Below are 56,672 nucleotides of genomic sequence, written 5' to 3'. Positions count from 1 at the left end.
TGATCAGCCACGATATCGCTGTGATCCGCTACTTCTGCGATCGCATCGCCGTGATGTATCGAGGCCGCATTGTCGAAACCGGCGAGACCGAAGCGGTCTGCACCGCGCCGCAGCACGAGTACACCAGATCGCTGCTGTCGGCCGTACCGGTGGCCGACCCGCGCGCGCGGGGACACAAGCAACGTCTGCGCTACTACGAAACCATCTGAGGGCCTGTCGTGAAGATAACCGAAATCAAGACTTACCTGATGCAGGTCGGCTCACGTCCGGGCCTGCCTGCCGGAGACGGATCGTTCCGCGGCTCGCGCAACTGGTTGTTCGTGAAAATCGAAACGGACGAAGGCGTTTGCGGTATCGGGGAATGCTCGGGCTGGCCGCGCGTGATCGAGCGGGCGGTGCAGGACTTTGCCACCATCCTCATCGGTGAAGACCCGCGCGACATCGACCGGCTGTGGCACCGCCTCTATGTGGGAGCGATGGGGCACGGCATGACCGGCACGGTTGGCGGCGGAGCCCTGACCGGCATCGAGATGGCACTTTGGGACATCAAGGGCAAGGTGCTCGGCCAGCCGATCTGGAACCTGCTGGGCGGCAAGTTCCGCGACACGATTCCCGTCTACGGACATGCCAAGACGCCGGAACGGGCGCGTGAACTGATGGAGCGAGGCTACAGCGCGGTGAAGGTCGGCTTCACCGGTGGTGTGGATCTCGATCTGGTGTCGTCGATCCGCGACACGGTCGGTCCGGAGGTCGACCTGATGGTCGATGCCCATGGGCCGTCCTGGATGACAGCCGGCGACGCGATCCTCGTCGGGCGCGAGCTGGAGAAGCTGGATCTGCTGTTCTACGAGGACCCGGTCGCGCCGGAGAACCTGGATGCCTTGCAGCGGGTGCGCGACGCGGTCGACATTCCGCTGGCGGCGGGCGAGCGGGTCAGCACGATCTGGGGTATCCGCCCCTATGTCGAGCGCGAACTGGTGGATGTGATCCAGCCGGACACCGGTCGTGCCGGGGGCATCACCCAGATGCGCAAGATGGCGGCAATGGCCGAGGCTCACTACATCACCATGGCGCCGCATTCCGGCTCGCTCGGTCCGGTGGCAGAGTTTGCGGCCCTGCATGTTCTGGCCACCATCCCTAATGTTTTGATGCTCGAGCGTGTCGAGTTCGACTGGCCGGGCCGCTACGAGGTCGTCTCGCCGGCCCTGACGTCCGAAAAAGGCACCTTGCGCGTTCCCGACGCGCCGGGCCTGGGCGTGGAACTGGTCGAGGAAGAGATCGAGAAGTATCCGAGCAATCGCAATGTGGCGGACATGCCGGCAAACGCGAACGCCTACGAGCCGGGAACCGTGGGCGAATGCGTCTATTTCCAGACCCGACTGCGCCGCCGTGCCCGACTGAGGCTCAAACGGACCGACGAGAGATAGGGGCGCGTCTTGCTCGACACTGACACAAAGCGCCCGCCGGACGGCCGCCGCGTGGTCATTTCGACCCCGGGCGAGGCGGTGCTTGTGCTTTGCGAACTTGATCCGTCGACCGGAGAGCTTGTCCTCGTCGACCGGCAGCCCCTGCCGGGTGTCGTCGGCGGCTGCGGGGGAGTGCCCATGGCGGCCAGTGAAGACGGGCGGTGGATCTATGTGGCCTGGCGCGGTGAGCCCTATCGGCTGTTCAGCTTTGCCGTCGACGGAAACGCGCGCCGGCTGAACTGCCTCGGCCAGGCCAGCCTGCCGGCCAGCATGTGCTACGCCATGGTGTCATCCTGCGGCCGGCGCTTGCTGACCTCGTCCTACACGGGCAGCACGATCGCCATCAGTCCGATCGGGGACGACGGAACGGCGGGCGAGCCGATCATGACGCGGGATGCCATGCATGCCCATTGCCTTGTCGAGGCGCCGAACGGGCTGGTCTATGCCACCAGCCTGCGGGGGGACTGCGTCCAGACCTACAGGTTCGATGCCGGCCGCAACGATCTGAGCCCGCTCGCCCGGCTGGATGTGCCCGCGGGCTCGGGGCCACGGCATATCGTCTTTACGGCTGATGGGAGCCGGGCCTATCTGCTTTCGGAATTCGCGGGCACGCTGACGCGTCTCGATGTCGATCCGCATACCGGAGCACTGGCGATCCGGGAGCGCGTCGCTCTGCTGCCCGAGGGCGAAAAAGCCTGGGCCTCGGAGCTGCGGCTCGGGCCGGACGAACACGTCCTCTACGCATCAGAGCGCCAAACCTCACAGATTTTCGCATACCGCCTCGGCCCCAGCGGAGAGATGCAATTGATAGGCGCTGAACCGGCACCGGAATGTCCGCGGGCCTTCGATTTCGACGCTTCTGGCCGCCACATGATCGTGCTCGGCGAAAAGAGCGGCGAAGCCCGGACCTACCGGATCCAGCCGGACGGCGCGCTCGATGCCGTGTCCCGGCTCCATGCAGGCGCCCAGCCAAGCTGGGTTCTGGCGGCAGCGCTCTGAGACTTTCACCCAAGATCAAGGAAACGACGATGAAAGAGCGCACCCGCGAAAAGTTCATGCATATATCGGTCGCGACGATTGCCACGGCTCTCTTCAAGCGCGGCCTGCGCCACCAGGTGATCCAGGGCGTCCGGCCCATCGGATGGAAGGGCCGCAACATGGTCGGCCCTGCCTTCACGCTGCGCTACATGCCCGCGCGCGAAGACCGCAATCAGATCGACGTGTTTCGCAATCCCGAGCACCTGCAGCGTGTCGCTATCGAAACCTGTCCCGAGGGCCATGTGCTGGTCATGGACAGCCGAAAGCAGGCCGAGGCGGCGTCTGCCGGCGATATCCTCATAACCCGGCTGATGAAGCGCGGCGGGGCAGGAGTGGTGACGGATGGCGGGTTTCGCGACGCTGCCACGATTGCCGGCCTCGACATCCCGGCCTATCACACGCGCCCCTCGAGCCCGACGAACCTTACCAACAACGAGGCCATCGCCATCAACGAACCGATCGGCTGCGGGGACGCGCCGGTGTTTCCCGGCGATGTCCTCGTCGGGGACGCGGACAACGTGATCGTGGTGCCGTCCGAGATCGCGGACGAGATCGCAGACGAGTGCATCGAGATGACCGCCTTCGAGGACTTCGTTGCCGAGCGCGTGGGGCAGGGGGCAACGATCATCGGCCTCTATCCTTGCACAAGGGACGAAAACCGTTCCGCTTACGAGGCATGGCTCGCGGCCAAGGACAGCTCGTATTTCTACCACCGGATCAAGCAAGATGAGCGTTGACACCGCGCGGCAGCCCGGCGGCACCGTTCTTCACCATTTTCGCTGGTCCTTCATCATCACGGCCCTCGGCCTGCTACTTGGTGCGGTCGTCGGCTGGAACGCAACCGGCACGATACGCGGCACCCTCATGATCTTTTTCATCTGTGCGGTGCTTGCCGTGCTGGAGATCAGCCTGTCCTTCGACAATGCGATCGTCAACGCCAACAAGCTCAAGTCAATGACGCCGAAATGGCAGCGGAGGTTTCTGACCTGGGGCATTCTCATCGCAGTCTTTGGAATGCGGATCGTCTTCCCGCTCGCGATTGTCGCTCTCGCCGCGCAGATCGGTCCATGGCAGGCGCTCATGCTGGCTCTTGCGGAGCCTGGCGAATATGCCCGCATCATGCATGGCGCGCATCTGTCCATCGCCGCCTTTGGCGGTGCGTTCCTGATGATGGTCGGCCTCAGCTTCTTCTTCGACAGGGAGAAGGATGAACATTGGGTGCGTTGGATTGAGGCCAGAATGGCCAATGCCGCCGGCATTCGCGGTTTCGAGATCATGATCGTGCTGGTCCTCATCCTCGTCTTTGCCTCGCTGCAGGCAACCGCCGACGATTCCGACGTGTTCTTCGGTTCGGCGATCTGGGGTCTGCTCACCTTCCTCGTGGTTGAAGTGCTGGGGGCGTTGCTCGACAGTTCGAGTGCTGCGCTTGAGGGGGCGGCGAAGGGCGGGCTGGGTGCGTTTCTCTATCTGGAAGTGCTCGATGCGTCTTTCTCCTTCGATGGCGTGATCGGGGCATTCGCGCTGTCGCAGAACCTGCTGGTTATCGCCATCGGCCTCGGGATCGGCGCCATGTATGTGCGCTCGATGACGATCATGCTGGTCGAGCGCGGCACCTTGAAACAATACTGCTATCTGGAGCATGGCGCCTTCTATGCGATCATCGTGCTGTCGATCATCATGTTCGTGCAATCGATCGTCCATGTCCCTGAAATCGTGACGGGGCTGGGTGGCGTGACGATGATCGGCCTTGCATTCTGGTCGTCCGTCCGTCGCAACTGCGCGGCAACGGCTTGAAAGTTGCCGCGTCTGTGCGCGTTGAGCTGCAAACAGGCGACTTGGGGGCAACAACCTCAAGAACTCGTTCGGCGCGCTTTGTGTGTGAATTTTCAGTAATGGTATACTATCTTCGCTATAGCTAGTTCCACGCAAGTTACTCGGACCCGCATGGGCCGTACGAGGCTCCGGACGGAGCGCGCGTGTCCGACAAGAGGAAGATGATGGATCAGATCGCCAAGAGCCCGCAGGGAAATTCAAAGGCCCGGCCGAAGCCCAAGAAGGTTCGTGAACCAGGGTACAGCCGCTTGGCCCACCTGATCCGGGAAGAGATCTTTGATGGGCGGGTGAAGGCGGGAGCCCGGCTGAAAGTGTCCGATATTGCCAAGCGGTATGGGACCAGCACCAACCCTGCGCGCGAGGCGCTTCAGGTGCTCGAGGGCGAGGGCCTCGTCACCATCACGCCCAACCGCGGTGCCAGCGTACGCGAAATCAACGAGGACATGCTTCAGAATGTCTTCGACCTGAAGATCATCCTTTGGGCCTATATCGTCAAATCCTTCGTTGATTTCGCGACCCCGGACGACATTGCCGAACTGCGCCGCCATCAGGAAGACTGCGAAACAGCGGTGCAGAATGGCGACTATGCCGCGTATCACAAGGCCAACGTCGCGTTTCACGATTTCATCGTGGACCATCACTTCAACAGCGAAGCCGTGGCGATCATCCGAAAACATGACCGATGGCTGCAGGCGCTGTCGAAGTCCGATCCGCTGAACCTTGCCCAGATGCGCCGATCCGTTGCGGAACACTGGCGCATTGTCGAGGCGGTGGAAAACGGAGAAACGGAAGAGGCCGCTCGCGCCATTGAGGAGCACCTCGTGAACACCCAGGCCGCCTTTCAGGATCGTCTGCGCAGGAAGCGCCTCAAGAAACCGGCATAGACTACAGAGCCGCAAGATTGAACGCAGTGGCGTCAAAGCGGCTCCGAGTGGCTGCGTTAAAGCCCACGGCCCTCGCCCTTCTGACCTCCTTGGGATCGGTCTGGAGCTAACTGTCTCCTTTGTTGCGAAGACCTGAAAACCGGCTGGCCTTCCTGCGCCTGCGCGCTTGGAACACGCTCCGCTCGAAAAGGTCAATCCGTTCCATTTTATGGATCCCCACCCCATGGTCCATCCGGCGCGGCCCGCCCCGGGGGCCTGTCTTGTTTTATAAAGTTCCGATACTGGCATCGCCGGCAATGTCCTGAGCGCGGCAGGGCACTGGGTGTTGGGGTTGTGCGGACGGTTTCAAGGCGATCCGATTGCGATAACGGACCCCACGGCTTGTTCTTCACTTGAGAATCGCACATTATGATATATAAATAATGTGCGAAATTAGCGGACGGCGCGGCCAGCAAGGACTGCGCAATCCGGAAGGTCGATGCCGGGACTTGGCAGTCCGGGCTTTAAGGCCTGCGACGACCGTTCGGCGAAAATGGCCGTGTCCGATGTGATGCGGGGCAAGACAGGACAGCGCGACGCATGACAGACACGGCAACCATCGTTTCCAGCGACCTTCCCTTTGATGCGGACCAGTGGGCCCGCCTGGAGGCGGCTTTGCCGCCAGGCCGCGTCATCAAGGTCGATACCGGTGACGACGCAGCGGTTGCTGCGGCCCTGGAGGTGGCGGAGATCGCCATTCTGAAAGGAGATCTCGATGAGCGCTTCGTCAACGCACCCGGTCTCAAGTGGGTTCATTGCGACCACGCCGGGCTGACCAAATCGGCGCGGCCGGAAGTTTTCGAGAAAGGCCTGATCGTCACCGGGTCCGCGGGGCGCTCCGGCCCAGCCCTGGCCGAGCATGTGATGATGTTCTCGCTCCTGCTGTGCTCGCGTTACCCGGATTTCTATGAGGCGCAGAAGCGACACGAATGGCGGCGTGTTCCTGAAATGGCGGACCTGCGCGCGCTGTCCGGCCGCACAATGGCAATCATCGGCATGGGACATACCGGCAAGGCCCTGGCGGTGCGGGCGAAGGCGTTCGATATGAAGGTCCTGGGCTACCGGCGCCGCGATGAGCCGACGCCGGATGGCGTCGACAGGATGTATTGCAGCGATCTTGGCGAGGGAATCGACGACATCCTCGATCAGGCTGATATCGTCGCCCTGGTCATCAATTTATCCGATGCCACGCATCACCTGATCGGGGCCGGGCAACTGGCCCGAATGAAACGCTCCGCCGTCCTTGTGAACCTGTCGCGAGGTGCCGTGATCGATCAGGACGCCCTGGTTGAGGCCTTGAGGGAGGGGCGCATTGCCGGCGCCGGGATCGATGTCACAACGCCGGAGCCGCTGCCCACGGATCATCCGCTGTGGGACACGCCCAATCTTCTCATCACGCCGCATTTCACCGCTGCTCTGCCGGACCGGGCCGAACGCTCGCTGAACATGATCGTCGACAACCTGCACCGCTATCGTGTCGGCCGGGAGATGCTCAACCGGATCAGCGAAGAGGACCTGTGGTCGAAAGGCTGACACGGCGGCCGACTGGCTTCGACCTGCAAGTATTCAACCTACAAAGAGGATGTAATCGACATGAATATCGGCTTTATCGGTCTGGGTGTCATGGGGCAGCCGATGGCGCAACACTTGATCGAAGCAGGGCACGAGGTCTTCCTGCATCGCGTCAAGGACACCTCGCAGCATCTCGTCGAGAAGGGAGGGATTCCCACCGGAACGCCGGCAGAGGTGGCGAAAGCAGCGCAGGTGATCATCCTCATGCTGCCCGACACGCCGGACGTGGAGGCCGTTTTGTTCGGCCCCGAGGGCGTTGCGGAGGGACTTACTTCCGGCAAGACCGTGGTCGACATGAGCTCCATATCACCGGTTGCCACAAAGGATTTTGCCAACCGGATCGTCGAGCAAGGTTGTGCCTACCTTGATGCACCGGTATCCGGCGGTGAAGCTGGCGCGCGCGCCGGCACTCTTTCGATCATGGTCGGTGGAACCAGCGAAGTCTTTGACCAAGTGCTTCCGATTTTCCGGCATATGGGCAAAAACATCAATCTGGTAGGCGGAGTGGGGGATGGCCAAACCGCAAAGATCGCCAATCAGATAATCGTGGCCCTCACGATCGAAGCCGTCGCTGAAGGCCTTCTATTTGCCTCCCGGGCGGGTGCCGATCCGGCCAAGGTCCGCGACGCCCTTATGGGCGGATTTGCCTCTTCCAAAATCCTGGAACTGCACGGTGAGCGCATGATCAACCGGACATTTGATCCGGGTTTCCGTATTTCGCTTCATCAGAAAGACATCAATAATGCACTTTCAACAGCAAGGTCATTTCGAATGTCGTTGCCCTCTACGGCCCTTTGTCAGGAACTCTTCAATTCCTGTGCAGCGCAGGGACATGGAGAATTGGACCACTCGGCGCTGGTGAAGGCACTGGAGACGATGGCCTCGCATGAGATCGGGACAGGCCGGGAATAACTTGCCGGGAAGAGGGACGGGAAGAGCTGCGGTCTTATACGGAAGTGAAATCGATTAACGTCATGCCGAAGTGGGCTCCGAATGGGAGAGCGGGAGACTTTGAGCATTTTGGCAAGGTCGAGTTCCGTGAGATGTGCACGTTTCTGCATCCCATCATCGGTTGCGGCTTTGCGTCGCCAGGATCTCCTTGATAGCAATGTCCAGGTCTTTGGCTCTGCTCCTCACCTTCAATACACGGACATCGTTATCGACGTCCGCCGAAGGATGGGCCATCCCATAATCAACAGGTGAGTGGTCTGCCGCTGGTAGAGAGCTCACATATGCTCGACAGCACGCATCTCTTTGCCTGGCTCCTCGCAAGATATCTTCGCGCGATAGGCATCGGCGAGATGCCCGATATGTTCACCAAGGCAAGAAACCGCCAGGCCTGTATCCTTCACGCGGCAGGCTTCGATGATCGAGATGTGTTCGCTCATGGAGCGCGCCGCTTTTTCTTTCATGAAGATAAAGAGGTGGGTGCGCAGCGCCTTGAGCGGTGACATCATGCTATCGTACGTTCTGACGATCGACCGGTTTCCCGGGCTCTCAACAATCGCATTGTGAAAATGATAGTCGCCCAGCGTATAGCCCAGAGTGTCGTTCGCATCTACGGCGCGCTGCATTGCGGCGCAGGACCTCTCCAGCCCCAGCATCAGGCCATCATGATTGCGTTCGATGCCCAGGCGCAGGGCCGCGGTCTCTATGATTGCGCGGTGCTCGCAAAGCTCATCAACGATGCGCAAATCGGGGGTAAATACAAACGTTCCCCGCTTTGGCGAGATCGTCACCAACCCTTCCGACTGCAATGCGGCCAAAGCGTCCCGCACGGGTGAGCGGCTGACACCAAGGGCGTCGGCAAGGCGTTGTTCCGAGAGCTTCGAACCCAACGGCAGTTCACCGGAAATGATGGCGTCACGGATCTTTTCAGCGGTCACTTCCAAGAGCGACTTGGGATGGTCAATTGGCTGCATCGTATAATGATCCGTCTTTAGCCAAGGAATATTCGAAGCAAAATTGGGAGTCAAGCTGACATGTTACATACTGTATGGTACTTGACTGAAAAACTACCATGGTAGATGGTAGGCCTATGTTGGTATCGGGATATGGAGCGTTGAATTGACTGCAGACACGCCGATCAAGGGTCCGACAAGCATCGTGAACGCGCTTCGAGAGGTCGTGGGTGAAGCCAATGTTCTGACCTCTCTAAATGAAGCTGCCGCCTATTTGACGGACTGGACCAGGCAATTCTCCTCGGAGGCCCTCGCCGTTGTTCGTCCCGGCTCGACCGATGAAGTTGCCGAGGTCGTCAGGATCTGCAGCGCGCACAACATCGCGGTTGTCCCGCAAGGCGGCCGGACCGGCCTGTGTGGCGGAGGCGTTCCGGTGGCGGGTGATCCGTCGGTCATTGTGTCCTTGACGCGCATGAACGCCATCCGGTCCCTCGACGAAACCGGCCGGACCGTCGTTGCCGAGGCCGGCGTCGTTCTCGAAACTTTGCAAGATGCGGCTCTGACCAACGGGCTGATCTTTCCTCTCATGTTCGGCGCCAAGGGCAGTTGCACCATCGGCGGCAACCTTTCGACGAATGCCGGCGGGTCTAACGTTGTCCGCTATGGCACGACCCGCGAGCTGTGCCTTGGGATCGAGGCCGTGATGCCGGACGGGTCGGTGATCAATGCGCTGACGGGCCTTCGGAAGGACAACACGGGGTATGATCTCAAGGATCTTCTGATCGGTGCGGAAGGTACGCTGGGGATCATCACGGCCGCCGTCTTCAAGCTGTTCCCGGCGCCGAGCGCCCGCGCGACGGTGTTCCTGTCGGCCGCCTCGCTCGAGTCCGCAATCGCGGTGCTGAACCGCCTTCAGGATCACACCGGAGGAGGCGTCGAAGCCTTCGAATACATGCCGCAACCAGCCGTGGATGTCATAAGGAAAGTGTTTCCGGACATCCGCAGCCCACTGGAAAACCCGGCCGAGACCGGCATCCTGGTCGAAGTCGCCTCGTCCCGTCCCGCTGACGCGGAAGAAATGGAAGACGGCAGCATCCGCTTGAATTCGGACGTGATGGAACTGCTGGCAGACTGCATGGAAGAGGGGCTTGTCCTGGATGTCATGGTGGCCCAGTCGGAGCAGCAACGCAACGATTTGTGGCGAATGCGAGAATCGATCCTCGAGGCGATCACCGAGTCCGGCCCGGCTTATCATCTGGATATTTCACTGCCGCTGGCTCAGATAGCGCCCTACGTGAATGAAATGGACGCCCAGATGGCGCAGCTTGGATTTCAACCTTTGACGGTCGGGCATCTCGGCGACGGCAATCTCCATTATGCTCTTTCCGCAGCCGAAGGACGTGTTTGGGAGGAATTGCCGCTAGAAGGCGCCAAGCAAAAGGTTTTCGCCCTGCTGACCAGACTGAACGGATCGTTCAGCGCCGAGCACGGGATCGGGCAGAGCAAACTGCCGGTGATGGCCGCATTGAAAGAGCAGACGCAATTGGCGGCCATGCACGCCATCAAGAGGGCGCTCGATCCGTCCAACACGATGAATCCCGGCAAGCTCCTGCCGCCGGTTTGATCCGGAGGTCCAGCAACTGCTTTGAAGGTTCTCTGCGGCATCTCGTGAGGGAAGAAACGCTCCACGCCAGCCAATGCCTGGAGGAAACCGAGTCCGGGGCCAGGCTGCAAGCGTCCTGGAGAGGTTTTGAAGGAACAGACGATGTCAGATCAGAAAGAGTACATGCACCAATCCATCGCGCAAGCGGTGCGCGATCACGGCATCGGGACCATGTTCGGATTGGTGGGGGACGCCAATCTTTTCATGGCAAATCACTTTGTCAACGGATGCGGCGGAACCCTGGTTGCCGCCGTCCATGAAGGCGGCGCTGTCCTGATGGCCCAAGCCTACACACAGGTTACTGGAGACGTCGGGGTCGCGACGGTGACCCAGGGTCCCGGCCTGACCAACTGCTTCACCGCCTTGCGCGAAGGGGTGGTTGCCCGCCGCCCGATGGTTCTCTTGTGCGGCGATACGCCTGTCACCGCCCCGTTTCACCCCCAGAACATCGACCAGAGAGAAATCGTCAAGGCCACGGGCGCCGGCTTCGAGCAGGTGCAATCTCCGGAAACGGCGTCGCGGAATGTCGCAAATGCCTTTTACCGCGCCCGCAAGGAAAGACGTCCCATCGTCGTGAATATCCCGTCCGACTTCATGTGGGCGGAGGTCAAACATCAAACCATTGTCTTGCCTCCTCCGGAGACGCTGACCGTCGTGACAGAAGGTCCGGTGCATGAAGCGGCTATCGGAATGATCGCCTCGGCAAAACGGCCATTGATCCTGGCAGGCGCGGGGGCGGTTTCCGCCAGGAACAAGCTCATCGCGCTGGCCGAGAGACTGGATGCACCGCTCGCCACCACGCTGAAAGGCACCGGGCTCTTCTCGGGTCATCCCAACAATATCGGCTTTTTCGGCACGCTGAGCACCGCGGCCGCCTATGACGTCATCGCCGCCGCCGATTGCGTCATCGCCTTTGGCGCATGGCTGCATTTCCTCACCACGGATCGAGGCGAGTTGCTCAAGGGGAAGCGCGTCATTCAGGTCAATAACAGCCCGTCCGACATCGGCGCATTCTACTACCCCGACGCCGTTCTGGTCGCGGACGCCGGGCAGACCGCCGACAACATCCTCTATTGGCTGGACGAAGCCGAAATTCCACCTTCGGGATTCGCGAGTGAATTGCCGCCCGGGGATGTTTCGGCGCATCCCAGGGGCGACCCGAAGAAGTCCACCAGTGGCTGCATCAACTTTGAATACGCCCTCGACCGTCTGAACGAAACCCTCCCCGAGAACCGGATCATGCTCACCGATGGCGGGCGGTTCATCACTGAGGTCTGGTGCCGCGTGGCCGTTCCCGATCCCAACAGTTTCCACATGAGCGACAATTTCGCGGCCATTGGTCAGGGTATGCAACAGGCAATCGGCGCCGCCCATGGCGCACCGACACGCCCGGTCGTGCTGTTCACCGGGGACGGCGGTTTCATGATGGGCGGCCTGAACGAATTCAACACCGCCGTGCGAACGAACTGCGATTTGATCGTCATCGTCTGCAATGACTCCGCCTATGGGGCCGAACATGTCCAATTGCTGGACCGTCAGATGGATCCTTCGCTGACGGAATTCACCTGGCCGTCTTTCGCCGAAATGGCCAGATCACTGGGCGGAGAAGGTCTGGAAGTGACGTCGCCCGAGGATCTGGAAGTTGCAATAGAGGCAATCCGCGCCCGGAAAGGCGCGATTGTCGTGGAGCTGAAACTGGACCCGAACAACGTCCCACGGATGCGAATGTGAAATCTCGCCTTCTCCGGCCAATCAGTATGGTCTTTCCGCACCTCGAACCTGTTGCATTCCGATTTCCCCAGCGACTGGTCGCCCCAAAAGATCGGCGCTGGATTCGGGAGCAACAGAAAATGTCAGTCCAGCCGGAGAGTAGCGGCGTAGCTGCCGGCACGGCGTTTCAAGGAGCATGAAGCCGTTCACTGTCCAGGTTTGCCTACACCCCAGAGATCGTGATCGTCTTTAGGTCCTCGGCGATTTCAGCCGGACCGGAGAATACCGTGTCCAAGTCGGCCAAGACCTTGTCGTGGATGCCATCGCCGTCCATGTGCACGCGGAAATGCGTCAGCACCAAGCGCTTCACCCCGGCAGCCTCCGCCATACGCCCGATCTCGCTCGGAGCCGGGGTCAGGGGGATCATCGCCGGATGCGCCTGCTCGCCGTCAAGCCGGTAGCACCAGTGCAGCAGCAGGTCGGCCCCGGTACAGATCGAGGTCAGGGCGTCGCAGGCACCGGCATCGCCGGAATAGACGAAGCTCGCCCCGTCCCGGTCGACGCGGAAACCCATGCAAACCAGGTGTGGCTGGGCATGGGGGACCTCGCAGGACGTCAGTCGCCAGCCGTCGCCTTCGAAGACGAAGCCGGGCCGGATCTCCGTCACTTCGGGAGCGGGCCAGGGCCGGGGCAGGGTGCCGCCGCGCGCTTTCCAGACCTCCTGGCTCGGCAGGAACCTGGTTCGAGCGCGGAGATCGTGCGACAGGACTCCTTCGGCGCCGAAATACTGTTCGGTGATCCGGGCGATCGGCGGCGGGCCGAAGACGCGGAGGGGCGCGCCGCCCTCGTCCCAGGCGGCATGGACCAGCCGGGCGTAGTCCATCATGTGGTCGCTGTGCAGGTGGGTGAAGAAGAGATGTGTGACATCGGAAGGCTTCCGCCCGGTGCGCACCAGGTTGTCAAACACCCCGCCGCCGCAATCGAACAGGATCACGTCATCGCCAGCTTCCAGCAAATATCCGGAAGAGGCACGCCTGGCATAGGCCTCGGGCGAACCGGATCCCAGGATCGTGAGTCTCATTGGGCGACATTGGGCGGCGGCGTGGCGCCGGGCGCGCCGAGCCGGAGCGCCGCATCGCGTCCGCCATAACGGCGGACCAGCGCCTCCTGGTCGGCAAAGGCCTGGGCGTTCACGACCTCCGGGTCGACGATTTGGCGCAGCTCCTCTTCCAAAGCGCAGAGCGTGGCGGCATGGGCCGGGTCAGGGGCGAGGTTCACGCTTTCCTCGGGATCGGCCACGAGGTCGAAAAGCTCGGACTCAAAGCCAATATAGTAGTTCAGTTTCCAGCGGCCCTTGCGCAGCATGAACGCGCCGGAGACCGATCCCGCGGCGTGATACTCGCTGAAGACCGTCCGGTCGGAATCCTCCGGCGCATCCGCGATGGCAGGCAGCGGGGCGCCGTCACAGGCGAAGTCCAGGCCGAAATGCGCCGGAATCGTCGCCGAAAGGTCGAGCAGGCTGACCGGAGTGTTGCAGATGCCGGGCGCGACGCCGGGGCCGGCCATGATGAGCGGCACGGCGACGCTCTCCTGATAGAGGTTGGACTTCCCCCAGAGGCCGCGGGCGCCGACATTGTCGCCGTGATCGGACGTGTAGACGACCGTGGTGTCCTGGACGAGGCCGGCCGCTTCCAGCGCGGCGAGTATCTGCCCGATATTATGGTCGAGCCAGGACGTCAGGCCGTAATAGCTCGCCATGGCGCGGAGACGCTCCGCTTCGTCGTGGAACTTGGCCTCGGAGTCCATCATCGCGTTCTGCTTCTCGACCCAGGGGTGCCGGGGATGGCCGTCGCGGGGATGGAGTTTGGCCGGGGGCAGCGAGTCAAGCGGGTAGAGATCGTAGAATTCCTGCGGGACGATCAGCGGAAAATGCGGCGCAACGAGCCCGACATAGAGGCACCAGGGCCGGTCATCTTCCGAACGCGCGCGGTCGGAGAGCCAGTCGCCCGTGCGTCGCGTCACTTCGGCATCGTACTCGGTGTATTTGCTGGTGCCCGGGCCGATATAGTCGCCCAGCATCCGCGAATCCTGCGTCACGCGCTCGTCCTCCTTGCGGATGGAGGCCCACACCATGCCGTGTCCGCCGACGACGTTCATGGGAATATGCTCGACATCGAAGCCGGCCGGGTCCTCCTCGGACCGGTAGTGCAGCTTGCCAATCGATTCGACGGGCACGCCAGCCCCCTGCAGCGCGTGGCCCCATCCGGGGATGGCGCCGTCATAGGGCGTGGCGTTGTCCCAGAGCCGGGTGCGGTGGACGTAACGGCCGGTGGCAAAGGAGGCGCGCGCAGGGACGCAGATGGGTGACGGCGTATAGGCGTCGGCGAACCGCACCCCGCGCGCGGCCAGGGCGTCGAGATTGGGCGTTTGCACAAAGGGATGTCCCGCGCACCCCATTGCCCGCGCCTGGTGCTCGTCGGACATAATGACGAGAAGGTTGCGTCCGGTCATTATTCGAACTCCGTTAATTCTGCCGCTTCTTCCAGCTTGTCGAGGGCCGTGAAAAGAACGCGCAGCTCCTCGGCGTCGAATTGGCGCCTCAGCGATCTCTGCCGCGCCTGCATGACCGGGAGAGTGGATTCGTAGAGCCGTCGACCCTTTTCGGTGAGATGCAGCTTCTGCACCCGCTGGTCGTGCGGATCCTGGCCTGTCGCGACGAGGTCATCTTCCACCAGCTCCTTGAGCTTGCGGCTGAAAAGGCCCTTGTCGATCGCGGCAAATCTCTTGATCTCAGAGGCCCGCACCGGTCCATCGGCATTTCCGAGATGCGCGATGATCCGCCATTGGGTGACACCGAGCCCCGCTTGCCGGTGCAGGAGCCGCGTGGACTGTGCGTTGAGCTTCGCCTGCACGCGCGAGAGACGATAGGTCAGGAATCGGTTCAACGGCAGGTCGTCCTGCGCGTCCCAAGGCTCATTCGCATTAATCACTGGTTCGTCCATGGGGTCCATTCTGGCGGCATTTAGTTGACTGGTCAACTTTTTTTGTTGACCAGTCAACAAATTTATGGCTCACTTCGGAAGCAATCAGGGAGGAGCACAATGAAACGGATAATCAAAGCCGCGCTGGCGGCTATCGGGCTGACCGGACTGGCCAGCGGCGCGGTTGCGCAGGAAGACTGGACCCCGCCGGGACCGATCAAGCTGATGGTGGCCTTCGCCGCTGGCGGCGGGGCGGACACCCAGGCCCGGCTGATCGCGGAGGAATTGGAGGCCAGGTACGGCTGGAGCTTCATCCCCGAGCAGGTCACAGGCAAGGGCGGGCTGAACCTGGCCAATGCGATCAAGGACGAGCCGGCGGATGGCAGCGTCATCGGCATGGTTGTGACCGAAACGTTGGGCTACAACATGCACGCAGCCGACGCGGGTATGACGCCCGAGGATTTCACACCGATCGCCACCACGGCCGGATTCCAGATGGGCATCGTCTCGCGCACGGAAAAAGGCTGGGAGACCTTCTCCGATGTGGTCGAGGCTGCAAAATCCGGCGAGGACGTGCGGTTCGGGGTCATGAGCGCGAAGCTTGCGGACCTCGCCTATCTGCTCGGCCAGGCGCAGGGTGTCGACTTCAACATCATCCAGGTCCGAGGCGGCCGGGCGGTGATGGACGGCGTCAATGCCGGCGACATGGATCTGGGCTTCATGGCCGGAATCCAGTCCAAGGGTGTCGCGGCCGGAGATCTCGTCAACCTCGCCTCCGGCCTCTCGTCGCCGCTGGAGCAGAGCCCGGACGCACCGAGGCTCGCGGACCTGGGCGTCGAATTCCACGCCGACGGCTATTTTGCCTTCATCGGCCCGGCCGGGATGCCGGACGAAGCCCGGAACGCGATCGCTGCGGCGATCGAAACGGTGGTCACTCAGGAGGGCGGCAAGGCGAATCTCATGATCAGCAATGCCTTCGACAAGCCCATCGTGATCACAGGTGACGAACTGTCGGAGTTGATCGCCGCCGAGTACGAGCAGGCAGGAGAGCTGCTCGAGGCCGCGTCCAAGTAACCGAAACCGGACCCTGCCGCATGGCGGGGGCCGATTGCTCTCCGGCAGAAAGCCCGGTTCCATGATATCGCCCTTTCGCAGCCGCACGGACACTTGGCTGGCGCTCTTGTGCATAGCCATCGCCCTACTCGCCGCATTGGCCTGGATTCCCGCCGACAGCGGCACCGGGATCACCGAGCAGGCGCGGCGGCGGGTGACCATCGGCGACGCGCTCGCCCCTACCATCGCCGCCGGAGTCATCCTGCTCGGAGCTCTCATGACGTTGTTCGGGCGACGACTGGAAGGGGTCGGGCTTTCGCTCCGCAACCTTGCCTTTCTCGGCCTGCTGCTTGCCTTCTTCGCCATCTCTTTCGCGCTCATGCGCTGGACCGGCCCGGCGGTTGTAGCGCTGGCCGACGCGGCGACGGGGCAGGAGCTCTCGTACCGCGCGCTGCGCGACACCGCCCCCTGGAAATATCTCGGTTTCGTGCTGGGCGGCGGAGCGTTGATCGCGGGGCTGATCGCGGCCATGGAAGGGCGGCTCAGGTGGCGCACCGTGCTGATCGCCCTGGTCGCGGTGGTGCTTCTGGCAGCGCTCTACGACCTGCCCTTCGATGACCTTCTCCTGCCGCCCAACGGAGACGTCTGATGGAGATCGCCGACTATATCTGGATGGGGATCCTGGCGGTGTTCCAGGGCCCCGACCTCGTCTCGCTGGCCGGATACGGTATCCCGGTGACGCCGGTGATGATCCTGCTGGGCTTCCTGCTGGGCATCGTGGTGGGGGCCACGCCGGGCTTGGCCGGGCCGATGGCAATGGCGATCTCGCTGCCGATCCTGATCTCGATCTTCGGCTTCACGCCCAGCGCACTGCTGCCGGTGCTGGGCTTTCTGATCGGCGTGATGAAGGGTGCGACGGTGGGCGGCGCAGTGCCGGCGATCCTGTTCAACACGCCTGGCACGCCCGACGCCTACATGACCACGCTCGACGGTCACCCGATGGCGCTGAACGGACAGGGGGGCAAGGCGCTCAGGGTGGCGCATTTTTCCTCCGCCGCGGGCGACACATTCTCGGACATCATGCTGATCCTCTGTGCGCCGTTCCTCGCGGTGATGGTGGAGGCCTATCTCGACCTCCCTGAGAAGACGGCACTGCTGATCCTGTCGCTCGCCTTCATTTCCTCGGTGATCGGGCGGTCGGTGGGCAAGGGACTGATCTCCATGGGTCTCGGCTTGCTGGTCGCCTATATCGGTACTGGAGAGGATTTTTATCCTCGCCTCAGCTTCGGTACACGGACGCTTGCCGAGGGGTTCCCGGTGGCCACGGTGATCCTCGGCGTGCTGATCCTGGGAGAGGTCTTTCGCAGTTTCGAGGATCTCTGGATGGAGCGCCGGCAGACCCGCCCCGCGCCCAGCGTGGAGCCGCGCGGCGACCAGCGCCTTCACTGGGCCGACATCCGGCGGCTCGCGCCCTATATCGGGCGCTCCGCCTTGATTGGCACGGCCATCGGAGCGCTTCCCGGCATTGGCTCGACGCTCGCGGCGATGCTGGGCTATGCAGCGGGTGGCCGTCTGCACGCGAAGCAGGGCGGCGCGAGCACCCCATTCGGCAAGGGTGCGCCGGAGGGCGTCGCCGCGACGGAGGCCGCGAACAGCGCCGTCTCGGGGGCCAACCTGATCCCCGTTCTCTCGCTGGGTATCCCGGGCAACGCCGCCGCGGTCTTCCTGATCCTCGCGGCCGACAGCATCGGCGGCTTCAATCCGGGCCCGTCGGTCTTCCGCTGGAACCCTGACGTGGTGAACCCGGAACTGGTGATCGCCTTCGGCCTGTTCACTGCGATGATGTTTGCGAACCTGTTGAACTGGACCATCGGCGGCGTTTTCATGCGATCGGTCGGTGTGATGTCCAAGGCTCCCAAGCACATCCTGATGCCCATCGTCCTGCTTCTCACGCTCACCGCGATCTACGTGGAGGAGGCGAGCATGGCGGCCATGTGGTTCGCGGTGGCATTCGGCATCCTGGGCTACCTGATGCGGCGGCTCGACCTTTCGCCGCTGCCCTTCGTGATCGCGTTTATCCTGGGCGGCAACCTGGAACAGACGGCGCGTCAGGCCTTTGCGGCCACCGGCGGCGACCCGTTCTTCCTGTTCACCAGCCCGATCGCCGCGGTCTTCATGGCCCTGGCGGTAACCGTGGTCGCCTTTTCGTTCCGAGGCGCGCGGGCGGCACCCATTTCACCGCCTGCAACACGTTCCTAATGCTCTGACAGGGAGCAGGTAAGATCCGGGTGGCCGGAATCTCTTAGGCGACTTCGGAATCGCCCTTTTCAAAGTCGAGGGCAGTGCGCGAACCAGGGCGAGCTCTGCCCGGCACGGACGCCGGGCAGAGTTGCATTTCGGCGCGTTTCATTTGAACGCCGGAAATGTTTATACCGGGCTAACCGAGGATTCCTCTATCTGCCGGCTCAGCCCCATTTCATCTCGCCCTTGGCGACCTTTGCACCGATCTCAAGGGCAATATCCAGACCGGCATCGGGGTAGCGCTTTTTCATCGCTGCGATGAGCTCGGCGCTGTCCTTCGCCCTGGCGAATTCTTCCTCATAGGCGATGAGGTAATCGCGGGTGAAGGTGACGCCGGACACGTCGCTCGGCCAGCCCTCGGCCATATGGCCGGGCACGACCACCTTTGGGTTACGCGCGATGATCTCGTCGAGCGCACGGACCCAGGCGGCGCGATCCTCGGGTTTGGGCACATCGGCGATCCAGGGATGCAGCCCGCCGTAGACCAGAACCCCGCCGAACACAGCCTCCAGCGAGGGCACCCAGTGGTAGCGACGGTCTGTCATGTCGGCAATGGTGACGATCTCGATCACCTCGCCATCGACAGAAAGCGTGTTGACGTCGGAGGCCTCGGGGATCACCGCCTCATCCACCGATTGCGGCCCGTTCTCGCCCAGTTGCGGCCCCCAGGCCTCGATCTTTCCGGCGACCTTTTCCTTGATCAGGGCGACCGTGTCAGGTGCGGCGATGATGCGGGCCGCAGGGAAGGCGGCCTTGATCGGGGCCAGGCTGAAATAGTAATCGGGGTCATTGACGCTGACATAGACGGTGGTCAATACCAGCCCTGTGGCCTTGATCGCGTCGGCCACGGCTTGACCGTCCGACAGGGTGAAGCCGCCGTCGATCAGCACCGCTTCGGTGCTGCCCTTGACCAACACGGGCGCTCGCAAAAAGCCGGTGTCGTCGGCCGGAAAGGACTCCCAGGTCAAGGCGGTTTGCGCCAGGGCGGGCAGCGGAGACAGCATCGCAGCGGCTCCGGCGGTCAGTGTGGTTTTCAAGACGGTTCTACGTGTAAACATGAGGATTCTCCACGGTTTTGAGAGGGCGCATTGAAGAGCGAGGATCAGTCCAGCCGAAGCCAGTCGCCCTTGAGGGTGAGGAAGGTCTTGTCGGGCATGGTAATGGCGCCATGCACGATGCCATTCTCGAAATCCTCGACATGGGTGACGGTGACGCCGTCGGCCTCTTGCCAGGTCACCATGAAAACACCGGGGCGGATGTAGGTTGCCTGGTAGCTTTCGGTGGTTGCCACGGCCTCGAAATCATCGGCGTCGAAGGGCGCCCAACGCAGGGTCTTGCCATCGGCATTGAATTCCACGCGAAAGACTGGGTTGCCATAATCGGCTTTGTAGGTATGGCCCAGGGCAGGGAAGGCGGTGTCGGTCATATTGTTGGACGTACCTTTTTGGTGTTTTCTGGCGCTCAGGCGGCGCGCAGAGCCGCGATCAATGCATCGGGTTTGCCGTAGAGCGCGTTCGAACCGACGACGCGAGCCCCGGCCCCTTCGCCCGCAACGAGGGTGGGCACGCCGCTGGCTCCGAAGCGGCGCATCTCGGCCTGCGCGGTTTCAATCCGGCTCTTGTTGAACTTCAGCAATTCCGCGTCGGGTGCGGCAAAGCGCTTGGCGGCATCGCCGAGCCCGAGGCCGGTGAGGACACTGCCGATCACCGCCGCATCACCATTGTCACGTCCATCGACATAGCGGGCGCTCTGTATTGCCGTCAGCGCTTCGAATTCCCGCTCGGGCGTGGTCAGATGCACGGCGCTCAGGGCCAGGTTGGCCGGGCCGGAATCGACTTTTCCAGCCCCGCTTTCCAGAACGTTTTTGCGATAAATCTCGCTGAACGTCTGGCCGGTAAGCTGGGCGATCCGCTGGTCGGCCTGCCAGGCATGGGCCGCGAAACCGGCGTTCATCGGGAAGGCTCCTGCGCCGGCGAAGAGGCCGGAGGGCAGGGCGGTGACGGTGATATCGTCCTGCTGCATCAGGGTTTCGATGGCCGGGGCGGCGCCATAGCACCAGCCGCAGAGCGGATCGAAAAGATAGGTGAGGCGGATTGTTTTGCTCATGGGAGTTGGCTCTTGCTTATGTGGCGAGGGGCGTGGCAACGGCGGGGGTCCGCTGCCAGCTCTGGCTCAGTATCCGACCGTGAAGCGCTGGCGGATGTGCTTGGGCTGTTCGATCTCGTCCACCATGGCGATGGCGTAATCCTCAAAGGAAATGCTCGATCCGTTTTCACCGCTCAGCAGTTCGTCCTTGGCAAGCCGGAAGTTGCCGGTCCGCTCGCCGGGCACGAACATCGCGGAGGGGGAGAGGAAGGTCCAGTCGAGGTCGTCGAGGCTGCGCAGGTAGTCGAGAGTTGCCGCGCCGTTGGTGGCCTCTTCTTTATAGGCCTCCGGGAATTCCGGCTGATCCAGCAGGCGCTTGCCGGGAGCGACTTCAAGACTGGCTGCGCCGCCGACGACGAGATATCGCGTGACACCCGCCTTGCGCAGGGCATCGGTGATGATCGTGAAATCCGTGCCGGTGAAGCGCGTCGAGCTGACCACAGCGTCATGGCCGCGAACCAGTCCGGCCAGGGCGGCGCCGTCTTGTGCATCGCCCTTGAGCGCGGTCACACCCGGCAGTGCTGCGATTTTTTCCGGGTTGCGGGCGATGGCAGTCACCGCATGGCCGCGATCCGAGAGTTCCTTGAGAATGCGTGAGCCGGCGTTGCCGGAGGCGCCGATGAGAGCGATTTTTGCCATTATTCTCCCTAACGTTCTGGTTTGAGATCAAGTCTATATTCTAGACCTTGGTCGTCATTTATAGTATTGGGAGCGGACTGCAAGACGTCATCGTCATGTGATCAGGTCAGCCCGGCGTGACCACCTGGCCCGCAGAACCAAGGAGTATCCAACGTGGATCAGGACAATCTCATCGCCATTCCCTTCGTCTTTGAGCAGCCCTGTCCGATCCGGGATGTTCTCGACAGGATTGGCGACCAGTGGAGCCTGCTCATCCTTCAGGTCCTGGAACACGGCACCATGCGCTTCAGCGCGATCAACCGGGCCATCGGCGACATCTCCAAGCAGATGCTCTCCAAGACCCTGAAGTCCCTGGAGGAAGACGGGTTTATCCGGCGCACGCTCTACCCGGAAGTTCCGCCGCGCGTCGAATACGAGCTCACGGACCTTGGCCGTTCGTTTCTGGTGCCTATGAAGGAGCTTATCGCCTGGGCCGATGAACATCACCGCGCAATTTGCGAAGCGCGTGCGAGTTATCTGGCAAATGCCAAATAAGCCGTCCTTGATACCGTCTTCCATCCTGGCGAAAGGTGAGTGGCTTCAATATCAGTGTCCGTATGACTTGCCATAGCGACGGATTGCGTTTTCGATTGTGATAGCCTGTCGGTCAGCAAACAATGTTCGCTGCTGTCGATCTCGCGCTCGTCTTGGGTACTACACGCCGAAGGGCGAGAGCGAAATGAACCTTGCGCTCCATTTATTCGGCCCACCGGAAATCATGAAAACGGATCAGGGTCGCGGTTCACATCGTTTGCGTACTCATCCGTGGCCTCCGAACTTCGTCGGCTGTTCCGCCCAACGGGCGGCGAGGTGGACCAGGATGACCAGCATCGCAATCGGCACGATGACCGCTATCCAGGCCATCGGGATGCCCAACGTATCGGCGGTCAGCCCCGCCTGCCGCGCAAGATAACCCTTGGCGAAACCGCCACGCAGACCGATGAAGCAGAAGTACAGCACGGGCAGGATGAAGGTGAGCACTGCTGCGGCCTGGATCGCTTCGGCCAAAAGCCCGAGGCCATGCGGGCGGTCCGGAAACACACTTGACATCAGCACCGCATCCGCTCGCGCCTTGAACGACAGTGTGGCACCCAACAGTCCGGTCCAAACCATCATGTAGCGCGCCACGTCCTCGGTCCAGACCGGCGGAGCCGAGAACGCGTAGCGAGCTATCACCTGGATCATCACGGTCAGAAACATCAGCGCCAACGTCAGCACCGCGGCGCGTCGCGCCACTGCGTGCAAGGCCGCGTCGAGGCTCAGGATCAGATGTTTCATTGCGGTGTCCTCATGGTCGAGCCGACGGGAGACGGATTGGTGAGGTCAGCGGGTTTTGGCCGAGACCTCGGTCCAGACCTTCACGTCTTCCTCGGGCAACAGGCCGGAATGATAGACCGGCTCCGACAGCTTGCGAAAGGCATCACGTTCCTCGGGCGACAGCCTTTGGACGGTGACGCCCTTCGCCTCCAGTGCCGCGAGCGCGGAATTGGTGGCACTTCCAAGCCATGTCCTGGTGGCCGCATCGGCGGTTTTCACTGCCGTATCGACGGCGGCGCGGTCGCTCTCCGATAACCCGTCATACCAGGATTTTGATACGAGAACGGCGCGCAGCGGGATGATTACCCCGGCATCGGAGAAGTTCTTCACAAAATCGGTCTGGCCGAACATGATCGGCACGAAGGGCGAGTTAAGATAACCGTCAATTACACCGGTCTGCAGACCGGAGGGGACCTCACCCCAGGCGACGACGGTGCCGGTCGAGCCCCAAGCCCTGTACATTGCGATCTGGGCATCGTCGAGCGCCCGCATTCTCAGATCAGACATGTCCTCGGGTTTGCGCACCACGGCTGTTGTGGTGATGATGCCGGACGAGGGCCCCAACGGCACCAGCGCCAGCAGCTTCACGTCCTGGTTGGCGATGGATTTATTCACTCGCTCGAATATGTTGCCCTCGGCCACCACGCGATCCATATGCGCGACGTCGTCGAAGATATACGGCAGCCGGACTCCGTAGATGAAGGGATCGACCTGTGCTACCGCGCGAACGTCGGAGAGCGAAACTTCCAGCAACCCGGTAGAAACCTGGTCGAATTTTTCTGCCTCGTTGCCGACGGCGCCACGGGGCAGTTCGCGCACCTCCATACCGGCCGCCTTCAGCGCATTACCGAAGGCATAGGCCCAGTTATAGGACCCCGAGGTTTCCAGATCGGGCTTGGTGTCGAGCGCAATCTTCACTTCCGCCGAAGCAGTGCTAGCCACGGCCATGAGGGCCGCAAGTGTCAGAGCGATGAGTTTCATGTTTTCCTCCCGGTTGGATGTCAGTTGACCGAAAATCCGGTCAGGCGCGGCAAGGTGAGGCTGATCGATGGCCAGTAGGCCAGCGCCAGCAACAAAAGCACCTGGACGGCAATGAAGGGCAACGTGGCATAGGCCAGTCGCCAGTAGTTGAGCCGGGTAAGCGCCGCGACGACCACCAGGCATTTGCCCAGAGGCGGTGTTATCAGCCCGATACAGAGGTTGAAGCAGAGCACGATGCCGAGATGCACCGGATCGATCCCCTGGGCCACCGCCTGCGGCACGAAGAGCGGGATCAGCAAAGTCAGCGCCACGGGCGTATCCATGAACATGCCGGCGACGAGAAAGATGCCGATCAGGAAAAAGAGATAGCGGGTTCCAGTGAGACCGATGCTTTCCACCCAGTCGGCAAGCGCGCTCGGCCAGCCCATTTGACCGGCGAGATAGCCCAGCACCGAGATCGCCGCGAGGATGATGAAGATCGCGCCTGTCATTCGGGCGGTTGCCTCCAGGGCGTCGACCAGCGCAGCGCGGCTAAGCCCGTCATAGGCCTGGCCCGCGATCAGCGCCACCAGCACCGCAATAGCCGAGCCTTCGGTCGGTGTCGCCAGCCCGAACACCAAGGAACCGAGGATCACTATCGGCAGACAGAGTGCCGGGGTGGCCTTGATCAGGCTGGGCAAAAACGCAGGGGCGTCATCGGCGCTGCCGCCGGGGTGATTGCGCAGCACGGCTATGATTGCGTTCAGCACCATCAGCGCGGCGGCCAGCAGCAGTCCGGGGATGATCCCCGCGACGAAGAGTGCGGCCACGGAAGCACCGGTAAGTCCACCATAGATGATCATGATGATCGAGGGCGGGATGATTGGCCCGATCATCGACGAGGCGGCAGTGATTGCACCGGCATAGTAGCGGTCGTAGCCCTTTGCCTCCATCGCCGGCACAAAGGTGCGGGAGAGCGCTGCACTGTCAGCGATGGCGGAACCGGAGATGCCGGCGAAGAATACGCTGGTGAGTATGTTGACGTGACCGAGCCCGCCCTTGAAACGGCCGACCACGGAAAGCGAGAAGTCGATCAAGCTGCGGGTGACGCCGGCGCGTGACATGATCTCGGCGGTCAGGATAAAGAGCGGCATTGCCATGAAGGCGAAAACGTCGAGCTGGGCAAAGATACGTTGCGGCAGGACTGAAAGGTATTGCGCCTTGCCGGCGGCGACGAATGCCACCACCGAGACGGCTCCCATGAGATAGGCAAAGGCGGTGCCGCTGATCAGCAGGATCACGAATATGATCGGGATCAGCCACATGTCAGACCGCCGTTCCCAGATTGTCATGGCCGATGGTGTGGCCGGTGCTCGGCGGGTGGGTGACGATGGCGCGGAGATCAACCGGAGGCGGCACCAGGCGAGCCGGGTCGGGACGTGGACGGGCTGTCTCACTGTCCTGCTCCAGAAGCGCCTCGACGGCGCGGGCGGCCGCGAGCAGCCGGGCATCGCCGCATACGGGGCCGAGCAGTTGCAGACCGAAGGGCAAGCCCTGTGGGCCGCGTCCGGCCGGAAGGGCAATCGAGGGCCCACCCATTAGCGAACCGCGATACGTGAGGGCTAACCAGCGGTAGTAGATGTCCATTTTCTGGCCGTCGATTTCGGAAACATGCGACTGCGTCCAGGGAAAGGGCGAGACCGGGGCCGTGGGCAGCAGGACCGCATCGAGCCCGGCCATCCGGGCGTTGAAGCGGCGAAGAATTCGCGTCTGTTCGGCATGCGCCCAGCCTCGGTCGGTCAGGGTCATTGTCCGGCCAAGGTTGAGGTTGGCGGTCACGTGGGGACCGAAGGCCTCCGGTGCTTCACGGTGCGCATCGTCGAACGCGGCAAGAAAGCTTTCAGCGCGCAGGATGTCGAAGGCACTGTCCATCTCACCGAGATTCAGGTCTATGGGGCGGCATTCGGCGACATGTGGAGCGATAACCGCCACGCGGGCGCGAAAGGTCTCGCGAATTGCGGGATCCAGCGGCAGGCCGCCGAAATCCTCGCTGACGCCGAGGCGCAGCGATTGAAGTGGCATGTCGGGGAGTTTCGTCACCCGCTCAGCCGCTGTTGAGCAGGACAGCGGATCGTCGATATTGCCGCCGGCGCAAGCGCGCAACATGAGCAACATGTCTTCCATGTTGCGGGCCATCGGCCCGAGTACGGAAATCGCCGACCAGCCCATCGGGCGGGTCGGATGGGCAATGAGATCGGCCGAGGGCCTGAATCCAACCACCCCGCAAAGCGCCGCCGGCACCCGTAGCGAGCCTCCAGTATCCGACCCGGTGCAGAGCGGTACCAGATCGGCCGCCAGCGCTGCCGCCGAGCCGCCCGAGGAGCCGCCCGCCGTCAGTCTCGGATCGAACGGGTTGCCAGTGGCGCCCCAGACGGGATTGAGGGTATTGGCGCCCGCGCCAAATTCGGGAACGTTGGTTTTCGCCAGCACGATGGCACCGGCATGGCGCAGCCTCGCCACCATCGGCAGGTCGGATTTGGCCGCGCCGAAACGGAAGCGAGGACTGCCATGGGTGGTGGGAAGGCCTTCGGCGTCCTGAAGGTCCTTCACGCCGATCGGTATACCGTCAAGCGGTCCCAGCGGTGTGCCTTGCTGCCAGCGGCGGCTGGCGTGGGCAGCCTCGGCAACGGCTCGCTCGGTGGCGAAGGCGGTGAGTGCGTTGATCGCCGGATTGAGGCGTGAAATGCGGTCCAGGCAGGCCTCAAGTAGTTCGCTCGGCGTGAAGGCGCGCGCGGCGAAGCCTGCGATTAGCGCAGTCACCGTCATTTCGGATAAGGTTGCGTCCTTCATCACCGATTGCAAATCCGGCGATAAACGCGCCGAATTCCTCCCATTGAAACTTTCCTGCACTTCATGATATCGGCGGCATGGCGCCAGAAATAATGAATTGTTCGCCCAAGACTATTGATAAAAGGAATAGTTATCCATCGACCCGTGTCTGATCGAGGCATTTCAGGAACAGGTCGAAGGTGCTGTTGGTCGCGCGCCTTTCCGGCCTCCAGAAGCAGCGAGCTTCCGATAGAAACCCGCGCGTATCGAGCGGCAAGACGACCAGGTCGCCACGCAGCATGTGATTTCGGGCAAGGCTTTGCGGAAACAGGCTGAGCGCCGGCATGGTGCGCAGGATTTCCAGGTTCAGGGACAGTGAAAGCGATGCAATCATGTTGACCGGCAAGGTCAGTCCCTGCTCGGCAAAGAGTGCATCCACCGCCCGACGTGCCACCGAGTTCGGTGGTGGCATGATCCAGGGCCAGTCCACAACCACGGACCAGTCAAGCCTGGCCTTGCGCGTCAACGGATGATCTTGACCGGCGACAACAACGACCGGTTCCCGTAACAGCACCTTCTGTTCGATCTCGGGCAGGTTCTGCGGATGCCAGACCCGCGCGATCAGGAGGTCGATCGAGCCGGCTTCCAGCATCGGAAATAGTGAGACGAAATGACCGTCCAGCACGGCGACGCTTGCCTCTGGGGCGCTTCGTTTCAAGAGAGCGATGGCGTCGGGCAGGATTATCGGCGCGACCGAACTGACAGCACCTATCGAGACTGCCCCGGATACGCCGCTGGCCATGGCAGTGATGTCAAAGGCTGCGCGGTCTATCTGACCCAGAACCTGGCGCGCGTGATCGGCTAACCGCTGGCCGATTGCCGTCAAAAGCAGCCGGTTACGGCGTCGGGTCACAATCGGCGCTTCGATAAGCCGCTCCAGTTCGGAAATCTGTTTCGACACGGTCGGCTGCGTCAAGCTGAGTTTGTCGGCAACCTTCGACACCAGCCCAAGTTCCGACAGAGCCGCAATCAGGCGCAGATGCCGGACAGTCAGCACTTTCCGAATGTCATCGGCATTCAATGGCTTGGATCCCTCTTTTGCCCGATCACCAACCCATATCAGCAGAGCGCCGCGCGCACTACAATCAATGCAAGCGGCGCAGTAGGTGTAACGTGCATGGATGTGAAGCGGCGAAGCGATCATGGCTCTCGGCGATGACTTCGAACACCCCCTGACCATCGACGAGGAAGACAAGCTCGCCGACAAGGGCATGCTGGCAGTGGTGTGCGAGATCCAGAAGCCGCATTCAAACTCACATAAATTGCGACTGAAATCAGATTATTTGCAACGCGATCGCAATCATCCGCGCCGGATCACATCGAATTTCCGTGTCTGAGGGAACAATTTTTGGTCTCCCTCTCTGGTTTATTGACAGACCTTCAGAAAGATACATACTGACCTGTATGTTTGTAGGGCAGGAAAGATGACGCGACGGCGGACACAGGACGAGCGTAGCGCCGAAACACGGCGGCTTCTTCACCAGGCAACAATCGCCTCGCTTCTGGAGGTCGGCTATGCGAACACCAGCACTCCTGGCATCGTGCAGCGGGCCGGGGTTTCCCGCGGGGCCCAGACACATCACTATCCAGGCAAGATCGATCTTATCGTCGCAGCAACCGAGGCCATGTTCGACGGCTTTGCAGATGATATCGAAAAGCTTGCCGCCGGGCTCCGGACGGGGAGCTATGATCTGGATACCTTTCTGGAAAAGCTCTGGGCGGAAATGCTGAACGGGACGTGGTTCTATGCGTCGCTGGAGATCATCGTCGCCGCTCGGGGTGATCAGGATCTGCGCAAGCGTCTCGAGCCGCTCATCCTTGATCTGCATGCTCGTTTCGAAGCCGCCTGGGAGGCCACTTTCACCGCCGCCGATGAGAAGTCGATTTCCTCGCGCGTTGCGATGAACCTGGTGATGAATGTGTTCCGGGGCATGGCGGTACAGGCCGTGCTCAGAAAGGAGACCCATTATTTCGCTGAAATGTTGCAGGCGATCAAAAGCATGTTGCGTGCTTACGTGACGCCCGTGACGGAGGTAGCGGCCTGACTAATAAAAAAACAGGATGAACTGTTTGTAAGTGTCGAACTAAAGCTCGAAAAGAGGGGAATGACATGAAATTCAAACTGAAGAAACTTGGATTGCTCGTAGGGCTCACGCTCGCCGCAACCGGTTCGGCAGCTGCGGATGAAACAACGGGTCTGACCGACGATGCGATCAAGATCGGTGTGATGGGACCGTTCAGTGGCAACGCATCATCCTACAGCAAAGCCGAAATCGGCCTGATGGCCTATTTCCAGATGATCAACGACGAGGGCGGCATCCACGGCCGTAAACTCGTCGCGGTTCAAGAGGATACCGCGTGCGACCCCGCCAAGGCACTGGCCGCCGCCAAGAAGCTAATCTATCAGGACGAAGTCTTCATGCTGCACGGGAACTCCTGCAGCGGTGCTGCTATTGCCATCAAGCCGGATATCGTCGAGGCGGGCCTTCCCTGGATCGTGGCGCATGCCGTCAGCGACACGATTTCCGTCCCACCGGTCAAGAACATTTTCCATGGCGTGCCAACCGGCAACACCAATGGTGAAGCGATGGCTGCTTTCGTCCTGTCCAAACCGGGCACCAAGAATGTCGCAATCGTCGAACACTCGAACGACTGGGCACATTCCTACACCAATCCGGCCAGAGCTTATCTAAAGGAAAATGGCGTTGAGCCCGTCGCCGAACTCGTCATGGAGCGTGGACAGACCGATGCGACTGCCCAGGTTCTGAAGCTGCGCCAGGCCAATCCCGACTTCATCATCGGTGCGCTTTACGAGGCTGAAACGGCGATCTTTCTGCGCGACATGAAAAAGTACGGGCTGGATATACCGGTCATGGGAACGGCGGGAACGGATCTCGAAAACACGCTGAAGCGGGTCGGAGACCTCGACACCGTCCAGAACTACTTCGTCCTGCATTCATATGTCGACAATCTGGACGGACCGCTCCTGAAGAAGTGGGCCGACATGATCCACAAATACTATCCGGATGAGGCGCTGACGAACTTCTCCTATATCTCGATCGGATCGGGCGTGGCGCTTGTCGAGGCGTTGAAGGCCGCAGGGCCTGATCTGACCCGTGCAAAGCTCATCGCCGAACTCGACAAGATCAAGGCCCTTGATACAGGCATTCTCTCCTCGCCCATCACCTGGTCTCCGGAAGAACGTCGCGGGGTCAAAAGTTCGGCAGTTGCTGGTTTCGTCGACGGCGAGCCGACGGTTCTGAAGGCCTGGGGCACACCGTACTGAGCCTTGTTCAAAGCTGATAGCGGGGCCGCGGGATCGGCCCCGACTATCCGGGTCAGCCCGAGACAACTTACGGAAAAGGCCTCATGTTTCTGCAGCTCACTCTCAGCGGTGTGTCTCAGGGCGCAATCTATGCACTGATCGCCTTGTCACTTACCGTCGTCTATCGTTCCACGACCATCGTCAGCTTTGGTCACGGCGATTTCGTCATGGCAGGTGCGTTTCTCACCTATGTGCTGGTTGTGGCAATCGGCGTCGCGTTTCTTCCGGCCAGCCTTGTCGCCATTGCGGTGATGTTCCTTATTGGTGTCGCCTTCAGTCGTGGGCTGGTCCGGCCAATCCGGGGTGGACCGCACATCGGGCTTGCGCTGATGAGCATTTCCTTCGGCTTCATGCTCCGCGGGATAGCCAGAACGGTTTGGGGACGCGAAGTGCTTCCCATGCCGCGCGTCTTCGACATCGAGCCGATATTCATCGGCTCCGTCGTGATTACCGGAGATGCCCTGTTCATCATCTCCATCGTCGCTGTGCTGCTCGTGGTGTTCTTTACCGTTCTGCACTTTACCGATGTCGGCAAGATGGTACAGGCCGTCTATCAGTCGGAACGGGGCGCGCGCCTGATCGGCATCAATGTCGAACGCTTTCACAATTTCAGCTGGGGTGTGGGAGCAGCGCTCGGTGCCGTCGCCGGCGTTCTGATTGCGCCGATCTCCCTGCTTCACCCGGACCTTGGCGCAAGTTTTCTCATCAAAGGGTTCGCAGCCATGACACTTGGTGGTTTCGGGTCTTTGGCAGGCGCTGTTTTGGGCGGCCTGCTGCTGGGTGTGGCCGAGCAATATGCCGGGGCTTATATCGACACGACCCTGATCGATATTACCGCCTATCTCCTGATCATCGCCGTTCTGCTTATCCGTCCGCGCGGCTTGTTTGGCCGCAAGGTCGTTGTGAAAGTCTGAGGTTGGATTTCATGCAAACTGCCACCGGGACTCTTTCAAAACGCAGGCGGATATTCTGGCTGGTGCCGCTGATTGCGCTCGCTCTTCCGTTGCTGACCAATCCCTATACCCAGTTCATCGCAAACGCGATGCTCATCTACACACTGGTGACATTGGGCTTCTCGGTCGTGATCGGCAATCTCGGCCAACTTGCATTTGCAAATACGGCCTTTTTCGGAATTGGCGCCTACGCGTCGGCCATAGCCAGCACCAGCCTGGGCCTGCCCTGGCTCGCCACCATCCCGATTGCCGGATTGGCCGGTGCGCTTGGAGGATTCCTTGCTTCTGCAGCCGCGTTGCGCGGTATCCGTCTTTACTACTTGGCCATCGTAACGCTGGCGTTCGGTGAACTCATGCGCTGGTTTTACACCCATGCCGGCGCACTGACAGGCGGCACGGACGGTCTGCCGGTGCCGCGCGGGCGTGATTTCGGGCTCGCCCTGTCCTCTGGCACTGTTCAGTTCTATGTGTTTCTGGCCATCACGTGCCTGCTGGTCGCCGGAACCGTCAATCTGCTGCGCTCCCGCATCGGCCGGGCGATCATTGCCGTGCGCGAAAACGAAATCGCAACGGCCTCTCTCGGCATTCCCACGTCTCAGATCATCGTAACGGCCTTCATGTGGTCGGGTTTTATCGTCGGCATCGCAGGTGCGATGTTCGCGCTTCATACGGGCAGGGTGTTCCCGGAATCCTTTGGCCTCACTCAATTGATCGTCAATTTTGCGATGGTGCTTGTCGGCGGGCTCGGCTCCGTTGTCGGGGCCGTGCTGGGAGCTGTCGCACTGACGGCTCTTCCGGAATACGTGCGCGCCTTTCCGGGCATGGAGGAAATCTTCTTCGGCGTCATCGTGATGGTCGTGCTTCTGGTCATGCCCAAAGGACTGGCCAGCCTGCTTGCCCGTTTTTCCCCGATCTTCCAACAACGCTATCACAGGGACTGACGCCGATGACGTCATTGCTCAAAGTCGAAGGTCTCAGTGTTCACTTTTCCGGCCTGAAAGCGCTCGACAATGTCTCATTTGAACTTGAAGCGGGACAGGTACGCGCCGTGATCGGTCCGAACGGCGCCGGCAAGACCACGCTGTTCAATGCGATATCAGGCTATGCCCGTCCAACCGCAGGTTCAGTTCTGCTGGAAGATGCCGAGATCGTCCATTGTTCACCGCATGCGATTGCCGAAAAAGGGTTGCGGCGGACGTTCCAGAATGGAGGCCTGTTTCCTGCGCTGACCGTTCTTGAAAACGTCATGACCGGCCTGCACACGCAAACGCCGGGCACGTTTTTCGATGTTCTTCTTGGCCGCAGGAAGGCCGTGGAAGCCGAGATCGAAACACGTGAAAAGGCGCGTGACCTGCTCAAGCTCATGAGCATGGACCACATGGCCGGCACACCGGCGGGCGACCTGTCCGGCGGACAGCAGCGGATCGTTGAAATTGTCCGGACGGTGGCAAGCGAACCACCGGTTCTGCTGCTCGACGAACCCGCAGTGGGACTGTCTCCCGTTGCCCGACAGCAGATGATGGAGATCATCAAACGGCTTTCCGGTGAGAAGGGGGTCGGCATTCTGCTTATCGAACATGCGGTCGAGCTGGTGATGGCGGCGGCCGACCGGATCCTGGTCATGGCGGCGGGCACCCGGATTTCAGAAGGGACACCGGAGGAAATCCGGTCGGACAAGGCGGTTCTGGAGGCTTACCTCGGTCATGCATGATGTATTGCTGAAAATCACCGACCTCCACGTGAGCTATGGCAAAAAAGCCATTTTGCGCGGGGCCAGCTATGATGTGCGCAAAGGCGAATGCCTGACGCTGCTCGGCGCGAACGGCTCGGGCAAGTCGACCTCGCTGAATGCGATCTGCGGGTTTGTCAATCCCGTTTCCGGCTCGATCATGCTGAACGGAACCGACCTGGCAGGCGAGGAGCCACACGCCATTTTCAAACATGGCGTCGCCCAGGTTTCACAGGGCCGCGACCTTTTTCCCGATCTGTCGGTTGAAGACAACCTGAGGCTCGGCGCGATGCAGCGCGGCAAGGGCGGGGCCACGCAATCCCTTGCCGCGATCTATGAACGCTTCCCGCGTCTGGCCGAGCGGCGGCGTCAGGCAACGAGAACCCTTTCCGGGGGCGAGCAGCAGATGGTAGCCATCGGGCGCGCGTTGATGTCGAACCCCTTGATATTGCTGCTGGATGAACCGTCCGGTGGGCTTTCCCCGCAGTTTTGCGCGGAAATCGCCAGCATCATGGACCAGCTCAAGAGTGAAGGCGTGACCATGCTGATGGTTGAGCAAAACCTCAACCTGGCATTCCGGGCCGCCGACCGCTTCATCGTTCTTCGCGATGGCCAGGTTGTCGACGGTGGCGATGTTGCCGCCATGGCCGGCGACCACGATGCAATTGTCCGCAATATCTATCTCTAACAGCATGACATGATTGAATTTTCTGCTTTTTGCGCGAATGGCCTCGAAGCAGGTGGATCTAAAGTTTGAAAACAAAGGAAACGCCAAATGAGCACCGGAAACCTGCACGATGACCTGATCGTCTTTGACGGACTGATCATTTCCAAATGGGGCGAAGAGGTTTTTGACGCCATGCAGCGCGGCGGCCTGACGGCTGCCAACTGCACTTGCTCCGTTTGGGAGAATTTTCGCGACACGATGCTGAACATAGGTGAATGGAACAGGTACTTTGCCAAATATCCGGACCGGCTTGTAAAGGCCCGCACCGCCGATGACATCCGCCAGGCCAAGAACGACGGCAAGACGGCAATCGTTCTGGGATTCCAGAATACGACCGCTTTCGAGGACCGCCTAGAGTTCATCGAGATCTTCAAGGAGCAAGGCATCGGCATCGTTCAGATGACCTATAACACCCAAAACCTGGTGGGATGCGGTTGCTATGAGAGCCGGGACAGCGGACTGTCCGACTTCGGACACGATGTGGTTGCTGAAATGAACCGGGTCGGCATGCTGTGCGATCTCAGCCATGTAGGGCCGAACACATCGCGGGATGTTATCCTCGCGTCGAAGAAGCCGGTCGCATACAGCCATTGCCTGCCGAGCGGTTTGAAAGAGCATCCGCGGAATAAATCCGATGAACAACTCCGTTTCATCGCCGACCACGAGGGTTTTGTCGGCGTTACGATGTTTCCGCCCTTCCTGCGCCGTGGCAATGACTCCACGGTGGACGACTACGTCGAAGCGATTGACTACATCATCAACCTCGTTGGAGAGGATCAGGTCGGCTTCGGAACCGACTTCACCATGGGATATGGCACACCGTTCTTTGAATATCTCAATCGGGACAAGGGCGTCGGCCGCCAGCTCACAGAATTCTGGAAGGTCGATTTTCCCGACGGGCTGGAATCCATCGCCGATTATCCCAATTTGACGGGGGCCATGGAAAAGGCCGGCTGGACGGAAACCCGCATCCGCAAGGTAATGGGCGGGAACTGGCTTGATCTGCTCGACCGCGTGCTGTGATGGGTGCGCCTTGCTGAGACCGGCCTACGGAAGATCGGGTGCGAACAACGGCTATGTACCGGCGTGGTTCAATCCAACATGGCCGTAAGGCGCTTGGGTGAGCAGGGACGGCAACATTACCTGACGAAGAACTTGCCCGGCTGGCCAGCGCGCTCCTGATCGCGGAGACGGAAGGACTGCCCTGGACAGTTCGGGCAGACTGCGACAAACGCTGGCATGCCGCCAAGGACCAGCAGACAATCGTCCAGGCGAAATCTGCGAAACGCGAATTCGGTGGAACTTTGCGAAGCGCACGGCCTGAGCCCACCGAGTTCTTTTTGACGTCCCGTTCAGAGGCGGCTGCCTTGTCTTTCTCTTTCTGAATTGTGCCGTAACATATCGCGATAGCGCTGAAGGCTGCCTTCCAGATGCAACTTCATGGCCTGCTCGGCACGGTCCGGATCCGCGTCGAAGATCGCCTCGACGATTTTCTCGTGTTCCCGGATAAGATCGGGGTTGGGAACATAGGTCCGTGGCACGCCACCGCCGACTTCCAGCTCGACCCTGGGCACGATGCCCGGCCGGATCAGCGACAGAAATTCAGGGAAGCGCTTGTTCTGTGAGGCCTCTGCAATCGCATAATGAAACTCGAAATCGGCTTGCCGGGTGGATTGATTGTTGTCGAACACGGCAGCCACAGCCTCGTGCGCGGCGACGATCGCTTCGATCTGCGCTGCCGAACGGCGGGCGGCGGCAAGTGCGGCGGCCCTTATCTCGAAGGCGCTGCGCAGTTCGAACAGCTCAATCACGCTGGAGAGCCGTTCCACGTCGAGATCCGAGAACGGCCGCCGCTGTGCGTCCGCAGGATTCAGCGCGAACACACCTGACCCCTTTCGGGCCTCAACCAGCCCCTCTGAGCGCAACAGGGCCACGGCTTCACGCACCACGGTGCGGCTTACCGAATGCTGGCGGGTCAGTTCGGCTTCGCTTGGCAATCTGTCCCCGGGGCGAAAGCGGCCCTCGTGAATGTCGCGGCGCAATCCGTCGGCGATCAGGCTGACACGGGTTCGCGCCGCTGTCACCGCACGCTCGGGCTCCAGCAAGGGTTTCGCTTGTCCTGTGTCGTTCATTTTTCCTCCCGGCCTCGCGCGCGTTCATCAATCCTGTGTAACAGGTCAAAGATAGGCTAGATCGCCCAGCAATTTCCAGTACCAACTTGTCCTTTTTGCCAAAACCGTTCGATTTTCATTGCCTTTTTCTGAAAACAATCAAGCGTGCCCGATGACAGTCACCGGCTTCGACACATTTTCCGTTGACCTGCCCCACAGACTTGTCGTAGTAAGATGTTATACAGATTATACAACATGTCTGATGACTTTGGGCAGCACGATCGAACGGGAGACTAAACGGTGATCATCACGGATGTGGCAGTGCGCATTTTCGATCACACAACGCGCCGGCACGTGGACAGTGCCGGACACGCGCATCCCGGCCCCGAACACACGGTCAAAATGGCCATTCTCACAATTCGTACGGAAGACGGCGGCGAAGGCCATTCCTTCGCTTCGCCGGAAGTGGTGCGGCCGGATGTCATTGAAAAGTATGTGCGCAGGGTCCTGATCGGGCAGGACCATCGCGACCGCGAACGGTTGTGGCAGGACCTGGCGCATTGGCAGCGCGGCTCGGCGGCGCAGCTGACGGACCGCACGCTGGCGGTGGTGGATTGCGCGCTGTGGGATCTTGCCGGCCGCGTCCTGGGCCAGCCGGTCCACAAGCTCATCGGCGCCTATCGGGACAAGGTACCCGCCTATGGCTCAATCATGTGCGGAGACGAGTTGGAGGGCGGATTGGCGACGCCCGAAGATTACGGCCGCTTCGCTGAAAAGCTTGTGGCGCGTGGCTACAAGGGCATCAAGCTGCATACCTGGATGCCCCCCGTCAGCTGGGCGCCGGACGTGAAGATGGATCTGAAGGCCTGCGCAGCCGTGCGCGAGGCGGTCGGTCCCGACATCGCGCTCATGCTCGACGCCTTTCACTGGTATTCCCGCACCGAAGCGCTGGAACTGGGCCGGGGTCTGGAAAAGCTTGGCTTCGCCTGGATCGAGGAGCCGATGGACGAGCAGTCCATGTCCTCCTACCAGTGGCTCACGGAGAACCTGTCCATCCCGGTCCTTGGCCCCGAAAGCGCGGCAGGCAAACATTGGGCACGGGCCGAATGGCTGCGTCACGGCGCCTGCGACATTCTTCGCACCGGCGTCAACGACGTCGGCGGCATCACACCGGCCCTGAAGACCATGCACCTTGCCGAAAGCTTCGGAATGGCGTGCGAGGTTCACGGCAATACGGCCATGAACCTGCATGTGGCCGCCGCTTCGAAGGCCTGCAAATGGTATGAGCGGGGGCTTCTGCATCCGTTCCTCGAATATGACGACGGGCTCGACTATCTCCATTCGCTTTCCGATCCGATGAACGAAGACGGATACGTCCATGTGCCGGATCGTCCCGGCCTCGGCGAGGACATCAATTTCGAGCAGATCGAAAACAACCGCGTTGCGTGAGCATCCAACGTCCCGGCGGCCGCGGACAGGATGCTCCAACAATTTGAGATTGATCAGCCTTCAGGACGCTCGGTTGGTTCCGAACGACCGTCCGCTGATCTGAACCGGCCCCGGCATCCGGGTCGGGATATTCTGAGGATGTCATGGAGCCTTTGGGAGGAGATATGAGACATCTATTGAGTGGGGTCGCACTGGCGTCCCTGATGGCGTTTTCGAGCCCCGTCTGGGCCGAAACGCCCGAGAACCAGCTGATCGCCGCCTTCAACATGACCAATGTGCTGACGATGGATCCGGCAGCCATCACCGGCGGGGAAGCGGTTCAGATCCTGAACAATTTCTATGATGCGCTGGTGGAGCTCGACCCGCAGACCAAGGCGTTGCGGCCTCGTGTTGCCGAAAGCTGGGAAATTTCCGACGACAACATGTCGGTGACCTTTCACCTGAAACCGGGGCTGACTTTCGCCTCCGGCAATCCCCTGACCGCCCATGACGTCAAATACAGTTTTGACCGCAATCTGACGCTCAATCTGGCGCAGGCGTCGGGCCTGAAAAGCCGCGGTTTCACCTCCGAGGACGTCGACAGGCACTTCGTCGTCGACGATGACCTGACCTTCACGCTCAACCTGCCGGAAAAGGGCGACCCAAAGGTCATCCTCATGTACCTGGCCCAGGCCGGTGTCGGGTCCATCCTCGATTCCAAACTCGTTCAGGAGCATGAGGAAAACGGCGACATGGGCCGTGCCTGGCTGACCAACAATTCCGCCGGCTCCGGGGCTTACACATTGGGGGAATGGCGGGCAAACGAATATGTCATCATGACCCGGAACGATGGTTTCTGGGACGGGCCGCCGGAAATGGCGCGCGTCCTCATGCGGCATCTGCCGGAGTCCCAGACCCAGCGGCTCGGGCTGGAACAGGGCGATTTCGACGTGGCCTTTTCGCTCGCCGCCCCGGATCTGAAGGCCTTGTCGCAGGAAGAAGGCATCATGGTGGAAACCGTGCCGAGCGCCGGCTTCTATTATCTTGCCGTTTCCATGAAGGACGAGCGCTTCGCCGACAAGAAGGTTCGTGACGCGCTGCGCCATCTCATCGATTATGACGGCATCAACGGCGCCATCATGCCCTTTTTCGGCGTGAAGCGGCAGAGGCCCGTCAACTCGACGGCGTTCGCGGCTCTGCCGGATCCCGGCTACAAGCTCGACGTCGCAAAGGCCAGGCAGCTTCTGGCGGAGGCCGGCTATCCGGAGGGCTTCGACACGACGATCCGCGTGATCTCCACCCAGGAATTCCTCGACAGCGCAACCGCCATCCAGGGCACGCTGGCCCAGGCCGGCATCAATGCAAAGATCATCACCGGCGATGGCGGGCAGATCTACGGTGCCATGCGGGAACGCGATTTCGAACTGTTGGTCGGGCGTGGCGGCGGCGGCCAGCAGCCCCATCCCGATTCCAACCTTCGCGCCCTTATCTACAATCCCGACAACAGCCAGGAAGCGGGGCTTACCAACTACCAGGGCTGGCGCACCAGCTTTCAGGACGAAGAACTCAACAACCTGATCGAAGCCGCGCTGATCGAGCGCGACGACGACAAGCAGATCGGCATGTATGAGGATATCCAGCGCCTGATCGATGAAAAGGTGACCTCAATCCAGCCTTTCTCGGAACGCGTGGTTACGGCGGCCTATCAGGATGACGTCAGCGGCATTATCATCGATCCCTGGGTGTCCCGCTTCGAGGACGTGACGAAGAACAGGTAGAACGCCGACTATCGAAAGGGGGAGGCGGATCCTGGAACCGCCTCCCTTTTTCTTGTCTGGCGTCCTATCAGCGTCCGGCGCCTGAGTTGGGACCATCGGAAAAGCCGAAAAGGCCGGCACGCCGGCCGGCCTCATTCTTCGCGTATCAGCAACTGCAGCGATTAGATCGCCCGCTCATAAGCAAGGCTGGCAGCAATGAGCTCACGGGCGTAGGGCGCCGTGGCATCGTTGCCGGGGATCGCCTCGCGCGGCAGCACCTCAACGACATCGCCCGCCTGCATGACCGCGAACCTGTCGCACATGTGGTCGATTACCGCGAGATCGTGACTGACCATCAGATAGGTGAAACCCTTTTCCTCCCGCAGGCGAACGAGAAGATTGATGATCTCGGCCTGGACCGAAACGTCGAGCGCAGAAGTCGGTTCGTCAAGGAACAGAACTTCCGGCTCCAGGATCAGCGCCCGGGCAATCGCCACGCGCTGCCGCTGCCCCCGGAAAGCTGGTGCGGATAACGATCGAGAAATGCAATCGGCAGCCCGACATCCTGCAGCGCCCTGGCCATGCGTTCCTCGCGGTCTCCGATCCCATGGATCTTCAGCGGTTCGCTCAACACCGTGCGCATGGAATGGCGCGGATGGAGCGAGCCATAAGGATCCTGAAAGACCATCTGCACGGTACGGCATCGCTCTGCAAGCGGCAGGTCGCGCACGGACCGTCCACCGAACCTGACATCGCCCTGCCAACTCGTCAAAAGCAGCGAGGCACATCTGAGGACCGTCGATTTGCCCGAGCCGGATTCCCCGACAAGGCCGAAACACTCACCAGCCGCGACGTCGAAACTGACGTCCGGCAGTACCGTGACCGGACCGAAGCGGATGGACATCTTTTCGACGCTGATCGATTTCATGCGCTCGCCTTCCCGGCCTCAAGCCAGCTCTTGTCGCGCTTGAGCACAGGCAGCGGCTGCCGCGGCCCGCCGATGCGCGGTTGGGCAGCCAGAAGGCCGCGTGTATAGGGATGTTCGGCGCGATCGAGATCGCCGGCCGCAAGTGTTTCGACAATCCGCCCCGCATACATGATCAGCACCCTGTCGCAGAAATTCCGCACCAGGTTGAGATCATGCGAAATCATGATGAGGCCGATGCCCTTTTCGCGCACCAGCCTGTCGAGGATTTCCAGAACCTGGAGCCGGACCGTCACATCGAGAGCCGAAGTCGGCTCGTCCGCGATCACCAGGTCGGGGTTGGTCAGCAGCATCATGGCGATCATGATGCGTTGGCCCATGCCCCCGGAAACCTCGTGCGGGTAGAGATTGTAGACGCGCTCCGGCTCGCGGATCTGCACGGCGGCGAGCATATCGACAACGCGCTGCCGCGCCTCGCGGGCCGAACAGCGGAAATGCCTGCGATAGGCTTCCGCCACCTGGGCGCCGCAGCGCTGGATCGGATTGAGCGAGAATTTCGGATCCTGCAGGATCATGCTCATGCGCGCGCCGCGAATCTTCAGCATATCGCGTTCGCTGGCGTTCAGCAGATCGGTCCCGCCGAAGCGCATCGTCCTTGCGGTGAGATCGGCCGTCGGCAGCAGTTTGAGTAGCGCGCGACCGATGGTCGATTTGCCGGATCCGCTTTCGCCGACGATGCCGAGCCGCTCGCGGCCAAGCGTGAAGCTGGCGTTGCGGACCGCCGGCACGGCAGTGCCGCGATACCGGATCGAGAGGTCGCTGACCTCGAGCAGGGTGTCAGTCTGCATGGCCTTACCTCCGGTTCATCTGCTTGGGATCGAGCGCGTCGCGCAGGCCGTCGCCAAGCAGGTTGAATGCGAGGCTGACGCAAAGGATGGCGATGCCGGGGAAGGTGACAAGCCACCAGCTGTCGATCATGTAGCGCCGCCCGGTCGCGATCATGGCGCCCCATTCAGGAAGCGGTGGCTGTGCACCGAGACCGAGAAAACCCAGGCCGGCCGCCGTCAGGATCACCGTCGCCATGTTGAGCGTGAGACGGATGACGACGGACGGCAGGCACATCGGCACGATGGAACGCCAGATGATACGTGCGGAGGATGCTCCTTGCAGACGTGCGGCCGCGATGTAATCCGCGCTGCGGAAAGTCATGGTTTCGGCGCGGGCAAGCCGCGCGATCGGCGGCCAGGCCGTGAGCGAGATCGCGATGATGGCATTGCTGAGGCTCGGCCCGAGCGCGGCGACAAAGGCCAGCGACAGGATGAGCGACGGAAAGGACAGGAAAATATCGGTCAGGCGCATCAGGATAGTGTCCGTGCGGCCGCCGAAATAGCCGGCAACCGTGCCGACAAGGAGCCCGATGGGACCGACGACGACCGTGACGAGAAAAATGATCCTGAGCGTGATCCGCGAACCGTGAAGAAGGCGGCTGTAGATATCGCGCCCGAGTTCGTCCGTCCCGAAAAAATGATCCGGACCCGGCGGCTGCAGCGTCGCCTGCAGGTTCTGCACGTATGGATCATGGGTCGCCAGCAGGGGTGCGAACGCCGCGCAGAAGATCAGAATGGCCAGCACGACCATCCCGAAGGCGGAGGTCGGCGATTTCGCCAGGAAGACCGCAATGTTCCTCAGCGCCAGGAGCGCATGCGGCGTGGTTCTGCGACGGCCCGACTTGAGCTGGGTGGCATCTGACATGGTCATCGAGTCCTCGGATCGAATACGCGGTAGAGAATGTCGGACAGGAGGTTCAGGCCGATGAAGATCAGGCCGACGATCAGCACACAGGTCATGACGGCATTCATGTCGCCGATGCGCAGGTTTGAGGTGAGATACTGGCCGAAGCCCGGCCAGGCGAAGACCGTTTCGATCAGCACGGCGCCTTCAAGCAGAGACCCATAGGCGAGGGCCACGATGGTGACCAGCTGGACGCGGATGTTGCCGAAGACGTGCAGCCAGATCGTTTGCCGTTGGCTCAGCCCCTTGACCCTTGCAGTCGTCACGTATTCCTGGGTCATCTGATCGAGCATGAAGCTGCGGGTCATGCGGGTGATATAGGCCGCAGAGGAATAGCCCAGTAGCGAGGCCGGCAGGATGATGTGATCGATCGCGCTCCGAAAAACGTCCCACTGGCCCGCCAGCGCGCTGTCGATCAGCAGGAAGTTGGTCCGCACCGGCACCATTCCGATATAGAACTGGCTCATGCGGCCCGATCCGCCCACCCAGCCGAGGGCAGCATAGAAGATCAGGAGCCCGATCATCCCGGTCCAGAAGATCGGCATGGAATGGCCGAGAAGGCTGAAAATCCGGATCACATGATCGGGCCAGCGGTCCTTTTTGACCGCGGCAAGAACGCCGAGCGGTATGCCCAGCCCCGCGCCGACCAGAATGGCAAAGGTCGCCAATTCGATCGTCGCGGGCATGACGTGGAGAATATCCTCGATGACCGGCTGTCCTGTGCGCACGGAGGTGCCGAAATTGCCAGTGAGCATATCGCGCAGATAGAAGATGAACTGCTCCCACATGGGACGGTCGAGGCCGAGTTGGCGATAGACGTTCTCATAGACTTCCCTGGTCGCGTCCTCGCCGACGATGGCCCGCACCGGATCCATCGGCATCACGCGCCCGATCACGAAGGTCAGGACCAGCAGCCCGAACAGTGTCACCAGGATCGAAGACGCCTGAGTCATAATTCCGCCGAAACGGCGCCTGTCGCCCATGTTGCTATCCCTCCCGGACCGCCCTGCCGAATTTCAGGACCGTGCTTGTATTACATATTCTTAAACTTGTTATACAGAAAAGTGATTGTCAAGCGCGCTGTTTTATCAGGCGTGGCTTGAGCAATCTCTCGACCCTTGCCAGCCATGAATCGGTGCGGTCAATGAGTGCCGCGAAGTCAGCTCTCGTCACCGAGCGATCGGCCACGATCTTCGGAAGCCACGGTCTCCGGCCAAGCATGAGCTGGGCGGTCAGGATAGAGCTTGATCGCTCAATCGCGACGCGGCATATTGCGGGCCTGCCTTACCATGGGCGTTAGGCTCACGCGCTATCCGTCTCCAGATCGTTCGACGTCGTTTGTGTCCACTGTCTGGACGAAGCCTTCGTCAGTTTAGTTGGCGTTGCCGGATGATTTCCCGGCATCGCTATTTCATTTGCCGTTTTTCAAGGACCAACATGACCGAATCGAGAACCAGCAAATTACCGGAGGTGATATCCATCGCCACCGCTCAGGGCACATCCGTCATCAGAGCCTACCGGGAACATCTTGGCTATTCCCTGGATGAACTGGCGGCGGCCTGCGGCCTGACTGTCGACGAAATCCGCTGCCTTGAAGAAGGGCATCGCTTTGAGAAAGGGTATCGAGACCGGATTGCGAGAGCGCTGTCTCTGCCCGTTGGCACCTTCGACGTGGTACCGGATACGCAGGATGCGGAATTAGTATGTGACCGAAGGGCCCCGTGAACCGCAAAAGCCAGTGCTGACGCACAGTTCAGCGTTTCACGCCGGGGTTGAATCCCGAGTTCGGTCGGTGACGTTTGAACTTTTCGTCCGTCGGATGTCCACTCTTCGCCATGAACGGGAACGCGTTCGAGGCTGATCCCGTGGGCGTTGTTGATGATGATCTGGTAAGGATGGCGCCGGTGACGGTGGGCGCCGCCAATGATTTCATAATGCCTTTTTCGTTGAAAGCATCGGCTTTGCCCACGAATTGGCGCAGTCGAGATTCCCATTTTGATAGCCCAACCGTAGTTGCGCCTGCCGAAATCAATCCACGCATTTGTTGTGATGTAGGTCACTTCAGGAAAACGCATCATCTGATTAGATGAATAAGTTACAAACTGAAAAAGAACGCGAAAAAATTTGGAATATGTTTAGACTAATCACGCTGGCAGACTAGCTTCATGTTTAAATGAACGAGCATAACGTCTGTATTATTCAACCGATCGTGGCGCAAATTCGTTGCAGGTACAAGTTTCCAGAGACTAATTGTCTGGTCTACAGCCAACGGGAACTGCTCCCCTTGGTTTCCTGCCCACAAGCTGCGAGTAACCTTTGAGCTCGGGCGTGCAGGACGCCGTCGAGACGGTCAATCAGAAAGGCGCAGATCAACCGTACGGAGGGCCTGCAAGGGAGCGTCGTTCTTGCCGCGCTACCAGGCCACTCCGCTTGGCGCAATTCAGTCTTGCGCTTGCGGATAAGCGAGAATTGGGGCCGCCCTGGGTGTCCCCAATCAAACCGAAACCGCGCGTGTCGACTGGAAAGCCTCCACTCGGACGCCAGACCAACGAGGTTAACTGACATGGCCGTAGATTGTTTTTTGGAACTCGAGGGCATCAAGGGTGAAGCTCAGGACAAAAGCCACAAGGACAAGATCGATGTCCTGTCCTGGTCCTGGGGTGCATCCCAGTCGGGAACCACCCACATGGGCGGCGGTTCCGGCTCCGGCAAAGCCTTTTTTCAGGACCTGAGCATCACAAAGTTTGTCGACAAATCAACCCCGGTTCTGCTTCAGCATCTGTCGACCGGCAAGCACATTGCCAAAGGGACCCTGCTGATCCGCAAGGCCGCCGGCGACAGTCCGGTTGAATACATCAAAGTCGAAATGAAGGACATTATCGTCACCAACCTTTCGACCGGTGGCAGCGGTTCCGACGACCGCATCGCGGAAAGCTGCACGCTGAACTTCGGTGAGTACAAGTACATCTACACCGAACAGAAGCCGGACGGCTCGAAAGGCGCGGCTCCGGAGTTCGCCTGGGATATCGCGGCAAGCGAAAAGAAGTGATACCTGCCGGACCCGTTTGCTGGACGCACAGTTGCGGCAAGCGGGTCCAGCCACTCTCTCTGCCGGCACGTGAATTCAACGCGCCGTTGCCGAACCCGAGCCTGCGCGGCAAGACAGATAGACCTGCCCTGCGCAAGGGTAGGGATGTCTGTGATGCGCTGAGTATCGGCCGTTCGCGGTCTTGGACCAATGCGCAAGGTGAAATCGGCATGATATGATGGGTCCGCCCACCGCGTTGGGAGCAAATCCGGTTCATCCGAGAATAGGGGCCGATCTCGCAGGGATCGGGGGTCGTCTTCTTCGTCTTGAGTGGTCCTATGGCTTGCATCTCGACATGAATGCATGCCGCCTTAGGGTGCGGACCGCTGTTGCAGGGCGTGCGTCGCGGCATCGAAAACCGAGATGTTCTCTTCCGCCCGGGCCGCCAGATGCGCACCTTCGAGCAGGGCCAGCGTGGCGCGGGCATCGTGGTAGGGGTCGGTGACGCCACGGATGCTTTCGTCGCCCTGCCCAAGCGTGAAGGTGTCGTCCAGCCATTGCAACAAGGCGCCGCGGAACAGGTTGATCTTGCCTTTGACCTCGTTGCTCAGGCTCTCACGGCTCGTTGTCAGGGCGACGCACAGGCACAGGGTCGTGCCGCCGTTCAACGCCCCGCGGTAGAACGCGATGAGCGCCAGCAGGCGGGCTGCGGCCGTGTCGTGCGTTTGCTCGATCTGTGCACAGGCGGCAGCGACCTTCCTATGATAGCGGTCCATGAGATCGGCCGTCAGGATCGCCTTGGTGGGGAAGTGATAGTGGATGGATGCCTTGCGGATGCCAATCGCCCCGGCCAGGTCGGCAAAACTGTCACTCTCAAGAGCGATCTCTACATCGATCCCGGCCCGCGTCTCCAGAATCCGCCGCCAACAAACTCCGTTTTTGGGTCAACAAGCCCTTAAACCCGCTGAGAAACAACGGAAACGTTGAGCACATGTGCGAATAAGCCAGAGTTTCGAATGCGTTCCAAAGGATTGCGGGCAGAAAATCGCAATCAGAAAGTGCCTCACTTTCTCTATCTTGCCGTCCCGCCGTCCCGACCAACTGTTGGATAAAACTCAAAAGCAGGCAATAAACGCCGAAGCGAGGCCCTCGTATTTTTGCGGGATTTAAAGCGCGTAAGTGAGCCGATAACAGATCTTATTAGAATATCGGCGGAAGAATGCCTGGAAATGGAACGCCTAGATCACGTACCAACACCCAGGGGAAACTCAACACATTGTTTTTGTAAAGTATTTCATCGTAACGAGCCGATAGAAGGGAATAGAAGGCAATGCCAGTCAAAAACAGTCACCGATACTGATGCGGGCGGCCGGTCAAAACAGGGATCGGGGAAAATAGACAAAGCTCGGAACCGCGGCTTCAAGCGGAGCGGGATCCCAGGGACTGCTCGCACTGAAATGGTGCAACTGATCGTAGCTTGCTGCGACCATCCTCTCCGCCATCGCCTGAAATGCTCTTGCGGTCTCCCGGACCGATCAAGCCCTTAATGTAGACCGGGCAGGCTCCTCCGCGGTCTCCTCAAAAGGATGCGCAATGCTACTGTCATCGGTTGCGACAAGCCCCGGATCAGCGGCTCTCATTCGACCGGGAGAACAAAGTCGAACCTCCCGGTGCGCCCTTGATCGGACACTGCCATAACCAGGCGCGGATCGAAGAGACGGTCTGTCCCGTTTCGCGGATGATCGGGGAAGTACAACTGCGTCGTTAGCAGCTCTCTTCCAGGCGCCTGCACTTGAATATGATAGTGGGGGGTGCGGAACGAGTAATGCCGGGTCTTGATCGTGTCGAAACCCCAGCGACCGGAATCGTCCGTGAATTGATGAGCCCGCCAACGGTAGCCGCTGTTGTCGTATTCCCCTTGCTCGTCGGCGTGCCAGATTTCCACCGTCGCGCCTGGAATAGCTCGGCAGCGCGTATCGAGCACGAAACCGAGAAGCGAAAAGCGTGGTTGCGATCCTGCATCTTCGGTCAGATCGCTGCGGCGCGGCGAGTTCGGACTGTAGAATGGCCCCGCCGTCTGTTGCGGCGTCTGCTCCGAACCGCCATCGCAGGACGGTGTCGGCGGAAGTTCTGAGACCTGGCTCCACACATGACTTGCCGAACCCGTGCAGACGATGACCGGGGGAGCGGCGAGCAGCGATTTCAGTACGGTTCGGCGTGTCGGTGTCATGGTCCTTGCTCCGTCAATGCGATCCAGCCTCCGGTGAAGACAGGCGAGATCCGGGCCGTCATGATGATATGGTGCTCGATCACATCGTCGTCGAGGATATGTTGCAAAGCCGCCGCGCCGTCGCGCGCTGCGGAAGATGTCCGAGGTGGACATGGCGGAGCGCCCGGATCGTCCAATGAAGGATTGGAATCGTGGTTGTCTCTAACGATCTCGCAACGATGATGGGAGAGCTGGTTCGCCGGAACGGCCCGGGGCAGATCGACGGAGTTCCGATGAGAAGTTCGGCGCAAGATCAAGAGGCGGTGTATTCCAAGACGGCATTCACGATGCCGCGAAGACCGCCACTCGGCGTATTCAGGTCAACGCGACCGCCCCGTCCGAAATCTGGCTCGCCTTCGCCACCAGTACCTCGGCCTGCCGGATCGAGGCGTAGTCGATCAGCCTGCCGTCCAGCGACACTGCGCCTTTGCCGGCCGTCGCGGCCGCCGCCATCGCTTCCAGGATGCGCCGTGCCTTGGTGACTTCTGCGTCGGACGGGCTCATCACCTCGTTGGCGAGCGCGATCTGGCTCGGGTGAATGGCCCACTTGCCTTCGCAGCCGAGCACGGCGGCGCGGCGGGCGGCGGCACGGTAGCCGTCGGGGTCCTTGAAGTCGCCGAAGGGGCCGTCGACCGGGCGCAGACCGTTGGCGCGGGCGGCAACGATCATGCGGGCGAGCGCGTAGTGCCACATGTCGCCCCAATGGACCTCGCGGCTGCCGTCCTGCACCGGATCGGTCAGCACCGCATAGTCGGGATTGACGCCGCCGATGATGGTCGTTCGGGCGCGAGTGCTGGCGGCATAGTCGGCGACGCCAAAATGCAGGCTTTCGTTGCGCTTCGAGGCCGAGGCGATGTCATGGACATTCTGCATGCCAAGCGCGGTCTCGATGATGTGCTCAAAGCCGATCCGCCTGCCGTAACCCTTGGCGGTTTCGATCTGGGTGACCAGCATGTCGAGTGCATAGACATCGGCGGCCGTGCCGACCTTGGGAATCATGATCAGGTCGAGGCGCGCACCGGCCTGTTCGACCACATCGACCACGTCGCGGTACATGTAGTGGGTGTCGAGCCCGTTGATGCGCACCGACATGGTCTTGCTGCCCCAGTCGATGTCGTTGAGGGCTGCAATGATGTTCTTACGGGCCTGGTCCTTTTCGTCGGGTGCCACGGCATCCTCAAGATCGAGGAAAATGACGTCGGCGGCGGAGGCAGCCGCCTTTTCGAACATGTCCGGCTGGCTGCCCGGCACGGCCAGTTCGCTGCGGTTGAGGCGCGCGGGTGCCTGCTCGATAGTGAAAAAGCTCATGTCGGATCTCCAGGAGTAGGTGGGCAGGTGGTTTCTGGCCAGATAAATTCGGTACGCGTCAGATCACCCGGTCGCGCGGATCTCGGCCGGCGAAGAAGTCGCCCAGATTGTCCAGAACGCGAAAGCCCATGGCCTCGCGCGCCTCGCGGGTGGCGCTGCCCAGATGCGGCAGCAGCACCACGTTGTCGCATTGAAGCAGCGCGGGATTGATGTTCGGCTCGCCGTCGAAGACGTCCAGGGCGGCGCCGCCGATCGTATCGAAGATCAGCGCCTGGACGAGAGCAGCCTCGTCGACCACCTCGCCGCGGGCGGTGTTGATGAGGAACGCACCCGGTTTCATCAGGTCCAGCCGGCGCGCGTCGATGAGGTGCCGGTTACCGGTACCTCCCGGGCAATGCAGGGAAACGAAATCGCACTCAGGCAACAGGTCGTCAATGGAACCCGTCTGGACCGCGCCGAACTCTGCCAGAACAGAAGCATCCACCCGGCTGCGGTTATGGACGATGATCTTCATGCCGAAGCCGAAATGAGCGCGGCGCGCCATTTCCTGGCCGATGCGGCCGAAGCCGACAATCCCCAGCGTCTTGCCGCTCACCTTGGTGCCGATCAGGTGGGTGGGCCGCCAGCCCTGCCAGTTGCCCGCGCGCAGCTCGCGCTCGCCGTCTCCCGCCCGGCGGGCGGCCATCAGGAGCAGCGTCATGGCGAGGTCCGCCGTGCATTCGGAGAGAACGTCCGGCGTGTTCGTCACGGTCAGCCCCAGGTCTTGCGCGGAAGCCTCGCAGATATGGCTGTAGCCGACGCCGTAGTTGGCGAGGATGCGCACCCTGGCGCCCGGCTGTTCCAACACCTCGGCGCCCAGCTTGTCGGTCACCGTCGGCAGCACGGCGTCATGGTTCCTGAGCGCGTCGCGCAATTCGGTCGGGCTGAGCGGCTTGTCGCTGGTGTTCAGGACCGCGTTGTAGTTTTCGGCCAACTGCGCCTCAACGGCGGCGGGCCAGCGCCGGGTGACGAAAACGGAAGGTTTCACCATCACGCCGCCGCCTTCTTCCACACATTGGCGATGGTTTCGCCGATGACTGCCGGATTTTCGGCAACGATGACGCCGGCTGCATTGAGGATCTCGACCTTTTCCGATGCGCTTTCCCCGAAGGCGGAGATGATCGCCCCCGCATGGCCCATCGTGCGTCCCTTCGGCGCAGTGAGACCTGCCACATAAGCGACCACGGGCTTGGTAACGTGATTGCGGACAAATTCTGCCGCCTCGGCTTCCTGCGGCCCGCCGATTTCGCCGATCATCGCGATTACCTGCGTGTCGTCATCGGCCTCGAACTCAGCGAGGATGTCGCGGAAGGACGAGCCGTTGATCGGATCGCCGCCAATACCGACACTGGTCGATACACCGATGCCGCGCTCTCTGAGCTGGGCCGCGGTTTCGTAGCCGAGCGTGCCCGAGCGGCTGACAATGCCGACATGGCCGGGCAGATAGATATGGCCCGGCATGATGCCGAGCAGCGCCTTGCCCGGCGAAATCGTACCGGCGCAGTTCGGCCCCGTCAGTACCATGCGACGTTCCTTGGGATAGCGCCACATGTAGCGTTTCACCTGGATCATGTCCTGGGCGGGAATACCGTCGGTGATGCAGACGCAGTAGCGGATGCCCGCATCGGCGGCTTCCATGATGCCGTCAGCTGCAAACGGCGGCGGCACGAACACCAGGCTTGTGTCGGCCCCGGTCGCGGCCACCGCCTGCTTGACGGTATCGAACACCGGCACGCCCTCGACGGATTCGCCGCCCTTGCCGGGAACCACACCGCCAACGACATTGGTGCCGTAGCGGATCATTTCCTTGGTGTGAAACTGTGCGATCCGCCCGGTAATGCCCTGAACGATTACGCGGGAATTGCGGTCCAGAAGAATGCTCATTGCGCTGCCCTCACTTCGGTAGCCTGTGCAACATCGTTTTTCCAGGCGCCGACCACACGTTGTGCGGCTTCCATCAGATTTGAGGCGCGGATGACGGGCAGGCCCGATTGTGCCAGGATCTTCTGCCCCTCCTCCACATTGGTGCCCGCAAGGCGGACGACCACGGGAATGTCGACCTGAAGTTCGCGCAGCGCCTGCACCACGCCTTCTGCGACCCAGTCGCAACGGTTGATGCCGGCAAAAATGTTGACCAGGACCGCCTGCACCTTGGCGTCGCTCAGCACCAGCCGGAAGGCCTTGGCGACCCGCTCGGGAGACGCGCCACCGCCGATGTCGAGAAAGTTGGCGGGTGCGCCGCCGGACAGCATGATCGTATCCATGGTCGCCATGGCCAGGCCTGCGCCGTTGACGATGCAGCCGATGTTACCGTCGAGGCCCACGTAGGACAGGCCCCGATCCGCGGCGCGGCTCTCGCGCGGGTCTTCCTGGCTCTTGTCGCGCAGCTCGCTGATCTGCGGACGACGGAACAGTGCGTTGTCGTCAAAGCTCATCTTGGCGTCCAGCGCCAGGATCCGGCCGTCGCCCGTAACAACAAGGGGATTGATCTCGACCATGGTGGCATCGAGCTCGGTAAAGGCGCGGTAGCAGCCTTGCAGCGTGCGCACCATCTGCTGCACCAGACTTGGCATCAGTCCTAGCGCAAATGCGATCTCGCGTGCCTGGAACTCGCGCAGGCCGACAGCCGGCTCGACCGTTGCCCGCACGATGCTGTCGGGCCGCTCCGCGGAGATCTCCTCGATCTCCATGCCGCCCTCGGCAGACGCGACGATCATCACCCGCTGGCTGGAGCGGTCGAGCACCAGACCCAGATAGATCTCACGTTCAATCTGAACGCCGGCCTCGACATAGACCCTGTAGACGCCCTTGCCTTCAGGACCGGTTTGGTGGGTGACCAGCTTGCGGCCGAACATGTCCTCGCAGGCATCGAAGATTTCGCTGTCGCTGCCGCACAGCTTCACACCGCCGGCCTTGCCCCGCCCGCCGGTATGCACCTGTGCCTTGACGACCCACTTTTCGCCGCCCAGTTCGCGGGCGCGGTAGGCAGCCTGCTCGGGACTGTAGGCCAGAGCGCCCGGCGGCACTTCAACGCCAAACCCGGAGAGGATTTCCTTGGCCTGATACTCGTGAATATCCATCTGTCCCTCCTACTCGGCTGCAACCGCGCCGGCATAATGTTCATCGAGACGCGCATCAGCCACTGCCGGGTCCGCATCCGCCCCGAGAGCCCGCATTGCTCCCGCGAAACGCCGGACGATCTCCCGGATGGCCGTCGGCTTCAGCTGGTTGAGAATGCCGATGCGCACCTGGACAGGCTCCGACAGGGTCGGCCAGATCCCGAAGCCTGCCGCGCGGCAGGCCTGCACAAGTTCCATCTCGCGCCCGGCGAGCTCGTCCGGCAGGTTCAGCACCACCAGGCTGGTCATGTCCGAGGTCACTTTACAGCCGAGAGCCGTGACCGCATCGCGCAGGGCGGCTTCGTGATGCGCATAAGCGGCGGCGCGCGCGGAAATGCCTTCCTGCAGTGTCAGTCGCAGCGATTCATGAAGCGCCGCCACGGCATAGCCCGAATGGGTTCGGTGATAGGTGCCTTTCTCGACGTCGTGGCCGTCGACGATGCCCCAGTGGCGCGCCTCGAAAATCGGATTGTGCACGTATGTGTAGGCGCCGGTTGCATTCAGCGACGCGATATAGGCATCGCTGAAGCTGACCGGGGCATAGGTCAGCGGCAGGCAGCACAGGCCCTTTTGCGGGCAGGACGCCCAGCCCGCGACACCCGGGTAATCGTCGATCGAGAAATCCTCAACGCCGAGCGAGGACACCGCATCGACCAGCCCCATCACCCCGTGCCGTTCGCAGGCGTCCGAGAACCCGCGAATATCGTTGATGCGGCCGGAACCGGTCTCCCAATGAGCCATGAAGGCCCATTTCGGCTTATGCTCGGCAAGCGCTGCCTCTACAAGGTCACCGGTCACCGACTGCCCGTGCGGCACTTCGATCACCGCAACGCTGGCAGCTTTCGGATCCAGTGCGTCGGCGGCGAGTTCCTCCCGCGTTGCTGCCTTGATCCGGAGCGTCAGGGCGTCGATGCCCGAAAACGTGCCGTTGGCAAAGGCCACGACCTTGTCCCCCGGCATCACTGCGGCAAACATGGCGTCGAGCCCGCTGAACCCGGTGCCGGCAACCGCGAAGGTGTAGGTGTTTTGCGTGCCCCAGATAGCGCGCAGCATCGACTTGCACTCGATCATGCCGCGCAGGACGTCGCCCTGCATGTGATCCGCCACACCCGCACCGGCAAAGGCCTGCAGCACACGCGCATCGGTGTTTCCGGGCCCTGGCCCTGCGGCAAGCGTTTCGGGGATCGTGAGCGGCGGGAAGATCTGCACAGTCATCGGTCAAGCTCCTCGTCATCGGGCTCTGGGGGCAGCAGGCCACGGCCTTGCCTGCTTCTCGAGCACCAGAAAACCCCGGACTTGCCAGGTGATACAACGTAACTTACTACTGCTTTTGGGTATCTAATTGGGTAGGGATTTACCTATTCCTTTTTCCAAGTTCCGGCCGAGACGCCGAAACGAACCCTACCCGAATGGGTGGTTTTTTGATCAATGCAGACGACAAGGCGTGGCCGGCACCGATATGGAACAGATCAAAATCATGCTGGCAGACAGCAATCCGCTGGTTCTGTCGGCAATGTCGGAGATCTTCGAGCGGGACGCACGTTTTTCACTGGTGGCGACCTCCGCCACCGCCGAAGGCTTTCTCGGCACTGTCATGCGGGTGCCGGTGGATGTCGGCGTCCTGGACTGGAACCTGCCGGTCCTGGGGGCCGCCAAGCTGATTGAAGTGCTGCGCGAGCACGTGTCCGCCCCGAAGCTGATTGTCTATGGCGACACTGCCGCCGAGCTGCCGCGGCTGGCGATGCAGGCGGGCGCGGCCGGCTTTGTGCCCCGCTCCGGCCCGGTCGAGGGCCTGCTGCAAACCTGCGCCGAAGTGGCGTCAGGCAAGATGGTGTTTCCGTTCATCGATGTGCGCACGATGCAGCAGGACCCGATCCATAGCCTCTCGCAGAAGGAGCGGGCGATTCTGGAGGCGCTCTCCAAGGGCCTGTCGAACCGCGATCTGTCGAAGCAGCTGGACATTTCGACCAACACCGTCAAGTTCCACCTGTCGAACATCTACGACAAGCTGTCCGTCAGGACCCGAGCGCAGGCCATTGCCTATTATTATGCATCGAAGATGCCATAGAGCGTTGCATCACGATTTGAGAACATCCCACGACTGACGGCGATCTGCGCCGGAGTGTGAACCGGCGCGGGGTCCTGACGCCGATCGGCGTCGCAGGTTATTGAATTTGCATGTGCCGACAGGGTCACCTTGTGGAGTCGCCCCACAGTTCGAGACTTTCAGCGCACCCAAAATCCTCGTAGTCATACCCTCTGACCGGAGAGGGACGGAGGACGCGCGACAATGTGTTTTCCCGCACGATTCTTAAAAATTCTGCATCAATAGAATCGTGATATTTCGATGTTGTTTCATGAGGGCAGTATTGCACGGCCTGAGTTCCAGCCTTTGGAAATCGGACATTGGCTGATCTATTATTTGTTGTCTGCTGGTCTTCGAAGAGAAGGACAACCGAGCAGCCCACGTGCCGCTCCATCCGGTTGAAGCGCGTGAAGGTCGATGTATTGAGAACTGCGTGGCTCTGAATGAGACCATTGAAGTAAACTGCCTGCACTCAGGCGCTGTTGCTCGCTTCATGCAGCAGCTGGATCAGGAGGCTCTGCGATTGCGTCGGTTTCCAGTCCGTCCTTGTGGTGATACCGATCGGCCTTTCCGTATTGGCGAGGTCTATCGGTATCCGGCGGACCTGGCCGAGGGCTTCTTCTTCGCGCACCTGATGGCTTGAGATCATCGTCAGCCGGTCGCTCTGGCGGAGGATTCCGCGCAGCAGGACAAGCGAACTCGATTCCACCAGTTGCCCGGGAAGAGGCATGTCCGCGCGTTGAAAAAACTGATCGAAATGGCTTCGAGTCGGCGTGCCTTCGCGCGAAATGATCCATGGATACCGGGCAAGATCGGCCAAGGTGACGGACGCCTTTTGCGTCAGCGGATGTCCCGATCTTGCATAAATCCCGAGCCGGTCGCGGAAAAGCTCCTGTTGTTCCACATCTTCAATGGGAACGGGATCGCGCAGAGCGCCGATGATGAAGTCGATTTCCCCATGCCGAAGACCATGAAGCAGATCGTTGTAGGGTCCGTCGACCACGCTGATGCTGACGCCGGGCCGGACCCGGGTGAGGTCGCTGATCGCCTTGGGAAGGATGAAACTGCGCGCGAGCGGCAGCGTGCCGACCACGATGCGGGCGGAGTCGATCCCCTTCGATGCGTCCAGTTCCTCAAAGCCCTGACGGAGTTCAGAAAGAGCGAGGCGGGTATACTGGGCGAGGAACTGCGCCGGCTCCGTCAACTCGATCCCCTGGGCGGTCTTCACGTAAAAGTCGAGCCCGGAAGTCTTCTCAAGCTCTCTGGCGACGCGGTGGAGGGAGGGTTGGGAAATACCGATCCTTCGGGCGGCAAGCGAGTAGTTGCCGAACTCCCCGACCGCGAGCAGGGCACGCAGCTGCGTGCTGGTTATCAGATGATCGAACGGATGCAGCCGGGCATTTTTCGTCCTGCCGTTTTTACTGAGGGCCAGGCTGCAGCCGGTCCGGATGAGATCGAGCGCACGGTTCGCGCGGCGCTCGAAAATCGTCCCGCCATCCGTCAGAAACATGCCGGTGCTGCTTCGAACAAACAATGGCATATCCAGAGTGGTCTCCAGCTTGGCAATGGCCTGGGTCACGGCCGGCTGCGACAGGCGAACCGTCTCTGCCGCCGCTGAAATTCCGCCTTTTCTCGCGACCTCGCAGAACACCCGCAGGTGCCGGAGGTTTATGAACTCACGCTGGTTTTTCAAAGATGCCACCGGTCTGATTTGCACGCTTATAGCATTTTCTTATAAACCGCGCTTTGCTTTCAAATGGTTTTTCGACGGGACTTCGCGGACTCTCCTTCAAACAACAATTCGTATCGGGAGTGGATTGAGTGAGCGTGGTGGTTCAGACGATTGAACGCGCCGACCCGGCGGTCATCGCAGGGCTGGCAGCAGCCGGCGTTGCAACGGTTCATGAGGCGCAAGGGCGGACCGGCCTCATGTCCTCGAAGATGCGGCCGATCTGGGCGGGGGCACAGATCGCCGGCTCTGCGGTGACCATTTCGGCACCTCCGGGCGACAACTGGATGGTTCATGTTGCCATCGAGCAGCTTCAGGCCGGGGACATTCTGGTTCTTGCACCGACTGCTCCATGCGACATGGGGTATTTCGGTGATCTTCTGGCAACTTCGGCCATGGCGCGCGGCTGCAAGGCGCTGGTGATCGATGCGGGTGTGCGTGATGTCAAGGACCTGACCGCCATGGGCTTTGCCGTCTGGTCGACGGCAATATCCGCGCAAGGAACGGTCAAGGAAACCCTCGGCTCGGTGAACGTTCCGATCGTTTGCGCCGGGGCCGCCATCTCTCCCGGTGACGTCATCGTGGCGGATGATGACGGGGTCTGCGTCGTGCCGCGCAAGGCCGCGGGAACTGTTCTTGAAAAGGCGCAGGCTCGTCTGGCGGCCGAGGATGCCAAACGTCAACGGCTCGCAGCCGGCGAACTTGGTCTCGACATCTATGGCATGCGCGAGCGTCTTGCGGAGAAGGGATTGAAATATGTCTGACGGGATCCCGTGCATGTGGATGCGTGGCGGGACGTCCAAGGGCGGCTATTTTCTCGCCGCCGACCTTCCTGCGGACCCGGCGGCGCGCAACGAAGTGCTGCTCGGGGTGCTGGGGTCACCGGATCCGCGGCAGATCGACGGAATGGGTGGGGCCGACCCGCTCACCTCCAAGGTCGCGGTGGTAAAGCCCAGCCAGCGGCCCGGTGTGGATGTCGACTTCCTGTTTCTACAGGTGTTCGTCGACCAGCCGATCGTGACGGATTCCCAGAACTGCGGGAACATACTGGCGGGTGTCGCAGGTTTTGCCATCGAACGGGGGCTGGTTGACGCACGTGCCGACGAAACACCCGTCACGATCTTCATGGAAAACACCAGCCAGGTGGCAGTGGCCCGTGTGAAGACCCCGGCGGGCAAGGTCCTCTATGGCGGCGACGCCAGGATCGATGGCGTGCCCGGATCGGCGGCCCCGATTCCAATCGAGTTTCGCGACACAGCCGGCTCTTCCTGCGGGGCGCTTCTGCCGACAGGCAATCTGGTCGATGTCATCGATGGAACGGAAGCAACTCTCATAGACAACGGCATGCCCTGTGTCATCCTGCGCGCGTCGGATCTAGGGCTGGCAGGAAACGAGACGCCTGAGCAACTTGAAGCGGACGAGGCGCTCCGGAGCCGTCTGGAATCCATTCGCCTCAAGGCCGGACCGATGATGAACCTTGGCGATGTCGCCGAAAAATCCGTTCCCAAGATGACCATGGTCAGCGCGCCGGCGCACGGCGGAGCCATCTCCACCCGGTCGTTCATTCCGCACCGCTGCCACAAGTCCATCGGCGTACTCGGAGCCGTCAGCGTCGCCACCGCTTGCCTGACGAATGGCACCGTCGGCGCGGAAATCGCCGTTGTCCCGGACGGACCGGAGAAGTCCATGTCGATCGAACACCCGACTGGTGAAATAACCGTCGTCGGTCATATTTCTGCGGACGGAACGGTCGAACGCGCGGCAGTCCTGCGCACGGCGCGCAAGCTGTTTGACGGCCGGGTATTCCCCAAGCTTGAAGGTGAGGCCGTCAGATGACGCCAGACTATCTCCCGTTTCATGCGAACCCGAAGAAACCGGATTTCACCCCGCCGCCGGGCGCGGTAGATGCCCATTGCCA

At 61.2% G+C, this 56,672-nt stretch carries 55 protein-coding genes and 2 pseudogenes (1 of these 57 running past the window's edge); 29 read left to right on the top strand and 28 right to left on the bottom strand.

Translation table 11 applies throughout. From position 1 onward, the window contains the following. The 8 genes from ON753_RS00285 to ON753_RS00250 form a co-directional block, all read left to right on the top strand. Nucleotides 1–209 carry the end of a dipeptide ABC transporter ATP-binding protein gene (locus tag ON753_RS00285; RefSeq protein WP_265960551.1) on the top strand. Its footprint begins 1,546 nt before the window's first position, so only the last 209 of its 1,755 coding nucleotides appear in the window; its start codon lies beyond the left edge, outside the window; its stop codon occupies nt 207–209. A gap of 9 nt (nt 210–218) precedes the next feature. Further along, nucleotides 219–1,427, top strand: coding sequence for a mandelate racemase/muconate lactonizing enzyme family protein (locus ON753_RS00280; protein ID WP_265960550.1), 1,209 nt, complete (start codon nt 219–221; stop codon nt 1,425–1,427). 9 nt (nt 1,428–1,436) lie between these two features. Next, nucleotides 1,437–2,465: a lactonase family protein gene (locus ON753_RS00275; RefSeq protein WP_265960549.1), complete on the top strand. Its 1,029-nt coding sequence runs from the start codon at nt 1,437–1,439 to the stop codon at nt 2,463–2,465. Between the two features lie 29 nt (nt 2,466–2,494). Beyond that, nucleotides 2,495–3,241 (top strand): ribonuclease activity regulator RraA, encoded by a 747-nt coding sequence (locus ON753_RS00270; protein ID WP_265960548.1) that lies wholly within the window; start codon nt 2,495–2,497, stop codon nt 3,239–3,241. Beyond that, nucleotides 3,231–4,298: a DUF475 domain-containing protein gene (locus ON753_RS00265; protein WP_265960547.1), complete on the top strand. Its 1,068-nt coding sequence runs from the start codon at nt 3,231–3,233 to the stop codon at nt 4,296–4,298. Before ON753_RS00270 ends, ON753_RS00265 begins: the two co-directional genes overlap by 11 nt. 182 nt (nt 4,299–4,480) lie before the next feature. Beyond that, the gene (locus tag ON753_RS00260) at nt 4,481–5,221 is read left to right on the top strand and encodes a GntR family transcriptional regulator (RefSeq protein WP_265960546.1); all 741 of its coding nucleotides are present in this window, start codon (nt 4,481–4,483) and stop codon (nt 5,219–5,221) included. Between the two features lie 579 nt (nt 5,222–5,800). After that, nucleotides 5,801–6,793 carry a D-2-hydroxyacid dehydrogenase gene (locus ON753_RS00255; protein WP_265960545.1) on the top strand — a complete coding sequence of 331 codons (993 nt, stop codon included), beginning with the start codon at nt 5,801–5,803 and terminating at the stop codon, nt 6,791–6,793. A 60-nt stretch (nt 6,794–6,853) separates the two neighbouring features. Further along, complete coding sequence (locus tag ON753_RS00250) at nt 6,854–7,744, top strand: 2-hydroxy-3-oxopropionate reductase (RefSeq protein WP_265960544.1); 891 nt, start codon at nt 6,854–6,856, stop codon at nt 7,742–7,744. Between the two features lie 314 nt (nt 7,745–8,058). On the opposite strand, the gene ON753_RS00245 is transcribed toward ON753_RS00250, so the two are convergent. Next, nucleotides 8,059–8,754 carry a GntR family transcriptional regulator gene (locus ON753_RS00245; RefSeq protein WP_265960543.1) on the bottom strand — a complete coding sequence of 232 codons (696 nt, stop codon included), beginning with the start codon at nt 8,752–8,754 and terminating at the stop codon, nt 8,059–8,061. A 145-nt stretch (nt 8,755–8,899) separates the two neighbouring features. Between ON753_RS00245 and ON753_RS00240 the strand changes: the two genes are divergently transcribed. Further along, on the top strand, nt 8,900–10,357 hold the full coding sequence (locus ON753_RS00240; protein WP_265960542.1) for an FAD-binding oxidoreductase: 1,458 nt from the start codon (nt 8,900–8,902) through the stop codon (nt 10,355–10,357). Between the two features lie 141 nt (nt 10,358–10,498). Further along, nucleotides 10,499–12,127, top strand: a complete 1,629-nt coding sequence (locus ON753_RS00235; RefSeq protein WP_265960541.1) for a thiamine pyrophosphate-binding protein — start codon at nt 10,499–10,501, stop codon at nt 12,125–12,127. Nucleotides 12,128–12,329: 202 nt separating this feature from the next. On the opposite strand, the gene ON753_RS00230 is transcribed toward ON753_RS00235, so the two are convergent. The 3 genes from ON753_RS00230 to ON753_RS00220 are packed head-to-tail and all read right to left on the bottom strand — an operon-like array spanning nt 12,330 to nt 15,117. Then, entirely contained in the window at nt 12,330–13,187 is an 858-nt protein-coding gene (locus tag ON753_RS00230) for an MBL fold metallo-hydrolase (protein WP_265960540.1), read from the bottom strand. After that, nucleotides 13,184–14,617 (bottom strand): sulfatase family protein, encoded by a 1,434-nt coding sequence (locus ON753_RS00225; protein ID WP_265960539.1) that lies wholly within the window; start codon nt 14,615–14,617, stop codon nt 13,184–13,186. Before ON753_RS00225 ends, ON753_RS00230 begins: the two co-directional genes overlap by 4 nt. After that, nucleotides 14,617–15,117, bottom strand: a complete 501-nt coding sequence (locus ON753_RS00220) for a MarR family winged helix-turn-helix transcriptional regulator (RefSeq protein WP_265960538.1) — start codon at nt 15,115–15,117, stop codon at nt 14,617–14,619. Before ON753_RS00220 ends, ON753_RS00225 begins: the two co-directional genes overlap by 1 nt. Nucleotides 15,118–15,207: 90 nt before the next feature. Here ON753_RS00220 and ON753_RS00215 point away from each other — a divergent pair, with 90 nt between their 5' ends. From ON753_RS00215 to ON753_RS00205, 3 genes are all read left to right on the top strand, one after another. Further along, nucleotides 15,208–16,161, top strand: a complete 954-nt coding sequence (locus tag ON753_RS00215; protein WP_265960537.1) for a Bug family tripartite tricarboxylate transporter substrate binding protein — start codon at nt 15,208–15,210, stop codon at nt 16,159–16,161. A 61-nt stretch (nt 16,162–16,222) separates the two neighbouring features. Beyond that, nucleotides 16,223–16,789 (top strand): hypothetical protein, encoded by a 567-nt coding sequence (locus ON753_RS00210; protein ID WP_265960536.1) that lies wholly within the window; start codon nt 16,223–16,225, stop codon nt 16,787–16,789. Continuing rightward, entirely contained in the window at nt 16,789–18,399 is a 1,611-nt protein-coding gene (locus tag ON753_RS00205; protein ID WP_265960535.1) for a tripartite tricarboxylate transporter permease, read from the top strand. The genes ON753_RS00210 and ON753_RS00205 overlap by 1 nt, the downstream gene beginning before the upstream one ends. A gap of 206 nt (nt 18,400–18,605) precedes the next feature. Here the strand turns inward: ON753_RS00205 and ON753_RS00200 are convergent, their stop codons facing one another. The 4 genes from ON753_RS00200 to ON753_RS00185 form a co-directional block, all read right to left on the bottom strand. Beyond that, nucleotides 18,606–19,499, bottom strand: a complete 894-nt coding sequence (locus ON753_RS00200) for an MBL fold metallo-hydrolase (protein WP_265960534.1) — start codon at nt 19,497–19,499, stop codon at nt 18,606–18,608. Between the two features lie 44 nt (nt 19,500–19,543). Continuing rightward, a complete protein-coding gene (locus ON753_RS00195; RefSeq protein WP_265960533.1) occupies nt 19,544–19,867 on the bottom strand; it encodes a MoaF-related domain-containing protein in 324 nt (107 codons plus the stop codon). Nucleotides 19,868–19,902: 35 nt separating this feature from the next. Further along, entirely contained in the window at nt 19,903–20,547 is a 645-nt protein-coding gene (locus ON753_RS00190) for a DsbA family protein (protein WP_265960532.1), read from the bottom strand. A gap of 66 nt (nt 20,548–20,613) precedes the next feature. Beyond that, a complete protein-coding gene (locus ON753_RS00185; RefSeq protein WP_265960531.1) occupies nt 20,614–21,225 on the bottom strand; it encodes an NAD(P)-dependent oxidoreductase in 612 nt (203 codons plus the stop codon). 153 nt (nt 21,226–21,378) lie between these two features. Between ON753_RS00185 and ON753_RS00180 the strand changes: the two genes are divergently transcribed. Beyond that, on the top strand, nt 21,379–21,759 hold the full coding sequence (locus tag ON753_RS00180; RefSeq protein ID WP_265960530.1) for a winged helix-turn-helix transcriptional regulator: 381 nt from the start codon (nt 21,379–21,381) through the stop codon (nt 21,757–21,759). 264 nt (nt 21,760–22,023) lie between these two features. Here ON753_RS00180 and ON753_RS00175 read toward each other — a convergent pair whose 3' ends face one another. The 5 genes from ON753_RS00175 to ON753_RS00155 form a co-directional block, all read right to left on the bottom strand. Continuing rightward, on the bottom strand, nt 22,024–22,542 hold the full coding sequence (locus ON753_RS00175; RefSeq protein ID WP_265960529.1) for a TRAP transporter small permease: 519 nt from the start codon (nt 22,540–22,542) through the stop codon (nt 22,024–22,026). 45 nt (nt 22,543–22,587) lie between these two features. Next, nucleotides 22,588–23,562: a TRAP transporter substrate-binding protein gene (locus ON753_RS00170; protein ID WP_265960528.1), complete on the bottom strand. Its 975-nt coding sequence runs from the start codon at nt 23,560–23,562 to the stop codon at nt 22,588–22,590. Between the two features lie 20 nt (nt 23,563–23,582). Next, the gene (locus tag ON753_RS00165) at nt 23,583–24,866 is read right to left on the bottom strand and encodes a TRAP transporter large permease (RefSeq protein ID WP_265960527.1); all 1,284 of its coding nucleotides are present in this window, start codon (nt 24,864–24,866) and stop codon (nt 23,583–23,585) included. 1 nt (nt 24,867) lies between these two features. Further along, on the bottom strand, nt 24,868–26,367 hold the full coding sequence (locus ON753_RS00160) for an amidase (RefSeq protein ID WP_377047329.1): 1,500 nt from the start codon (nt 26,365–26,367) through the stop codon (nt 24,868–24,870). 154 nt (nt 26,368–26,521) lie between these two features. Next, nucleotides 26,522–27,451 (bottom strand): LysR substrate-binding domain-containing protein, encoded by a 930-nt coding sequence (locus ON753_RS00155; RefSeq protein WP_265960525.1) that lies wholly within the window; start codon nt 27,449–27,451, stop codon nt 26,522–26,524. Nucleotides 27,452–27,572: 121 nt separating this feature from the next. Here ON753_RS00155 and ON753_RS00150 point away from each other — a divergent pair, with 121 nt between their 5' ends. From ON753_RS00150 to ON753_RS00115, 8 genes are all read left to right on the top strand, one after another. Beyond that, nucleotides 27,573–27,767: a hypothetical protein gene (locus ON753_RS00150; protein WP_265960524.1), complete on the top strand. Its 195-nt coding sequence runs from the start codon at nt 27,573–27,575 to the stop codon at nt 27,765–27,767. A gap of 87 nt (nt 27,768–27,854) precedes the next feature. Next, nucleotides 27,855–28,475, top strand: a complete 621-nt coding sequence (locus ON753_RS00145; protein ID WP_265960523.1) for a TetR/AcrR family transcriptional regulator — start codon at nt 27,855–27,857, stop codon at nt 28,473–28,475. 65 nt (nt 28,476–28,540) lie between these two features. After that, the gene (locus tag ON753_RS00140) at nt 28,541–29,716 is read left to right on the top strand and encodes an ABC transporter substrate-binding protein (protein WP_265960522.1); all 1,176 of its coding nucleotides are present in this window, start codon (nt 28,541–28,543) and stop codon (nt 29,714–29,716) included. Nucleotides 29,717–29,799: 83 nt separating this feature from the next. Continuing rightward, nucleotides 29,800–30,669 (top strand): branched-chain amino acid ABC transporter permease, encoded by an 870-nt coding sequence (locus tag ON753_RS00135; RefSeq protein ID WP_265960521.1) that lies wholly within the window; start codon nt 29,800–29,802, stop codon nt 30,667–30,669. A gap of 11 nt (nt 30,670–30,680) precedes the next feature. After that, entirely contained in the window at nt 30,681–31,649 is a 969-nt protein-coding gene (locus ON753_RS00130; RefSeq protein ID WP_265960520.1) for a branched-chain amino acid ABC transporter permease, read from the top strand. 5 nt (nt 31,650–31,654) lie between these two features. Then, complete coding sequence (locus ON753_RS00125) at nt 31,655–32,419, top strand: ABC transporter ATP-binding protein (RefSeq protein WP_265960519.1); 765 nt, start codon at nt 31,655–31,657, stop codon at nt 32,417–32,419. Continuing rightward, nucleotides 32,412–33,125, top strand: a complete 714-nt coding sequence (locus ON753_RS00120) for an ABC transporter ATP-binding protein (RefSeq protein ID WP_265960518.1) — start codon at nt 32,412–32,414, stop codon at nt 33,123–33,125. Before ON753_RS00125 ends, ON753_RS00120 begins: the two co-directional genes overlap by 8 nt. An 87-nt stretch (nt 33,126–33,212) precedes the next feature. Next, entirely contained in the window at nt 33,213–34,187 is a 975-nt protein-coding gene (locus tag ON753_RS00115; protein ID WP_265960517.1) for a dipeptidase, read from the top strand. A 329-nt stretch (nt 34,188–34,516) separates the two neighbouring features. Here ON753_RS00115 and ON753_RS00110 read toward each other — a convergent pair whose 3' ends face one another. Next, nucleotides 34,517–35,296, bottom strand: a complete 780-nt coding sequence (locus ON753_RS00110; protein WP_265960516.1) for a FadR/GntR family transcriptional regulator — start codon at nt 35,294–35,296, stop codon at nt 34,517–34,519. Nucleotides 35,297–35,575: 279 nt separating this feature from the next. Here ON753_RS00110 and ON753_RS00105 point away from each other — a divergent pair, with 279 nt between their 5' ends. Then, nucleotides 35,576–36,724: a mandelate racemase family protein gene (locus tag ON753_RS00105; RefSeq protein WP_265960515.1), complete on the top strand. Its 1,149-nt coding sequence runs from the start codon at nt 35,576–35,578 to the stop codon at nt 36,722–36,724. A gap of 164 nt (nt 36,725–36,888) precedes the next feature. Further along, nucleotides 36,889–38,481, top strand: a complete 1,593-nt coding sequence (locus ON753_RS00100; protein ID WP_265960514.1) for an ABC transporter substrate-binding protein — start codon at nt 36,889–36,891, stop codon at nt 38,479–38,481. A gap of 161 nt (nt 38,482–38,642) precedes the next feature. On the opposite strand, the pseudogene ON753_RS00095 reads toward ON753_RS00100, so the two are convergent. The 5 genes and pseudogenes from ON753_RS00095 to ON753_RS00075 form a co-directional block, all read right to left on the bottom strand. Beyond that, a pseudogene (locus tag ON753_RS00095) lies at nt 38,643–39,388 on the bottom strand (ABC transporter ATP-binding protein). Next, nucleotides 39,385–40,233 (bottom strand): ABC transporter ATP-binding protein, encoded by an 849-nt coding sequence (locus ON753_RS00090; RefSeq protein ID WP_265960513.1) that lies wholly within the window; start codon nt 40,231–40,233, stop codon nt 39,385–39,387. Before ON753_RS00090 ends, ON753_RS00095 begins: the two are co-directional and overlap by 4 nt. 4 nt (nt 40,234–40,237) lie before the next feature. Then, nucleotides 40,238–41,137: an ABC transporter permease gene (locus tag ON753_RS00085; protein WP_265960512.1), complete on the bottom strand. Its 900-nt coding sequence runs from the start codon at nt 41,135–41,137 to the stop codon at nt 40,238–40,240. Between the two features lie 2 nt (nt 41,138–41,139). Next, entirely contained in the window at nt 41,140–42,129 is a 990-nt protein-coding gene (locus ON753_RS00080; protein WP_323054649.1) for an ABC transporter permease, read from the bottom strand. Between the two features lie 118 nt (nt 42,130–42,247). Next, complete coding sequence (locus ON753_RS00075) at nt 42,248–42,412, bottom strand: exopolysaccharide biosynthesis protein (RefSeq protein WP_265960937.1); 165 nt, start codon at nt 42,410–42,412, stop codon at nt 42,248–42,250. Nucleotides 42,413–42,613: 201 nt separating this feature from the next. Here ON753_RS00075 and ON753_RS00070 point away from each other — a divergent pair, with 201 nt between their 5' ends. Further along, the gene (locus ON753_RS00070) at nt 42,614–42,901 is read left to right on the top strand and encodes a helix-turn-helix domain-containing protein (protein ID WP_265960510.1); all 288 of its coding nucleotides are present in this window, start codon (nt 42,614–42,616) and stop codon (nt 42,899–42,901) included. Between the two features lie 838 nt (nt 42,902–43,739). Then, complete coding sequence (locus ON753_RS00065; protein WP_265960509.1) at nt 43,740–44,225, top strand: Hcp family type VI secretion system effector; 486 nt, start codon at nt 43,740–43,742, stop codon at nt 44,223–44,225. Between the two features lie 350 nt (nt 44,226–44,575). Here the strand turns inward: ON753_RS00065 and ON753_RS00060 are convergent, their stop codons facing one another. The 8 genes and pseudogenes from ON753_RS00060 to ON753_RS00025 all read right to left on the bottom strand — a co-directional run bounded on the left by ON753_RS00060 (nt 44,576) and on the right by ON753_RS00025 (nt 52,154). Beyond that, a complete protein-coding gene (locus ON753_RS00060; RefSeq protein ID WP_265960508.1) occupies nt 44,576–44,980 on the bottom strand; it encodes a hypothetical protein in 405 nt (134 codons plus the stop codon). Between the two features lie 639 nt (nt 44,981–45,619). Next, nucleotides 45,620–45,764 (bottom strand): annotated as a pseudogene (locus tag ON753_RS00055) (transposase); the annotation flags it as partial. Between the two features lie 76 nt (nt 45,765–45,840). Continuing rightward, nucleotides 45,841–46,434 (bottom strand): dioxygenase family protein, encoded by a 594-nt coding sequence (locus ON753_RS00050; protein ID WP_265960507.1) that lies wholly within the window; start codon nt 46,432–46,434, stop codon nt 45,841–45,843. Between the two features lie 354 nt (nt 46,435–46,788). Then, complete coding sequence (locus tag ON753_RS00045; RefSeq protein ID WP_265960506.1) at nt 46,789–47,781, bottom strand: HpcH/HpaI aldolase/citrate lyase family protein; 993 nt, start codon at nt 47,779–47,781, stop codon at nt 46,789–46,791. Between the two features lie 58 nt (nt 47,782–47,839). Next, nucleotides 47,840–48,811 carry a 2-hydroxyacid dehydrogenase gene (locus ON753_RS00040; RefSeq protein ID WP_265960505.1) on the bottom strand — a complete coding sequence of 324 codons (972 nt, stop codon included), beginning with the start codon at nt 48,809–48,811 and terminating at the stop codon, nt 47,840–47,842. After that, entirely contained in the window at nt 48,811–49,704 is an 894-nt protein-coding gene (gene sucD / locus ON753_RS00035; RefSeq protein ID WP_265960504.1) for a succinate--CoA ligase subunit alpha, read from the bottom strand. The genes ON753_RS00040 and sucD overlap by 1 nt, the downstream gene beginning before the upstream one ends. Continuing rightward, complete coding sequence (locus ON753_RS00030; RefSeq protein ID WP_265960503.1) at nt 49,701–50,900, bottom strand: malate--CoA ligase subunit beta; 1,200 nt, start codon at nt 50,898–50,900, stop codon at nt 49,701–49,703. The genes sucD and ON753_RS00030 overlap by 4 nt, the downstream gene beginning before the upstream one ends. A 9-nt stretch (nt 50,901–50,909) precedes the next feature. Beyond that, entirely contained in the window at nt 50,910–52,154 is a 1,245-nt protein-coding gene (locus ON753_RS00025) for a pyridoxal-phosphate-dependent aminotransferase family protein (RefSeq protein WP_265960502.1), read from the bottom strand. 244 nt (nt 52,155–52,398) lie between these two features. Between ON753_RS00025 and ON753_RS00020 the strand changes: the two genes are divergently transcribed. Beyond that, nucleotides 52,399–53,007, top strand: a complete 609-nt coding sequence (locus tag ON753_RS00020) for a response regulator transcription factor (RefSeq protein WP_265960501.1) — start codon at nt 52,399–52,401, stop codon at nt 53,005–53,007. Nucleotides 53,008–53,497: 490 nt separating this feature from the next. Here the strand turns inward: ON753_RS00020 and ON753_RS00015 are convergent, their stop codons facing one another. Continuing rightward, nucleotides 53,498–54,727, bottom strand: a complete 1,230-nt coding sequence (locus ON753_RS00015) for a LysR family transcriptional regulator (protein ID WP_265960500.1) — start codon at nt 54,725–54,727, stop codon at nt 53,498–53,500. A 119-nt stretch (nt 54,728–54,846) separates the two neighbouring features. On the opposite strand from ON753_RS00015, the gene ON753_RS00010 reads away from it, so the two are divergent. Both ON753_RS00010 and ON753_RS00005 read left to right on the top strand, forming a co-directional pair. After that, the gene (locus ON753_RS00010; RefSeq protein ID WP_265960498.1) at nt 54,847–55,518 is read left to right on the top strand and encodes a 4-carboxy-4-hydroxy-2-oxoadipate aldolase/oxaloacetate decarboxylase; all 672 of its coding nucleotides are present in this window, start codon (nt 54,847–54,849) and stop codon (nt 55,516–55,518) included. After that, the gene (locus ON753_RS00005) at nt 55,511–56,590 is read left to right on the top strand and encodes a 4-oxalomesaconate tautomerase (RefSeq protein ID WP_265960497.1); all 1,080 of its coding nucleotides are present in this window, start codon (nt 55,511–55,513) and stop codon (nt 56,588–56,590) included. Before ON753_RS00010 ends, ON753_RS00005 begins: the two co-directional genes overlap by 8 nt. Nucleotides 56,591–56,672 lie beyond the last annotated feature (82 nt).

The organism is Roseibium salinum, from assembly GCF_026240905.1.
In the GTDB taxonomy this organism is placed as follows: Bacteria; Pseudomonadota; Alphaproteobacteria; order Rhizobiales; family Stappiaceae; genus Roseibium; species Roseibium salinum.
This window is presented reverse-complemented; position numbering and strand designations above follow the sequence as displayed.

Bases quoted from the DNA above. Each gene is read 5' to 3' on its own strand.
- ON753_RS00270 (WP_265960548.1), top strand. From the start codon at position 2,495: ATGAAAGAGCGCACCCGCGAAAAGTTCATGCATATATCGGTCGCGACG.
- ON753_RS00265 (WP_265960547.1), top strand. From the start codon at position 3,231: ATGAGCGTTGACACCGCGCGGCAGCCCGGCGGCACCGTTCTTCACCAT.
- ON753_RS00255 (WP_265960545.1), top strand. From the start codon at position 5,801: ATGACAGACACGGCAACCATCGTTTCCAGCGACCTTCCCTTTGATGCG.
- ON753_RS00250 (WP_265960544.1), top strand. From the start codon at position 6,854: ATGAATATCGGCTTTATCGGTCTGGGTGTCATGGGGCAGCCGATGGCG.
- ON753_RS00245 (WP_265960543.1), bottom strand. From the start codon at position 8,754: ATGCAGCCAATTGACCATCCCAAGTCGCTCTTGGAAGTGACCGCTGAA.
- ON753_RS00235 (WP_265960541.1), top strand. From the start codon at position 10,499: ATGTCAGATCAGAAAGAGTACATGCACCAATCCATCGCGCAAGCGGTG.
- ON753_RS00230 (WP_265960540.1), bottom strand. From the start codon at position 13,187: ATGAGACTCACGATCCTGGGATCCGGTTCGCCCGAGGCCTATGCCAGG.
- ON753_RS00225 (WP_265960539.1), bottom strand. From the start codon at position 14,617: ATGACCGGACGCAACCTTCTCGTCATTATGTCCGACGAGCACCAGGCG.
- ON753_RS00220 (WP_265960538.1), bottom strand. From the start codon at position 15,117: ATGGACCCCATGGACGAACCAGTGATTAATGCGAATGAGCCTTGGGAC.
- ON753_RS00215 (WP_265960537.1), top strand. From the start codon at position 15,208: ATGAAACGGATAATCAAAGCCGCGCTGGCGGCTATCGGGCTGACCGGA.
- ON753_RS00210 (WP_265960536.1), top strand. From the start codon at position 16,223: ATGATATCGCCCTTTCGCAGCCGCACGGACACTTGGCTGGCGCTCTTG.
- ON753_RS00205 (WP_265960535.1), top strand. From the start codon at position 16,789: ATGGAGATCGCCGACTATATCTGGATGGGGATCCTGGCGGTGTTCCAG.
- ON753_RS00200 (WP_265960534.1), bottom strand. From the start codon at position 19,499: ATGTTTACACGTAGAACCGTCTTGAAAACCACACTGACCGCCGGAGCC.
- ON753_RS00195 (WP_265960533.1), bottom strand. From the start codon at position 19,867: ATGACCGACACCGCCTTCCCTGCCCTGGGCCATACCTACAAAGCCGAT.
- ON753_RS00190 (WP_265960532.1), bottom strand. From the start codon at position 20,547: ATGAGCAAAACAATCCGCCTCACCTATCTTTTCGATCCGCTCTGCGGC.
- ON753_RS00185 (WP_265960531.1), bottom strand. From the start codon at position 21,225: ATGGCAAAAATCGCTCTCATCGGCGCCTCCGGCAACGCCGGCTCACGC.
- ON753_RS00175 (WP_265960529.1), bottom strand. From the start codon at position 22,542: ATGAAACATCTGATCCTGAGCCTCGACGCGGCCTTGCACGCAGTGGCG.
- ON753_RS00170 (WP_265960528.1), bottom strand. From the start codon at position 23,562: ATGAAACTCATCGCTCTGACACTTGCGGCCCTCATGGCCGTGGCTAGC.
- ON753_RS00165 (WP_265960527.1), bottom strand. From the start codon at position 24,866: ATGTGGCTGATCCCGATCATATTCGTGATCCTGCTGATCAGCGGCACC.
- ON753_RS00160 (WP_377047329.1), bottom strand. From the start codon at position 26,367: ATGACGGTGACTGCGCTAATCGCAGGCTTCGCCGCGCGCGCCTTCACG.
- ON753_RS00150 (WP_265960524.1), top strand. From the start codon at position 27,573: ATGGCTCTCGGCGATGACTTCGAACACCCCCTGACCATCGACGAGGAA.
- ON753_RS00145 (WP_265960523.1), top strand. From the start codon at position 27,855: ATGACGCGACGGCGGACACAGGACGAGCGTAGCGCCGAAACACGGCGG.
- ON753_RS00140 (WP_265960522.1), top strand. From the start codon at position 28,541: ATGAAATTCAAACTGAAGAAACTTGGATTGCTCGTAGGGCTCACGCTC.
- ON753_RS00135 (WP_265960521.1), top strand. From the start codon at position 29,800: ATGTTTCTGCAGCTCACTCTCAGCGGTGTGTCTCAGGGCGCAATCTAT.
- ON753_RS00130 (WP_265960520.1), top strand. From the start codon at position 30,681: ATGCAAACTGCCACCGGGACTCTTTCAAAACGCAGGCGGATATTCTGG.
- ON753_RS00125 (WP_265960519.1), top strand. From the start codon at position 31,655: ATGACGTCATTGCTCAAAGTCGAAGGTCTCAGTGTTCACTTTTCCGGC.
- ON753_RS00120 (WP_265960518.1), top strand. From the start codon at position 32,412: ATGCATGATGTATTGCTGAAAATCACCGACCTCCACGTGAGCTATGGC.
- ON753_RS00115 (WP_265960517.1), top strand. From the start codon at position 33,213: ATGAGCACCGGAAACCTGCACGATGACCTGATCGTCTTTGACGGACTG.
- ON753_RS00110 (WP_265960516.1), bottom strand. From the start codon at position 35,296: ATGAACGACACAGGACAAGCGAAACCCTTGCTGGAGCCCGAGCGTGCG.
- ON753_RS00100 (WP_265960514.1), top strand. From the start codon at position 36,889: ATGAGACATCTATTGAGTGGGGTCGCACTGGCGTCCCTGATGGCGTTT.
- ON753_RS00090 (WP_265960513.1), bottom strand. From the start codon at position 40,233: ATGCAGACTGACACCCTGCTCGAGGTCAGCGACCTCTCGATCCGGTAT.
- ON753_RS00085 (WP_265960512.1), bottom strand. From the start codon at position 41,137: ATGTCAGATGCCACCCAGCTCAAGTCGGGCCGTCGCAGAACCACGCCG.
- ON753_RS00080 (WP_323054649.1), bottom strand. From the start codon at position 42,129: ATGACTCAGGCGTCTTCGATCCTGGTGACACTGTTCGGGCTGCTGGTC.
- ON753_RS00070 (WP_265960510.1), top strand. From the start codon at position 42,614: ATGACCGAATCGAGAACCAGCAAATTACCGGAGGTGATATCCATCGCC.
- ON753_RS00065 (WP_265960509.1), top strand. From the start codon at position 43,740: ATGGCCGTAGATTGTTTTTTGGAACTCGAGGGCATCAAGGGTGAAGCT.
- ON753_RS00060 (WP_265960508.1), bottom strand. From the start codon at position 44,980: ATGGACCGCTATCATAGGAAGGTCGCTGCCGCCTGTGCACAGATCGAG.
- ON753_RS00050 (WP_265960507.1), bottom strand. From the start codon at position 46,434: ATGACACCGACACGCCGAACCGTACTGAAATCGCTGCTCGCCGCTCCC.
- ON753_RS00045 (WP_265960506.1), bottom strand. From the start codon at position 47,781: ATGAGCTTTTTCACTATCGAGCAGGCACCCGCGCGCCTCAACCGCAGC.
- ON753_RS00040 (WP_265960505.1), bottom strand. From the start codon at position 48,811: ATGGTGAAACCTTCCGTTTTCGTCACCCGGCGCTGGCCCGCCGCCGTT.
- sucD (WP_265960504.1), bottom strand. From the start codon at position 49,704: ATGAGCATTCTTCTGGACCGCAATTCCCGCGTAATCGTTCAGGGCATT.
- ON753_RS00030 (WP_265960503.1), bottom strand. From the start codon at position 50,900: ATGGATATTCACGAGTATCAGGCCAAGGAAATCCTCTCCGGGTTTGGC.
- ON753_RS00025 (WP_265960502.1), bottom strand. From the start codon at position 52,154: ATGACTGTGCAGATCTTCCCGCCGCTCACGATCCCCGAAACGCTTGCC.
- ON753_RS00020 (WP_265960501.1), top strand. From the start codon at position 52,399: ATGGAACAGATCAAAATCATGCTGGCAGACAGCAATCCGCTGGTTCTG.
- ON753_RS00005 (WP_265960497.1), top strand. From the start codon at position 55,511: ATGTCTGACGGGATCCCGTGCATGTGGATGCGTGGCGGGACGTCCAAG.